This window comes from Nesterenkonia muleiensis (assembly GCF_003600155.1).
Lineage (GTDB): Bacteria > Actinomycetota > Actinomycetes > Actinomycetales > Micrococcaceae > Nesterenkonia > Nesterenkonia muleiensis.
Map to the genome: position 1 here is coordinate 56,088 of NZ_QWLD01000056.1, position 56,485 is coordinate 112,572.

General features: G+C 64.0%; 53 protein-coding genes and 1 pseudogene (2 of these 54 only partly in view). 21 read left to right on the plus strand and 33 right to left on the minus strand.

Features of this window, described 5'->3' with window-relative positions:
• On the plus strand, positions 1–61 hold the 3' portion of the coding sequence (locus DVO78_RS16460) for a VOC family protein (RefSeq protein WP_120006550.1). It extends 899 nt beyond the left edge of the window; only the last 61 of its 960 coding nucleotides appear in the window; its start codon lies off the left edge, out of view; it ends in the stop codon at positions 59–61.
• Positions 62–68: 7 nt separating this feature from the next.
• Here DVO78_RS16460 and DVO78_RS16465 read toward each other — a convergent pair whose 3' ends face one another.
• Positions 69–995, minus strand: coding sequence for a LysR family transcriptional regulator (locus DVO78_RS16465; RefSeq protein WP_120006552.1), 927 nt, complete (start codon positions 993–995; stop codon positions 69–71).
• A 137-nt stretch (positions 996–1,132) separates the two neighbouring features.
• On the opposite strand from DVO78_RS16465, the gene DVO78_RS16470 reads away from it, so the two are divergent.
• A complete protein-coding gene (locus DVO78_RS16470) occupies positions 1,133–2,683 on the plus strand; it encodes an FAD-binding oxidoreductase (RefSeq protein ID WP_120006554.1) in 1,551 nt (516 codons plus the stop codon).
• A gap of 47 nt (positions 2,684–2,730) precedes the next feature.
• Here the strand turns inward: DVO78_RS16470 and DVO78_RS16475 are convergent, their stop codons facing one another.
• The 3 genes from DVO78_RS16475 to DVO78_RS16485 all read right to left on the minus strand — a co-directional run bounded on the left by DVO78_RS16475 (position 2,731) and on the right by DVO78_RS16485 (position 5,994).
• On the minus strand, positions 2,731–3,606 hold the full coding sequence (locus DVO78_RS16475; RefSeq protein ID WP_157984102.1) for an ABC transporter substrate-binding protein: 876 nt from the start codon (positions 3,604–3,606) through the stop codon (positions 2,731–2,733).
• A gap of 155 nt (positions 3,607–3,761) precedes the next feature.
• Complete coding sequence (locus tag DVO78_RS16480) at positions 3,762–5,288, minus strand: aldehyde dehydrogenase family protein (protein ID WP_157984103.1); 1,527 nt, start codon at positions 5,286–5,288, stop codon at positions 3,762–3,764.
• A gap of 100 nt (positions 5,289–5,388) precedes the next feature.
• Positions 5,389–5,994: a TetR/AcrR family transcriptional regulator gene (locus tag DVO78_RS16485; protein WP_120006560.1), complete on the minus strand. Its 606-nt coding sequence runs from the start codon at positions 5,992–5,994 to the stop codon at positions 5,389–5,391.
• Between the two features lie 94 nt (positions 5,995–6,088).
• Between DVO78_RS16485 and DVO78_RS16490 the strand changes: the two genes are divergently transcribed.
• Positions 6,089–7,684, plus strand: a complete 1,596-nt coding sequence (locus tag DVO78_RS16490; protein WP_120006562.1) for a GMC family oxidoreductase — start codon at positions 6,089–6,091, stop codon at positions 7,682–7,684.
• Here the strand turns inward: DVO78_RS16490 and DVO78_RS16495 are convergent.
• From DVO78_RS16495 to DVO78_RS16510, 4 genes are read right to left on the minus strand one after another with little or no spacing between them, the layout of a single operon-like run.
• Positions 7,618–9,003, minus strand: coding sequence for a carboxylesterase family protein (locus DVO78_RS16495; RefSeq protein ID WP_120006564.1), 1,386 nt, complete (start codon positions 9,001–9,003; stop codon positions 7,618–7,620). The two genes, DVO78_RS16490 and DVO78_RS16495, sit on opposite strands and share 67 nt — an antisense overlap.
• Positions 9,000–10,994, minus strand: a complete 1,995-nt coding sequence (locus tag DVO78_RS16500; RefSeq protein ID WP_120006566.1) for a flavin-containing monooxygenase — start codon at positions 10,992–10,994, stop codon at positions 9,000–9,002. The genes DVO78_RS16495 and DVO78_RS16500 overlap by 4 nt, the downstream gene beginning before the upstream one ends.
• Positions 10,991–12,682, minus strand: a complete 1,692-nt coding sequence (locus DVO78_RS16505; protein ID WP_120006568.1) for an FAD-dependent monooxygenase — start codon at positions 12,680–12,682, stop codon at positions 10,991–10,993. Before DVO78_RS16505 ends, DVO78_RS16500 begins: the two co-directional genes overlap by 4 nt.
• 39 nt (positions 12,683–12,721) lie before the next feature.
• Entirely contained in the window at positions 12,722–13,564 is an 843-nt protein-coding gene (locus DVO78_RS16510) for a fumarylacetoacetate hydrolase family protein (RefSeq protein ID WP_120006570.1), read from the minus strand.
• A 163-nt stretch (positions 13,565–13,727) separates the two neighbouring features.
• On the opposite strand from DVO78_RS16510, the gene DVO78_RS16515 reads away from it, so the two are divergent.
• Together DVO78_RS16515 and DVO78_RS16520 are read left to right on the plus strand one after the other, a co-directional pair.
• A complete protein-coding gene (locus DVO78_RS16515; RefSeq protein WP_120006572.1) occupies positions 13,728–14,414 on the plus strand; it encodes a GntR family transcriptional regulator in 687 nt (228 codons plus the stop codon).
• Between the two features lie 91 nt (positions 14,415–14,505).
• A complete protein-coding gene (locus tag DVO78_RS16520; protein WP_120006574.1) occupies positions 14,506–15,396 on the plus strand; it encodes a VOC family protein in 891 nt (296 codons plus the stop codon).
• A gap of 91 nt (positions 15,397–15,487) precedes the next feature.
• Here DVO78_RS16520 and DVO78_RS16525 read toward each other — a convergent pair whose 3' ends face one another.
• From DVO78_RS16525 to DVO78_RS16545, 5 genes are all read right to left on the minus strand, one after another.
• A complete protein-coding gene (locus DVO78_RS16525; RefSeq protein ID WP_120006577.1) occupies positions 15,488–16,303 on the minus strand; it encodes an ABC transporter ATP-binding protein in 816 nt (271 codons plus the stop codon).
• Positions 16,304–16,377: 74 nt separating this feature from the next.
• Complete coding sequence (locus tag DVO78_RS16530; protein ID WP_120006579.1) at positions 16,378–17,139, minus strand: ABC transporter permease; 762 nt, start codon at positions 17,137–17,139, stop codon at positions 16,378–16,380.
• Between the two features lie 42 nt (positions 17,140–17,181).
• Positions 17,182–18,009 carry an ABC transporter permease gene (locus DVO78_RS16535; protein WP_120006581.1) on the minus strand — a complete coding sequence of 276 codons (828 nt, stop codon included), beginning with the start codon at positions 18,007–18,009 and terminating at the stop codon, positions 17,182–17,184.
• Between the two features lie 15 nt (positions 18,010–18,024).
• Positions 18,025–19,005 carry an ABC transporter substrate-binding protein gene (locus DVO78_RS16540; protein ID WP_120006583.1) on the minus strand — a complete coding sequence of 327 codons (981 nt, stop codon included), beginning with the start codon at positions 19,003–19,005 and terminating at the stop codon, positions 18,025–18,027.
• Positions 19,006–19,183: 178 nt separating this feature from the next.
• Positions 19,184–20,473 carry an NtaA/DmoA family FMN-dependent monooxygenase gene (locus DVO78_RS16545; protein ID WP_157984104.1) on the minus strand — a complete coding sequence of 430 codons (1,290 nt, stop codon included), beginning with the start codon at positions 20,471–20,473 and terminating at the stop codon, positions 19,184–19,186.
• 187 nt (positions 20,474–20,660) lie between these two features.
• Between DVO78_RS16545 and DVO78_RS16550 the strand changes: the two genes are divergently transcribed.
• Entirely contained in the window at positions 20,661–21,959 is a 1,299-nt protein-coding gene (locus DVO78_RS16550) for a flavin reductase family protein (protein ID WP_120006587.1), read from the plus strand.
• Here the strand turns inward: DVO78_RS16550 and DVO78_RS16555 are convergent.
• Complete coding sequence (locus DVO78_RS16555) at positions 21,956–25,171, minus strand: beta-phosphoglucomutase family hydrolase (RefSeq protein ID WP_120006589.1); 3,216 nt, start codon at positions 25,169–25,171, stop codon at positions 21,956–21,958. The two genes, DVO78_RS16550 and DVO78_RS16555, sit on opposite strands and share 4 nt — an antisense overlap.
• A gap of 168 nt (positions 25,172–25,339) precedes the next feature.
• Between DVO78_RS16555 and DVO78_RS16560 the strand changes: the two genes are divergently transcribed.
• From DVO78_RS16560 to DVO78_RS17815, 5 genes are all read left to right on the plus strand, one after another.
• Positions 25,340–26,353: an acyl-CoA thioesterase gene (locus DVO78_RS16560; RefSeq protein WP_120006591.1), complete on the plus strand. Its 1,014-nt coding sequence runs from the start codon at positions 25,340–25,342 to the stop codon at positions 26,351–26,353.
• Between the two features lie 37 nt (positions 26,354–26,390).
• Positions 26,391–27,422, plus strand: a complete 1,032-nt coding sequence (locus DVO78_RS16565; RefSeq protein WP_120006593.1) for a CPBP family glutamic-type intramembrane protease — start codon at positions 26,391–26,393, stop codon at positions 27,420–27,422.
• A gap of 71 nt (positions 27,423–27,493) precedes the next feature.
• Positions 27,494–28,882, plus strand: coding sequence for an MATE family efflux transporter (locus tag DVO78_RS16570; protein ID WP_120006820.1), 1,389 nt, complete (start codon positions 27,494–27,496; stop codon positions 28,880–28,882).
• A gap of 15 nt (positions 28,883–28,897) precedes the next feature.
• Positions 28,898–29,455, plus strand: coding sequence for a hypothetical protein (locus tag DVO78_RS16575; protein WP_157984105.1), 558 nt, complete (start codon positions 28,898–28,900; stop codon positions 29,453–29,455).
• Positions 29,456–29,547: 92 nt separating this feature from the next.
• The gene (locus DVO78_RS17815) at positions 29,548–29,970 is read left to right on the plus strand and encodes a hypothetical protein (protein WP_202912232.1); all 423 of its coding nucleotides are present in this window, start codon (positions 29,548–29,550) and stop codon (positions 29,968–29,970) included.
• A gap of 99 nt (positions 29,971–30,069) precedes the next feature.
• Here DVO78_RS17815 and DVO78_RS16585 read toward each other — a convergent pair whose 3' ends face one another.
• Together DVO78_RS16585 and DVO78_RS16590 are read right to left on the minus strand one after the other, a co-directional pair.
• A complete protein-coding gene (locus tag DVO78_RS16585; protein ID WP_120006597.1) occupies positions 30,070–30,822 on the minus strand; it encodes a CGNR zinc finger domain-containing protein in 753 nt (250 codons plus the stop codon).
• A gap of 166 nt (positions 30,823–30,988) precedes the next feature.
• The gene (locus DVO78_RS16590; protein WP_120006599.1) at positions 30,989–31,474 is read right to left on the minus strand and encodes an SRPBCC family protein; all 486 of its coding nucleotides are present in this window, start codon (positions 31,472–31,474) and stop codon (positions 30,989–30,991) included.
• 79 nt (positions 31,475–31,553) lie between these two features.
• Between DVO78_RS16590 and DVO78_RS16595 the strand changes: the two genes are divergently transcribed.
• Complete coding sequence (locus DVO78_RS16595) at positions 31,554–32,813, plus strand: hypothetical protein (protein ID WP_120006601.1); 1,260 nt, start codon at positions 31,554–31,556, stop codon at positions 32,811–32,813.
• A 295-nt stretch (positions 32,814–33,108) separates the two neighbouring features.
• Here DVO78_RS16595 and DVO78_RS16600 read toward each other — a convergent pair whose 3' ends face one another.
• Positions 33,109–33,999, minus strand: coding sequence for an ArgP/LysG family DNA-binding transcriptional regulator (locus tag DVO78_RS16600; protein ID WP_120006603.1), 891 nt, complete (start codon positions 33,997–33,999; stop codon positions 33,109–33,111).
• A 129-nt stretch (positions 34,000–34,128) separates the two neighbouring features.
• Between DVO78_RS16600 and DVO78_RS16605 the strand changes: the two genes are divergently transcribed.
• Positions 34,129–34,848, plus strand: coding sequence for a LysE/ArgO family amino acid transporter (locus DVO78_RS16605; RefSeq protein ID WP_238385373.1), 720 nt, complete (start codon positions 34,129–34,131; stop codon positions 34,846–34,848).
• A gap of 71 nt (positions 34,849–34,919) precedes the next feature.
• Here the strand turns inward: DVO78_RS16605 and DVO78_RS16610 are convergent, their stop codons facing one another.
• Positions 34,920–36,650, minus strand: coding sequence for a phytoene desaturase family protein (locus tag DVO78_RS16610; RefSeq protein WP_120006605.1), 1,731 nt, complete (start codon positions 36,648–36,650; stop codon positions 34,920–34,922).
• Positions 36,651–36,845: 195 nt separating this feature from the next.
• Here DVO78_RS16610 and DVO78_RS16615 point away from each other — a divergent pair, with 195 nt between their 5' ends.
• On the plus strand, positions 36,846–37,940 hold the full coding sequence (locus DVO78_RS16615; protein WP_120006824.1) for an LLM class flavin-dependent oxidoreductase: 1,095 nt from the start codon (positions 36,846–36,848) through the stop codon (positions 37,938–37,940).
• Between the two features lie 2 nt (positions 37,941–37,942).
• On the opposite strand, the gene DVO78_RS16620 is transcribed toward DVO78_RS16615, so the two are convergent.
• The gene (locus DVO78_RS16620; RefSeq protein WP_238385374.1) at positions 37,943–38,518 is read right to left on the minus strand and encodes a small multi-drug export protein; all 576 of its coding nucleotides are present in this window, start codon (positions 38,516–38,518) and stop codon (positions 37,943–37,945) included.
• Between the two features lie 60 nt (positions 38,519–38,578).
• Entirely contained in the window at positions 38,579–39,526 is a 948-nt protein-coding gene (locus tag DVO78_RS16625) for a polysaccharide deacetylase family protein (RefSeq protein ID WP_120006607.1), read from the minus strand.
• A gap of 29 nt (positions 39,527–39,555) precedes the next feature.
• On the opposite strand from DVO78_RS16625, the gene DVO78_RS16630 reads away from it, so the two are divergent.
• A complete protein-coding gene (locus DVO78_RS16630; protein WP_120006608.1) occupies positions 39,556–39,765 on the plus strand; it encodes a twitching motility protein PilT in 210 nt (69 codons plus the stop codon).
• Positions 39,766–39,804: 39 nt separating this feature from the next.
• Here DVO78_RS16630 and DVO78_RS16635 read toward each other — a convergent pair whose 3' ends face one another.
• On the minus strand, positions 39,805–40,818 hold the full coding sequence (locus tag DVO78_RS16635; RefSeq protein WP_120006610.1) for a saccharopine dehydrogenase NADP-binding domain-containing protein: 1,014 nt from the start codon (positions 40,816–40,818) through the stop codon (positions 39,805–39,807).
• Between the two features lie 71 nt (positions 40,819–40,889).
• Here DVO78_RS16635 and DVO78_RS16640 point away from each other — a divergent pair, with 71 nt between their 5' ends.
• Complete coding sequence (locus tag DVO78_RS16640) at positions 40,890–41,879, plus strand: GlxA family transcriptional regulator (RefSeq protein WP_120006612.1); 990 nt, start codon at positions 40,890–40,892, stop codon at positions 41,877–41,879.
• Positions 41,880–42,002: 123 nt separating this feature from the next.
• Complete coding sequence (locus tag DVO78_RS16645) at positions 42,003–42,854, plus strand: UbiA family prenyltransferase (protein WP_120006613.1); 852 nt, start codon at positions 42,003–42,005, stop codon at positions 42,852–42,854.
• A 5-nt stretch (positions 42,855–42,859) separates the two neighbouring features.
• On the opposite strand, the gene DVO78_RS16650 is transcribed toward DVO78_RS16645, so the two are convergent.
• From DVO78_RS16650 to DVO78_RS16665, 4 genes are read right to left on the minus strand one after another with little or no spacing between them, the layout of a single operon-like run.
• A complete protein-coding gene (locus DVO78_RS16650; RefSeq protein ID WP_120006830.1) occupies positions 42,860–43,972 on the minus strand; it encodes an FAD-dependent oxidoreductase in 1,113 nt (370 codons plus the stop codon).
• A complete protein-coding gene (locus DVO78_RS16655; protein ID WP_238385375.1) occupies positions 43,965–44,660 on the minus strand; it encodes a methyltransferase domain-containing protein in 696 nt (231 codons plus the stop codon). Before DVO78_RS16655 ends, DVO78_RS16650 begins: the two co-directional genes overlap by 8 nt.
• 8 nt (positions 44,661–44,668) lie before the next feature.
• A complete protein-coding gene (locus tag DVO78_RS16660) occupies positions 44,669–45,751 on the minus strand; it encodes a type III polyketide synthase (protein WP_120006615.1) in 1,083 nt (360 codons plus the stop codon).
• Between the two features lie 48 nt (positions 45,752–45,799).
• Positions 45,800–46,705, minus strand: coding sequence for a LysR family transcriptional regulator (locus DVO78_RS16665; RefSeq protein WP_120006617.1), 906 nt, complete (start codon positions 46,703–46,705; stop codon positions 45,800–45,802).
• A gap of 109 nt (positions 46,706–46,814) precedes the next feature.
• Here DVO78_RS16665 and DVO78_RS16670 point away from each other — a divergent pair, with 109 nt between their 5' ends.
• The gene (locus DVO78_RS16670) at positions 46,815–48,236 is read left to right on the plus strand and encodes an MFS transporter (protein WP_120006832.1); all 1,422 of its coding nucleotides are present in this window, start codon (positions 46,815–46,817) and stop codon (positions 48,234–48,236) included.
• A gap of 129 nt (positions 48,237–48,365) precedes the next feature.
• Here the strand turns inward: DVO78_RS16670 and DVO78_RS16675 are convergent, their stop codons facing one another.
• The 4 genes and pseudogenes from DVO78_RS16675 to DVO78_RS16690 all read right to left on the minus strand — a co-directional run bounded on the left by DVO78_RS16675 (position 48,366) and on the right by DVO78_RS16690 (position 51,726).
• Positions 48,366–48,746 carry a type II toxin-antitoxin system VapC family toxin gene (locus DVO78_RS16675; RefSeq protein ID WP_238385376.1) on the minus strand — a complete coding sequence of 127 codons (381 nt, stop codon included), beginning with the start codon at positions 48,744–48,746 and terminating at the stop codon, positions 48,366–48,368.
• A 5-nt stretch (positions 48,747–48,751) separates the two neighbouring features.
• Positions 48,752–49,126, minus strand: a complete 375-nt coding sequence (locus DVO78_RS18505; RefSeq protein ID WP_420799103.1) for a FitA-like ribbon-helix-helix domain-containing protein — start codon at positions 49,124–49,126, stop codon at positions 48,752–48,754.
• Between the two features lie 259 nt (positions 49,127–49,385).
• Positions 49,386–51,078: pseudogene (locus DVO78_RS16685) on the minus strand (ABC1 kinase family protein).
• 81 nt (positions 51,079–51,159) lie between these two features.
• Entirely contained in the window at positions 51,160–51,726 is a 567-nt protein-coding gene (locus DVO78_RS16690) for a PadR family transcriptional regulator (RefSeq protein ID WP_120006623.1), read from the minus strand.
• Between the two features lie 147 nt (positions 51,727–51,873).
• On the opposite strand from DVO78_RS16690, the gene DVO78_RS16695 reads away from it, so the two are divergent.
• Entirely contained in the window at positions 51,874–52,776 is a 903-nt protein-coding gene (locus DVO78_RS16695; protein ID WP_120006625.1) for a CPBP family glutamic-type intramembrane protease, read from the plus strand.
• 113 nt (positions 52,777–52,889) lie between these two features.
• Here DVO78_RS16695 and DVO78_RS16700 read toward each other — a convergent pair whose 3' ends face one another.
• Positions 52,890–53,300, minus strand: coding sequence for a RidA family protein (locus tag DVO78_RS16700; protein ID WP_120006627.1), 411 nt, complete (start codon positions 53,298–53,300; stop codon positions 52,890–52,892).
• Between the two features lie 78 nt (positions 53,301–53,378).
• On the opposite strand from DVO78_RS16700, the gene DVO78_RS16705 reads away from it, so the two are divergent.
• Positions 53,379–53,780, plus strand: coding sequence for a winged helix-turn-helix transcriptional regulator (locus DVO78_RS16705; protein WP_120006629.1), 402 nt, complete (start codon positions 53,379–53,381; stop codon positions 53,778–53,780).
• A gap of 71 nt (positions 53,781–53,851) precedes the next feature.
• Here DVO78_RS16705 and DVO78_RS16710 read toward each other — a convergent pair whose 3' ends face one another.
• Complete coding sequence (locus DVO78_RS16710; protein WP_238385377.1) at positions 53,852–54,376, minus strand: CGNR zinc finger domain-containing protein; 525 nt, start codon at positions 54,374–54,376, stop codon at positions 53,852–53,854.
• Between the two features lie 59 nt (positions 54,377–54,435).
• On the opposite strand from DVO78_RS16710, the gene DVO78_RS16715 reads away from it, so the two are divergent.
• Positions 54,436–55,296 (plus strand): alpha/beta fold hydrolase, encoded by an 861-nt coding sequence (locus DVO78_RS16715; protein WP_120006631.1) that lies wholly within the window; start codon positions 54,436–54,438, stop codon positions 55,294–55,296.
• A 104-nt stretch (positions 55,297–55,400) separates the two neighbouring features.
• On the opposite strand, the gene DVO78_RS16720 is transcribed toward DVO78_RS16715, so the two are convergent.
• Both DVO78_RS16720 and DVO78_RS16725 read right to left on the minus strand, forming a co-directional pair.
• The gene (locus DVO78_RS16720; protein WP_120006633.1) at positions 55,401–56,186 is read right to left on the minus strand and encodes a creatininase family protein; all 786 of its coding nucleotides are present in this window, start codon (positions 56,184–56,186) and stop codon (positions 55,401–55,403) included.
• Positions 56,161–56,485 carry the 3' portion of a FadR/GntR family transcriptional regulator gene (locus tag DVO78_RS16725; RefSeq protein WP_238385378.1) on the minus strand. Its footprint extends 362 nt past the window's final position, so only the last 325 of its 687 coding nucleotides appear in the window; its start codon lies beyond the right edge, outside the window; it ends in the stop codon at positions 56,161–56,163. Before DVO78_RS16725 ends, DVO78_RS16720 begins: the two co-directional genes overlap by 26 nt.

The window sequence follows — 56,485 nt, forward strand, 5'->3', positions numbered from 1 at the left end:
GAAGGCGGTCAACCTCTGGGGAGGTCAGACGCCTGTCTGGCGCCGCGTAGGACCCAGCTGAGAAGCCGTTAGCCGCCGTCGAGGTTTCGGAAGCTGTGCATGGCCACCTCCGTCCAGGCCCGGGAACGTGCGTTAGGACGGATCTGCCGCGACCATGCCAGAGCCACATACGGGTCGGACTCAGCGGTGATGTCCAATGGTTGGGATACCACGCCCAGGCCCGCGTAGGAGAGGTCCAGGCGGGGGCGCTGGAACAGCACTGAGAATCCCATTCCTGCGCCCACCAAGGACCTCACCGTGGCATAGCTGCGTGATCGGTGGCGCACCTCCGGGGTGAGTCCTTGGTCGCGGAAGAGGTCCAGCACCCGGGTCGATATCGGCGGGGCGTTGAACAGGATCACCGGTTCCTCCGACAGCTCGTCCAGGTGAACGTCCTGTCGGCCGGCGTATCGGTGGTCTTCAGCCAACAGCAGGTGCGGACGGACCTCAAGCAGCGAGACAGTGCGGACCTCCGGAGTCAGCCCGATGTCATAGAGGAAGGCAACATCGATGGTTCCCACCAGCAGCTGCTCCTGCAGGTCGTCGTGATAGCCCTCCACGAAGTTGACTTCGACCTCTGGATACCGTTGTGCGAAAGCGCGCAGCATATGCGGGATCACCGCGGGGGCCAGGGGCATGTAGCAGCCTACTGTCAGCGGTCCACGCACACTGCTGCGGTCGCCAGCGAGATGGACGATCTCATCTGTCAGATCCAGGATCTGACGGGCCTGGACATAGGCCGCCTGGCCGGCTGAGGTCAGGGTCAGCCCATGGGCCTTGCGCTTGACGCACAGTTGAGTGCCGGTGAGCCGGTCCAGCTCTGCCAGGGACATCGAGATCGCCGAGGGCGCCATATGCAGCCGCCGGGCGGCTTCACTGATGGTGCCAGCCTCTGCGGCAGTCACGAAGTGCCAGAGCTGTCGCAGAGTAATGCTGGGATTGCCGCGGATATTCATATCTCGCCCCTTACTTCAATATTTCTGACGATATTACCCAAATTTCGACGGTTTACGTGAGCTGTGTGACAGGTCACGATGGAGCAGGGGCGTCACGACACAGTGCCTCCCACGGACCTTGAGAGATCAGGAGAGAGATGAGCGCTGGTACCCCCGACTTCCTCAGCCGAGCTGCGGAGATTCTCGGTCAGGAAAACGTCGTTGCGGCCGACTCCGCACACGCCTACCGCGACCCCTACCCGTTGCATCCGGAAGCGGCGAGCTCAGCCGGTGTGCGGCCTGGCAGCGTTGAGGAGGTTCAGCAGATCGTGCGGCTGGCCAATGGGACCGCCACGTCGCTGTGGACGGTTTCGCGCGGCAAGAACCTCGGCTACGGCGGAGCGGCGCCCCGCACTGCCGATCAGGTGGTACTGGATCTCAGTCGGATGAACTCAATCCAGGAGGTTGACGGCGAGCTTGGCTACGCGGTCATCGAACCAGGGGTCACCTTTTTCGACCTTTTCGAGTGCATTCAGGAGAGACGGCTGTCCCTGTTCGTGTCGGTTCCAGCCCTTGGCTGGGGGTCAGTCCTGGGGAATGCGCTGGACCGCGGATACGGAATGTCCCCCTATGGTGATCACGTGCAGCAGCTGTGCGGTCTCGAGGTGGTGTTGCCCAACGGAGAGCTGCTGCGCACCGGGATGTGGGCCATGGAGGATAGCCCACTCGGTCATGTGTTCAAAGGCGGTTTCGGTCCGAACATCGATCAGCTGTTCACCCAGTCCGGACTCGGTGTGGTGGTTCGCGCCGGGATCTGGCTGATGCCCTGGCCGGAGGCCTTCGCCTCCGGTGAGATCACGGTGGAGAACCAGGATGACCTGCCGCAGCTGATCGACAGCATCGCCGAGCTGCGCCGTCGTGAGGTATTCCAGAACAACTGCTTGGTGGGCAATGTGGTCCGTGCAGGGACTATGAACGGTCCACGCTCCCGCTGGTACACCGGAGAGGGTTCCATCCCTGACCATGTCGTCGAAGAGATGCGTGAAGCCATGGGCATCGGGAACTGGAACGCCAGGTTCGCGCTCTACGGAGACCCTGGAATGATCAGGGAACGGATCCGGATCATTGAGGAGAGATTCAACAGATCTGGCTTCACAGTACGCGTGCGTCTCTACGAAGGGTCTGACGGCGGGCCGGTGACCTATGCCGATATTGACGAGAAAGACCAGACCACGATGGCCGGAGTGCCCTCGTTGAAGGCGCTGAGCACGGTCAGCTGGTACGCCGAGGACGGCGGCCACATCGATATTGCCCCGCTGATGCCGGCACGCGGGGAAGAAGTCTACGATTTCTACCAGGAGGTCAAGGATCTCTACGCCGAATACGGCTTTGATCTCTATATCGGCTACCACGTCTACGCGCGGCACCTGGTGCACGTGACCATGATCTTCTTTGAGAACGGAAACCCTGAGCAGCTTGCCCGAGCGCGTGAGCTCTACGACAAGGTGCGGCAGGCCGCCCGTCGGCGAGGCTACTCCCCCTATCGGGGGCATATCAACAATATGGACGACATCGCCGCAGAGTTCTCCTTCAATGACCATGCGGTGCTGCGTTTCCAGGAGACCCTCAAGGACATCCTGGACCCCGCTGGGGTCATCAGCCCGGGCAAGCAGGGTGTGTGGCCGAAGCGACTGCGCACGAGCCGGTAGAGCCCCGCTACCGGGGCGCACCCGGACCTGCCCGGCACGCCCTCGGGTCACTGGGTCGTGGCTCTCTCCCAGACGATTTCGTCGGCAGTCTTGACATTCTGGGCATCCTCGACAATACCGAATTCGACCAGCGCGTCGGTCACCGACTGGGAGACCTCCAGGTCGATCGCAGTGTTGAACTCACCCTGCGGAGCTTCCGAGTTCGTCTGCGCCTCGCCGGTGACCTCTTCGCGGATGGCACTGACAGCCTCCGCATTGGACTCGTCCTCGTAGAACTCGATGGCCGAGTCCATGGCGTGTGTGAAGCGTTCGGCGATGTCGGCATTTTCTTGCAGCCAGGTCTCGGTGGCAGCCCATAGGGTGATAGGGAGGCCCGCCCGATATTCGCGAGTGGGATTGGCGATGACCTGGAAGTTCTCGTGCTCGGCGACCTGACGGTAGAAGCTGTCCGAGGGGAACGCTGCATCGACCTGGCCGCTCTCCAGGGCCGCCTGCATGCTGGCGAAGGGAATCCGTACCGCCTCAAACTGATCCTCGGAGAGCCCGGCGTCGCGGAAAGCCTGCATCGTCACCACGTGCGGACCGCCGCCGATGTCATTGAACGCGACGGTGCGTCCGGTGAGGTCCTCGACGTCGGTGATGCCGCTGTCGGTACGCACCACTAGGCCGCTTGTGTCCACCGAGTTGCTGACCACACTGTTGCTGGCCACAGCAAGTGCCGGGATCTGTTCTGCGGTGGAGCTGACCAGAACGTCCCAGGAGGTGATGGTCAGGTCTGCCGAACCGCCCATGATCTGGGCAAGGTTGTCCTGTGGGGTCCCGCCGGCAGTGATGGTCACTTCGAGCCCCGCGTCGTCGAAGTAGCCGTGCTGCTCGGCGATGTAGAGCGGTTCATAGTTCACCGGTGCGTGAATGGCGGTCACTGAGTCCTTGTCACCGTGTAGCTCGTTGTCTGTTTGTTCAACCGGCGCGCCGTTTTGTGCGCAGGAGGTTAGCAGTGCTGCTGCGGCCGAGGATGCCGCAAGACTAAATCCGAATCGTCTCATGGTGGGTGCTCCCTTACTCTCAGTGCATCGCCTCAGCTGGCGATGCTGATGGCCACCGATTTCAGCTCGGTGTAGCTCTCTACTCCCTCGCGACCGTTTTCCTTGCCGTATCCGGATTCCCGGAATCCACCGAAAGGCATGGCCGGATCCATGCCGATATGGCTGTTCACCCGGACATTGCCTGCACGGGCACCTCTGGCGATCCGGTGGGCGCGTTCAAGGCTCTTGGTCCACACATAGGCTGAGAGTCCGTAGCGGGTGTCATGCATGGACTTCAGCACTTCAGAGATATTCGCTTCTGCAGAGAATGTCTGCACTGTGAGCACCGGACCGAAGATCTCCTCTTGGACCACGGGTAGTTCGCGGTCGCTCACGCGCAGCACAGTCGGGCGAACGAAGTAGCCCGGTCGGTCCAGTTCCGTGCCGCCGACCAGTACCTCGGCCGTGTCTCCGGCTGCCTCACGCACATACCTCAGCACTCGATCCTGCTGCGACTGGGAGATGACCGGACCCATGCGCACCTGTGGCTCAAAGCCGTCCCCGACCGGAAGGTTCTCCGCTATTTTCACGATCTGATCTATGACTTCCTCGGCGACGTTCTCCTGCACATAGAGCCGTGAGCCGGCCGCGCATACTTGTCCGGAATTGCTGAAGATGCTCAGTGCTGCTCCTTGTGCTGCGGCGCTGAGGTCGGCGTCATCGTAGATCACGGCTGGGGATTTTCCGCCCAACTCCAGCGCCAGTCGAGTGAGATGTTCGGAGGTTACCCGTTGCAGATGCTTGCCCACCACAGTAGATCCAGTGAAAGAGACCTTGTCCACGCCCGGATGGCTCACCAGGGCCTCGCCTGTGGTTTCACCTAGCCCGGTGAGGATATTGATCACACCAGCTGGAAAACCGATTTGCTGGGCCAACTCTCCCAGCCGGACGGCGCTCAGCGGGGTCAGCTCGGCTGGTTTGAGAACTGCAGTGCACCCCGCGGCTAGCGCGGGGCCGAGCTTGGCCGCGGCCATCACCAGCGGGTTGTTCCAGGGAATGATGAGCGCGGTCACACCCAGGGGCTGGCGCTGTGTATAGGTGTGCCACTGCCCAGGGAGGGAAACCTGGCGGGTCTCTCCGTTGAGCTTGGTGGCCCAGCCGGCGTTGAAACGCAGAATCTCGGCAGCTTGGGGCACCTCGAAGCTTCGCGTAACGGTCAGTGGCTTTCCTGTATTTAAAGTCTCCAGCCGGGCCAGTTCCTCGGTATGGTCTTCCACCGCATCGGCGAGTTTCCAGAGCATCCTTGCTCGCTGGGCTGGTGACAGACCCTGCCAGGTCTGGGAATCGAAGGCCTCGCGTGCACTGCGTGCGGCGGCGTCGACGTTATCCCTATCGGCGGAGGCGAACTCTGTGACTACCGTGCCCTGCGAAGGATTGTGTACCGGCAGAGTCGGGCCGGACCCGTGTACCCAGTGACCACCAATGAGATGGCGCACTTCGGGAATCGATACCTGTATGGCAGCTGTACCGGCCTGCAGCTGGTTGGCAGCAGGGTTGCGGTTCGAATCGGACTGGGACACCTGTGTCCTCCTTGAGCAGAAAAATTCCTGAACAGCTGTTATCTACCTTACAGATGTTCAGAAACTATGCAAGCCCCTGTTTGTCGCTTCCTTCCGACTCCTAGTGTTGTTGGAGATTCTGGGAGCCCCGGGTCAGCAGCAGCCAAAACTCCCGGGCAATCTCCTGAGGGGGTTGCTGATCGGCGCGGTCCATCCATCCCATGGCGACTGATAAGGCTGCCCCGGTGACGAAGTCGATGTAGGTCTCAGGCCGGGCGACCCAGTCCTCCCCGCGGCCCGGTACCCGGCGAATCGTTTCCACCACGGCCTCCGCTAGGGAGTCGCGCAGCCGCCGGAAGAACCGTATGCTGCCGTTCTCGGAGAGTGTGGCGCGGTAGAGGGGCGCATGTTCGGCGATCACGGTGAAGACCCGGACCAGATCTGGAGGTGGCTGGTCCTGTGGGTGCGCTCTGGGTGCTTCTATGGAAGCCGCGGCTTGCCGGACCTGGGAGATGGAGGCTTGCATCGCCGCCACGAGCAGATCATCGAGTGTGGAGAATCTCTCATAGAAGGTCACCCGGCTGACGCCGGCCTGGCCCGCCACCGCTGAGACCGTGACTTCGCTGAGCGGCATCTCCTGGACTAGCTCCAATAAGGCGTCGATCAGCGCTTGTCGTGATCGCCTGACTCTGGGGTCTATCTTGCGCTGGCGGTTGTGGTTGCTCATAGGCGCAGAATACAGCCGCCGGGACTAGTCAGTGTGAAGCCGTGCGCTACACTTCTTAACAAGTGTAAAGTAAAGCCAAGTTCGCAGGAGTGTTATGAGCAGCCAATGGGACATCATCATCGTCGGAGCAGGATCTGCGGGAGCCGTGTTGGCCCACCGGCTCAGCGCGGATCCCGACCGTCAGGTGCTCTTGCTGGAATCTGGACCGGATTACCCCGGTGAACAGATCTCACCCTTCTTGCGCAGTCGGACATTGCGCACCGGACTGAGTATGAAGCCTTCCCACGAGATGGAACCCGATTACTACTTCACCGACATCTCCGCTCGGCGCAGGCCCGACAGATCGCCGATGCTCTATGCCCGTGGACGCGGTGCCGGCGGTTCTTCCTCAGTCAACGGTCTGGTTGCCGTGCGGCCGGAGCAGGATGACTGGCTGCGCTGGGAAGAGCTCGGTGCCAGGGGATGGGGACCAGAGCCGATGCAGCGGGCGTTGATCCGCTTGGAGACTGATCTTGACTATCCAGACAGTCTCCATCACGGCTCCGGTGGCCCCATTCCAATCCATCGGGAAGCGCCGGACGGGTGGGGTGACGTTGACCAGGCTCTCAACATCGCCGCGGAACGGATGGGACACCCATGGTACGACGACTACAACGCCCCTGGAAGCACCGGGCGCAGCCGTTACCCAGCTAATCACACGCGTGAGTTGCGGCGGATCTCCACCAATCATGGCTATCTGGATCCCGTCCGTAGTAGGCCCAATCTCACTATCCGCGGAGACAGCCATGTCCACGCGGTAGAGTTCGACGGCCAGCGGGCGCGCCGAGTACGCCTGAGCGACGGCAGCACCGTATCGGTGGCACTGGACGGGGAGATCATCCTGAGTGCTGGTGCCGCGCTGAGCCCTGCGATCCTGCTACGTAGCGGGATCGGGCCCGCTCATGAGCTGGCTCGGCTGCAGATTCCGGTGGTTTCCGACCTTCCGGTGGGTCAGGGGGCCCAAGATCATGCGATCGCGTTCGTTCAGTTCACTCCTCATCCCGAACGTCATCTGCCCCAAGGTATGCGGCCCACTCACCTCTCCGTACGCTACTCCTCCGGGCTGGTCGGCACCGGACCCAACGACATGGTGATTCTGTCCACCAACCACAATTACTGGTTCGGCAATGACACCGCCGGGCTGGCTGTGCAGTTGAACCAGGCTACCTCACGGGGAACACTATGGCTTCCTGACGCCGGCTCGGGCACCCAGCCGGTTATCGAGCAGCGGTTGCTGACGACATCAGAAGATGTTGTCCGAATGATTGATGGTGTGGCAAGGGCCGTGGATCTGATGCGTCAGCCCGAGTTCTCCGCACTGCGCACCGGCGAGATCCAAGCCCCGGCCTCTCGATTGGACCTGCTCGGCCAGGTCAAGGACGTCATGCACCTATGCTCCACTGCGCGGATGGGCAGCGAGGGTGATCCGTCCGCCGTCGTCGACTCTCACTGCCGGATTCTCGGAGCCGAAGGGCTGCGTGTGGTGGATGCCTCGATCTTCCCGGAGATTGTCAGTGCCAATATCAACCTAGCCGTCATCGCCGTCGCCGAGCGCGCCGCTGAACTCATGGTTGGTATCCCTACTCAGACGATGGACAGCCCAGACTCTGGTGGAGTCTTGGCGAAGACTCCACCGGTATCGATCTCATAGCGCAGCGGGGCAGCGGCGTCGAAGGGCTTGACGGGGGGAGAGGCCGCGGAGACGCTAGGCTCACCGGAGACCGCGAAGCCTACGAACATCTGCTCCATCTGCGCAGCCAGCTGCTGAAACTCAGTTGCGGGCAGATGCCGCAGCATGGGGGCGTCGTGCCAGGTCTCCGCAGTGCCGAAGAGGAAGGGGAGCGGATAGCAGTGCGGGCTGAACGCTCCGGGCAACGGTGACTGCGCAGACAGGCCGAGCACATAGACCGGCATCTGCGAGCTGGCTGCTGCGGCGAGTTCCAGCTGAGCGGTGTGGAACTGGTGCAGTGTCATCGCCTCGATCACCTGCTGCTTAGGCGTGGCCCCTGGCCGCTTGTCCAGGATCAGCCGGCCGGCCCGCGCCGCCTCGGTGAATCGGTTCGTCAGGAACCCCGCCACACTCTCGGAGCTGAAGGCCTCCTCCGGCGCTGAGTAGAGGAAGGCCGCTGCCTCTTCGGAGGTGGTCAGCAGCAGCAGACTCTCAGCCCGCAGCCCGGCGGCTGTCTCGGAGAAGCGGTGCAGATTGGGCGGTACACAACCCCCGGAGGCCGGCATCAGCGGCATCCCACGGCCGGCCCAGCGGCGCACCATACGCCCCTGGACCTCCAGCAGCTCCTCTGCTGAGGCGGTGGCTAAGCGTGACTCGCCGCCGAGCTCTGCACAGAACCAGCTGCGCCGCTCGGCATAGGCCTCAGGGCTGAGCGGGTTCTCCCGCGGCAGACTCACCAGCGCCAGGCGTCGGTAAAGCCCTGAGGTCTCGGGAAGGATTGCCGCCGCATAGGCGTACCAGGCGCCGGCAGAGTCCCCTGCCAGGGTAATGTTCTCCGGGTCGCCGCCGAAGGATCCAATATGCTGACGCACCCAGCGCAGCGCGCACAGCACATCCCGCAGCCCACGTTGTGACTCCTGTGGCTGACCGGTAGGCCCCAGGTGTCCCCAGACCCCTACCCGGTAGGTCACTGTGACCAGCACTGCTTCCGATCTCTGGAGCCAGGCCGGTGCGCTGAACCAGCGGGTGTTGCCGCCGCCGGAGAGAAATCCTCCGCCGGGCAGGAAAACGATCACCGGTGCGTCTGCGGCACCATCAGGCGTTTGCACCCGAACTTGGAAGGCGTCCTCAGTTTGGGAAAGCTCTGAGTTGGCGGAGCCGAGCAGCGCGTTGAGCGCCCCAGGACGCTGCGGGAAGGCCGCGGGCTGGTCCGGGACCAGCTGTTCCAGAGGGCCTTCGGCCTCGGCAAAACGGTCGGCGGGATCCGCCAGCCGGGCATACCGGAAGCATCGATCACTCACGTGAGAAACTCATAGTCGTCCTCGATGATGCCCTCGGTGATTCGCCAGTACTCCGTGGTACGGAATGGCCAGACTTGGGAGACCCGGCCAAAACGGTTCTGATACCAGGTGTTCACATACGGCTGGCCCCAGGTCATCTGACGGTTCTCCGCATCCACCCATTCGCAGAACCGATCCAGCGCCTGCTGAGTGAGGTCCAGTGCTTTGGCATCGCGCTTCAGCAGCTGATGGATGGCCTCTACTGCGTATTCGGCGGCGCGCTCGATCATAAAGTGTAGGCCTCCCGCCACCACGCCGCCGGTGTTCGGGCCCAGCAGCATGAACAGATTGGGAAAGTTGGGCACAGTGATCCCGGCGAAGGCCTTGGCATCTCCGCCCCAATAATCGTGGATCTCTAGCCCACCGCGGCCGACCACCTTAATGGGGTCCAGGTAGTCGGAGGGCCGGAAGCCTGTGGCGTAGATGACCACATCGACGTCGAGAGTCTCCCCGCCACCGGTGACCAATCCGTGCGGGACGAAACTGCTCAGGCCCTCGGTGACCACCCGGGTGCGCGGACTGCGAAGCGCCTTGGCCCATACACCGTTATCGCGCAGCAAGCGCTTGGCTGAGGGTGGATAGGTCGGCACGGCCACCTTCAGCAGATCCTCCCGTCCTTCGTACTGCTCCTGATAGCGGGCGATGATCTCCTGGCGGAACTCCTCATTGGCTGCGGAGACACTGTGTGGGGCGCCCTCCCAACCCTCTTCGGCTCGAGCAATGTGGATGCGGCCGTCGATTCCTCCGGTGGTGACCCACAGCCGAAACCAGTGCCCGTAGTGCGGCACTTTGCGGTGCAGCCAGTCGGCGGCTGGACTCATCGGCTCGTGATAGGTCGGTGCCGGCAGCATCCACGGAGCGCTGCGCTGGAAGACGTAGAGCTTGTCCACTTTCTCCGCGATCGCCGGAACGATCTGGTAGGCGCTGGCCCCGGTGCCGATAACCGCCACCTTCTTGCCCTCCAGGGGAACGGAGTGATCCCACTCCTGGGAGTGCATCTGGGCGCCCTGAAAGCTCTCCTGCCCCTCCCAGCTGGGGATATGGGGATTGTCCAACTGACCCACACCCATGATCACCGCATTGAACCGGCGGGTCTGTTCTCCCTCGGCGGTGGCGGTGGTGGCAGTCCAGGTACCAGTCTCCTCGTCGAAGACGGCGCGCACCAGCCGGGTGTTCAGCTCAATGGACTCATCGGTGAAGCCGGCGTGCTCAGCCACGGTCTCCAGATAGTCCAGGACCTCCTCACCCTTGGCGAACTGATGCGGCCAGTCGGTGCGCTGGGCGAAGGAGAAGCTGTAGCCGTAGGTCGGGGTGTCTAACCGCACCCCTGGATAATGGTTCTTCCACCAGGTGCCACCGAGGCGGTGTGACGCCTCGATCCAGGTAAACGGCAGCCCGGCCTCCTTCAGCCGCCAGGCTGCGGCCAGCCCGGAGATTCCGGCTCCGACCACCAGTGTCTCGAAGGGTTTCTCCCCGGCGTAGTCCTCATAACTCCAGCGTGGAGAGCCGTTCTTGTCCGGTGCCAAATCCAGTTCATGTTTGAGCTGCCCCGCCCAGGAAGGGTCGCGCGTGCGCCCGTCAGTGAACCAGTCGAGAATCTCATCCACCAGATCTTGGGGGAGGACATCGACACGGTCGATCCGCTCATCACGAAGGCGTTTCAGCGCCTGCAGGGCCACCTCTGCGGCCTTCTCCTGCTGAGTGTCATCCATTCCGCCGTGGGGTTTGAGGTAGGCGCCCATCGGCGGCAGCGGGGGCCGGAGTTCGTCGCTGAGAATCGATGAGTCCTGCAGCGCCGCAGCCAGCGAGGCCAGCAGGACCGGCAGCTCAGAAGAGGTGATGATCTCGTGCAGCTCAGTGTCGGTCTCGGTGATCGGTTCGTACTGGTCGATCCAATAGAGGTCCCCATTCACTGACTCGGTGGTGGGATGGGTTTGCTGGGTCACACTCATGGGTGCCCTCCTGGCGTGGTCGGTTCCGCCGAACCGCTGCGGCGGTTGTCTGTGCGTCGGGCGTGCGGGTCGATGAACTCGGTGAGCTGTTCTGCGACGGTGAGTTCGTGCTGGGAGTCGAAAACGGCGGCCACATACCTGTCGGGCCGTATGAGGATGTGCAGGCCGCCGTCGGCTCCGGCGGGTACTAGCAGCGGCTCTTGCTCGGTGAGGACCAACTGAGAGCCGGGGCATGCGGCAGCGGTGCTGCCGGCTGGGAGCAGCTGAAGGCGCACCGCACCCAGGGCATCCCAGTACTCCTCGGCGGTGCCGTTGGCCGGATGGTCGGTGCTCGCTGGAGAGCCCAATGTGACCAGCGCCCACCGAGGACCCACGAAACTGTCCAATCCGCCGGTGCGTCCGGCGGCATCGCTGACCTGCGGCTGACCCACCGGTTGGCCGACTACGGCTGCCTTGAGGTCATAAGAGGGGAGTCCCGGCTTCCCCACCCCAGGAGTCAGGGCCAGCCCGGTGGAAACATCAGGGGGAGCGATGAAACGCATATTGGCCAGGTAGTCGTGGACTGGAGGCAGCAAGCTGATACCGCGGATAGCCGCGTCTCGTAGTCGGGTGGTGACTCTGCCGGTGGACATGACAACTCTGCCGATTCGCTGGGAGACCGCAATCATCTTCTCTGCATGGCCCCGGCGCTCGGCCTGGTAGCTGTCCAGCAGTTGCTCCGAGGCGGCCCCGCGCAGCGCCTCCAAAAGCTTCCAGCTCAAATTGGTGGCATCGCGGATCCCTGCGTTGAGGCCCTGACCGGCGAATGGCGGCATGAGGTGGGCAGCATCGCCGATCAGAAAGATGCGGCCGCGTCGGTAGGACTCGGCTATCCGCTGGTGAGCCACATAGACCGAGGCGCGCCGAACGTCCTGCGGGTCCAGGCGCTGGCGGAAGGGCCGCACGAGCTCGGCGATGGCCCCTGGGGTGGTCATGGCATCGGGATCCTCACCGTCGAAGAGCATGAATTCGATGCGCAGCCGGCCCTTGACCCCGGGAACCAGCACATAGGGACGAATCCCGTCGCAGTGGAACTCTGCGAAAGGGCCGCGACCGTGCTTTTCGCCCAGCAGATCGATCACGATCCAGCGCTGCGGCTGGGTGGTGCCCACCAGCTCGATCCCTGCTGCTCGGCGGATGAAGCTGCGGCCGCCGTCTGCGCCGATCAGCCACTGGGCCGCAATGCGGACGTCGCCATCTGCTCCGCTCACCTGGGCGCTCACCCCGTGGTCGTCCTGTTCCACAGCGGTCACCTCAGTGCTGGTGAGGAACCGCAGAGTGGAATGCTCCACTGCCCGGCGGAAGAGCAGGTTCTCTAGGATGGGTTGGTCGAACTGGCTTTTGGCAGGATGTCCGCTGCGGGAGGGAACCGGCTTGGCTTCGGCCAGCAGCCGTTCGTTGCGCCCAAAGTACCTGCTGCCGGTGTCCAGCAGTGATTCGGCCTTCAGCGCATCGGCCACCCCTAAAGTGTCGAAGGTGCGCAGCGACTCGTCCTGCAGGCTGATCGCCCGAGGCTCGTCACCGGGTTCGTTGCGCCGCTCCACCAGTACGACGTCGGCCCCGGCGTCTGCCATCAGCAGAGCGGCTGTCATGCCCACGGGGCCAGCGCCGACCACCAGCACCTCACAGTTGAGCTGTGACTCAATCATCGCCAACTCTCCTCTCAGGACTGTTTTGAGTCCCGCCGCTCAGTCACTTATGCGATTGGTGAGTGTGCCGAGTCCGGTGATCTCTACCTCCACCAGATCGCCCGGGGCGAGAAAGGTGGGGGGATCCATGAACAGGCCCACACCGCCGGGAGTGCCGGTGACGATCACATCGCCGGGTTCTAGCGGGGTGAAGGTGGAGACGTACTCAATGAGAGCGGGGATGTCGAACAGCAGGTCAGAGATGTCGGCGTGTTGGCGAACTTCGCCGTTGACCCGGGTCTCCAGGGTCAACGAGGTGACATCCTCAATATCCTCGGCCGGTGTGTAATAGGGGCCGAAAGGACCGGAGGACGGGAAGTTCTTGCCGGGGATCCACTGGCCGGTGTGGCGCTGCCAGTCGCGGGCCGAAAGGTCGTTGAAGGGTGCGTATCCAGCCACATGGTCGAAAGCGCTCTGCGCGGAGACCTTCCAGGCCCGGGTGCCGATCACCAGGGCGAGTTCGCCCTCATAGTCGTACTTTTCCGACTCTGCGGGGAGCGGTGCCTCGGCGCCGTGCGGCCACAGGGTGTCGGAGAAGCGGGAGAAGACAGTTGGGTAGGCGACATCGGGCCGGCCGGTCTCTTCCTTATGGGCCCGGTAGTTCACACCGATGCAGATGATCTTTCCCGGGTTCTCCAGCACCGTCAGGAACTCGGTGCCGTCCACTGGCTGGCTGGGAGCTTGCGAGACAGGGCCGATCCCGCTGAGCAGACCACCGACGATGGCGTCTTTCAGCGAGGCTGCGATGTTCAGGCCCGAAGGTCCGAGGTCGTAGAGCGTACCGCGGTCCTCTGCTCCCCATGTGGACTGACCAGCGCTGTTCCTGTAACTCGCGTAACGCATTGAAGCTCCTCCCCGATGTGAGACAAGGTGACTGGTGTCACTTCTGAAAGTTCAACATATCTCAGGATTCTGCACAGGTCAACAAGAAATGCATTATTTATGATTTTTCACTTCAGCGCCAGTGTGAGCAACTATCGATTGTTCCGTCTGTATACTCTGAGCCATGGCGAGACGCGGAAAGTCGCAGACTCTCAGCACAGATGTGCGGGATAAGTTGCGGCAGGACATATTGGACGGATGTTGGTCGCCCGGCGAGAAGCTGCAATTGGTGGGGCTTTCCGACCGATATGGCACCAGCAGCACCGTGATCCGTGAAGCCTTGACGAGGCTCTCGGGAGAGCGGCTGGTAGAGCTGAAGCCTAACCGCGGGTTCTTCGTCCCGGGACTCTCGTTGGAACAGCTTAAGGATTTCAACGAACTGCGCTGCCTTTCCGAGGAGTTTGGAATCAGGCTGGCGATTGAGCGCGGCGACCTCCAGTGGGAGTCAGAAGTGATCGCTGCCCATCACACGTTAGAGCGCACTCCGCAGTATGCGGAGGAGGGTAGTCATAACCTTAATGCGGCCTGGCGCACGGCCCATAAGAACTTCCACGAAAAACTGCTCTCAGCCTGCCAGCTTCCAGTGCTTATGGGTTTGACGTCGAATCTGGCTGACGAGACGTCCCTCTACCGGCGTTGGGCGGCACCAGGGGTGAAGACTCGGGAGCGGGATATTGCTGCAGAGCATCGGGAGATTCTCGAGGCGGTGCTCAATCGCGATGCCGAGGCAGCGGGACCGCTCCTGCGAAAGCACTACACCACGTCGATGGAGATGATCCTCACAGTCGGACTGATTGCACCTGATGAGTGAAGCATCGTTCGGCAAAATAGTGCATTATTGGTAACATTTGTACTATCGGGCCCGAGCCCGTGTTTCTCTATCACCGGCGATAGGAGTTTCCATGGCATTCGGCGTCATCAGCGAGATCGGCTATATCTGCATCCATTCCAGCAATATTGAACAGTCGCTGGGTCACGCCCGCGATATCCTCGGTCTTGTCGAGACGGATCGCACAGGCAATGCGGTCTTCCTCTCCTCCCGGGCCAAGCGCCACCACGAGCTGGTCTACATCGACGCGCAGCGCGACGCTGTGGGCCAAGTCGGGCTCATCGCAGCCGGCCCCACCGGGCTCAGGGAGGCTCGTCGACGGGTCCAGGACGCCGGTTATCCGATCCTCACCGATCTCCCCTTGCACCCAGGGGTTGAAGATGGTTTCTCCTTTGCTGGTCCGGAGGGATTCATCTTCGAAATCTACATAGGTCCGCAGAAGTCTGATGTAGTTCCCGCGGGACACGCTCCGGACCGATTCGGCCACGTGAACCTGCATCCGAAGAACGTTGAGGCGATGCGGCACTTTTTCGTCGACGTCCTGGACTTTCGAGTCAGCGACATCATTGGTGACGATTTCGCCTATTTCCTGCGGTGCAATACCGAGCACCACGGTATTGCCCTGATTCGCGGCGCCGGGTGGCTGCACCATCATGCGTGGCAAGTGCAATCAATCGCTGAGCTTGGCAAAGTGGCCGACCGTCTCTGCGATCACGGAATGCGGCTGCTGATGGGACCGGTTCGGCATGGGGCCGGGCATAACATGGCTGCATACTATGTGGAGCCCAGTGGTGCGGTAGTCGAGCTCTACACCGACCTTGAGCACATTTACGACGACGAGCGCCCGCCAGTGATCTGGCCCGCTGAGGACCAGAAGTGGGCGACGCGTTGGGCTCTGTACGACTTCACTGAATTCCGCTCCCATGGGCTGTTCCCGGCCGGAGAAGCTGTCTCTGCCGAGTAGGCAGTCCTCAGACCACTCTTCTATGGGCAATTCGCCCCGGGCACCTTCAGAACGGGCCCGGGGCGAAACTCTCAGCTGATTGACAGAGGCGTTAGGCCTTACGCAGGCGGGTGAGGATGCGTCCGCGGGCGTCCTGGAACCGTGGATCCGCCTTGGTGTCCACCTGGTCTCGGACCGTCCCGAAACCTGTTTCGATGACGTCTACTACTGTCGCCGGCTTCTCGGCGATCACGATGACCCGGTCTGCCAGGTAGATCGCCTCGTCAACGTCGTGGGTGACAAGAACAATAGTCACCCCCAAGGCCTCGCGGAGGTTGACCACGAGATCCTCCAGGTCGAAGCGGGTTTGGGCATCCACTGAGGCGAAGGGTTCGTCCATCAGCAGTACTTTGGCGTGGTAGGCCAGCGCGCGCGCAATAGCCACTCGCTGCTGCATACCACCGGACATCTCCCACGGGTATTTGTCTCCTTGGCCTGACAGGCCCACTTCCTCCAAGGACTCCTCTGCGCGACGGTTGCGCTCCCTCCTGCCCACACCTTGGCCCTGAAGAGGAAATGCGACGTTTTCGCGGGTGGTCATCCAGGGCATGAGCGACCGTGAGTAGTCTTGGAAGACTGCAGCAATGTCTGGATGCGGACCAGTGATTGTCTGGCCGGCGACGCTGACAGTGCCCCTTTTGGGAGGAAGCAGTCCGGACAGTCCACGAAGCAGTGTCGTCTTCCCGACGCCAGAGGGCCCCACGATGGAGACGAATTCACTGTGACCCACCTTAAGGTTGAGGTCCTCCAAGATGCGCTTCTCGTGTTCGCCGTCGCCATAACCCATCGACACATGGGAGACGTCCAATAGCACCTCCCCGCCAAGGACGTCCAGGGAACCGGTGTGAATTGACTGGGGAGCCGTCATGGGGATCCCTCCTCCTTGTGTAGTGCTGCGGTTGTCTGATGTCTGGCTTTGACGAAAGTGATTGTCGAGGCTCATCACAGGGCACCGGAGCGGAAGTACCACGAGAGTACCCTTCGTTCGAACAGGCTGAACATGATCACGATGATGTATCCGATCACTCCCACCATGAGTGCTCCGCCCCAGGTTTCGGGTATTTGGAACGTGGCTGAAGAGTTGAGAATGTAGAAACCCAAGCCTTGGTTGGAAGCGAACAGCTCACTGACCACCATCACGACGATGCCGATGGGGAGGGCTACTCGCAGTCCTGCGACGACCTGGGGCATTGCTCCTGGCAGAACCACGCGGCGGAAATAGAGCAGCTTCGGCACCCCGAACACTCTGGAGACGCTGCGAATCGTCGGCTCTACGCCGCGTACACCGTCAATGGTATTCAGCAGGATCGGCCACACGCAGGCGAAGGCCACCGTGTAGATCTTCGGTGCGGCACCGATTCCCATGGCTCCGATGATCAGAGGGACCAACGCAGACTGTGGCACAGAGCGGAAGAAGTGAATATAGGGATCGAGGATCAGGCGCAATCTGCGCGTTTCTCCGATCAGTAGGCCCAGTAGAATCCCTACGGCAGCGGCAATGAGCAAGCCGACCGCCAGGTTGGTGAGGCTCACACGTGCCGCGTCGATGAGCAGCCCGCTGCTGATATCTCGCCAGAGCACTTCTACGATGCGGCTCAGGGACGGCACATAGATGTTGGTGCTGTTGGCAGAGGCGAACCACCAGATGGTCACCAATAGAACGGGCAGCCAAAGAGTCCACCCGGCTCGGATCAAGGTCTTCATCAACGTGTCCCTTCATCTGTGCTCATCGCTGGAATGTCTCCGTCAGCCACTGGCTTGCCTGTTCCACGCCAGCAGGGAACTCTCGGCGCGGGCTAGCAATGCTGTGACTGTCCAGCCGAAGAGGCCTGCGAAGAAGAGATAGGCGAAAGCCAGGTCCCAGCGTTGGGCCTCTTGGGCCAGAGTGATCATGCGACCGATGCCGGGCACCTGCGTGAGCACCTCGATGCCCACTGCCGCCAAGATGGAGATTGAAGCTGCGATCCTCACCCCAGTGGTGACGAACGGCAGGGCCGAGGGCAGAAGGACACGTCTGAACCAGAGCAGGCGAGGTATGCGATAGATGCGGACTGTGTCGGCGATCCCGGGATCAAGACGACGGGCTCCCAATATGGATTGGACGAGGACTGGCCACAGGGCGGACAGGACCACCATAGTGATTTGCATGGATGTGGTGGCGCCCAGAAGGAGCAGGATCACCGGCATCAGGGCAATGGTGGGAAAGGCGCGACCGAACTCGACAGTCACCGATGTGGATCGGTCCAACCAGCGGAGAGGGCCGATCAACAGCCCCAGGAAGACCCCCAGGACACAGGAAATGATCCATCCGGCTGTTGCCGCGGACAGTGTCTGGCCGAGAGCAGTCCAGAAGCTGGTGGAGGTCACTGCAGTCCACAGCCCGAGAGTGACCTCGGGCACTGTGGGGGTGATCGATGGCAGCAGGCCAGTCAGTACGGCAGCCTGCCAGAGAGCCAGAATGATGCCAAGGGCTCCCAGCCGCTGAGCCAGAAGAGACCAATCCCGCTGCAGCAAAGCACTGCGCCGGGGGGCTTTCGTCTCTGCTGACGGTGCCCGGGTGTGGGTCGTGGTCATAAGCGTTCGCCGGGCCTAGTGCCGCGGCGCCCCTTCCCACAGAATATCGTCAACGCTCTTAGGGTCATCCACGATGCCGAACTCGTCAAGCGCCTCAGTGGTTCTCTGGGCGACTTCTGTGTCGACAGAAATGTTGAAGGGAATGAATTCCCAGTCGACCTCATCAATCTCCTGTTCGCTGACTTCGGAGCGAATCTCAAGGATTGCCTCACGATTATCCGCATCTTCGTAGAATTCGATGGCCCGCGTCATCGCCTCGTTGAACTGCTCGGCAGTGTCCGGGTTCTCCTCCAGCCATTCTTCGGTCCCGGCCCACAGTGTGATCGGCAGGCCGCCACGGAACTCACGGGAGGGGTGGGAGATCGATCGATAGTCGTCGTTGGCAGAGATCTGGTGGAAGTAGCTGTCCGAGGGAAACACTGCCTCGACTTGGTCGTTCTCTAGGGCCGCTTCCATAGAGGCGAACGGAAGCGACACTTGAGTGACGGAGTCAGCATCGACGCCGTCGGCTTCCAGCGCTTGCAGGACAGGCACATTGCCGCCGGAGCCTACCGAGTTGAACGCGATGGTGCGTCCCTCCAGGTCGCCCATGGACTCGATGTCGCTGTCCTCGCGCACGAACACGCCTGAGGTGTCGAACTCTTCACTGATGACGGCGTTGGAGGAGATCACTTTGATCGGTACCCCCTCCTGTGTAGCGCTGACTGCTGCGTCCCAGGAGATGATGCTCAGGTCTACCGAGCCTCCGGCGAGCTGCCCCAGGTTGTCTTGCGCAGTTCCTCCTGGACGGATGTCCACCTCGAGCCCGACCTCTTCAAAGTAGCCTTCTCGCTCTGCGACATAAACCGCCTCATAGTTGATGGGGGCGTGCAGTACCGTGAGTTCCTGGACTTCCCCGTCACCATTGTCGGTGGAGTCGTTGCCGCATGCGGCGAGAGCGAGCAGCGCCCCGGAGGCCGCTGTTGCGCGGAGTCCGGTGTGGATGCTGTGTCTCATGAGGTCTCTCTTTCGTGTGAGTGATTGGTTGTGCCCAGAGCCGATGCCGTGACCCCGGTCACACTTAATTATGCATAAATGAACGATAACGCGTAATTGTAGGATTAAACAAGACCTGGATCTGGTGTCTTATCGGGTATCACTGACGGTCGGGTGTAGCCTTTTGCGGAAGCATGGCTTAAGCCGAAGGTCGTGGCAGGCCAAAGTGGTCACGCAGGGTGGCACCTTCATACTCCGCGCGCGCGTAACCACGGTTCTGCAGCTCCGGGACCAGTTTCTCGCACATCTGCTGCATGCCGCCTGGATTGTAGGGGGAGTTCAGATTGAACCCGTCGCAAGCGTAGGACTCGAACCAGTCGACCATGACATCAGCGATGGATTGGGGGGTTCCGATGATCCACTGGTGGCCGGCCGAGCGGGCCAGGTCCACAATGAGATCGCGCAGGGTCATCTTCTGCTCCACCGACTTGCGGCGGAAGACGTGGTACCGACTGCCCATGTTGGGGTCCAGGCTGAACCATTCCTCGGGAATCTGCTCGTCTTCGCTCAGCTCGGACAGGTCCATCTTCAGGCCTGCCTCCACCTGTTTGCGGCCGAATTCGATATTCACGTAGGAAGCCAGCTCCGCGGCGAGCTCTTCGGCCTCGGACGCCGTCTCGCCGATGATGGGCAGGATGCCCGGCAGAACGTGGGTGTGATCCGGATTGCGGCCCTTCGCGGACAGCATCTTCTTGAAGTCAGCATAGAACTCCACGGCGCGCTCTTTGACCGGTTGTGCGGTGTAGATGGCGTCGGCCACTGAACTGCCCAGCTCCAGCCCGGGGCCGGAGGAGCCGGCTTGGACAATGATGGGGTGACCCTGAGGGGCCCGGGGTCCGGGCGCGGGGCCCTCGACCTGGAAATGTTCACCGCTGTGATTGATCCGGCGGACTTTGCCCAGATCTGCGTAGTGGCCCCCGGTGCGGTCAGCGATGACGGCGTCGTCTGCCCAGGAGTCCCAGAGGCGGGTGACCACCTCAGCGAACTCGGTGGCCCGGCGGTAGCGGTCCTCCGGTGCCGGAATGCCCTCCTTGCTGTAGTTGGCAAAGCCGTCGAAGGAGGTCACCAGGTTCCAGCCGGCACGCCCATTGGACATATGGTCTACCCCGGCGATCTGCCGGGCTACGGTGTAAGGGCTCTCGAAAGAGGTAGACATCGTGCCGATCAGGCCAATGTGAGTAGTCCGGGCTGCCAAGGCTGACAGAGTGGAGATCGGTTCGTAGTACCCGTTGGTCTTGATATCGCCGCGCAGTGTCGGGTTCGCATGGGCCACATCGCCGAAGAAGACGGCGTCGATCTTGGCTCGCTCGGCCATCTGGGTCAGCTCTGTGACGTAGTCCAGCCCTGGGACTTCCTCGATCCGGCTGCCCGCTCTGCGCCAGGCGTCCTTGTGGTGGCCGGCGGGGATGACGAAGGTGGTGAGTGCCATGCGCTGTGATCGTGTGCGGGGCATGTGCTGAGCCTTTCTGCCTGGAGGGGGTCCTCTGACATTGTGAGCCAGAACACTTCATTCATGCCAGTAGAAACTTCTGTCCTTATCTTTCAAGGGAGCTGATGATAGACAGGTCACTGTAAAAAATATATTCTTACTGTGATAGTGCACACATTGGCCTTCTGTGGACCGTCTGCAGAGCGACATCGGCCAGCCAGGTGAGGAGACGATGATGACCATCAGCACTGAACCCGCACACACCATTGACCCCCGAACATTCCGTGACGTGATGGGGCACTACCCCACTGGTGTGGTTCTTGTGACAGGGATGCTCGATCAGCAGCCGATCGGGATGGTCGTGGGGACTTTCAGCTCGGTTTCCCTCGAACCGCCGCTGGTGTCCTTTATGCCCATGACGACCTCAGAGACCTACGCGAAGCTGCGCCAGGCGGAGAACCTCTGCATCAATGTGCTCGCCCACGACCAGTCAAGCGTCTGCCGCACTCTGGCTTCCAAGGACCCGGAGAAGTTCCACAAGGTCGACTGGGAGCTCTCGGACTACGGCGCACCGCAGATCAAGGGCGCCGTGGCTCATATTCACTGCCGTCTCGATCAAGAGGTTGAGGCCGGTGACCACTACATCTCACTGTGTGCGGTTGATGACCTACAAGTAGTGCGATCGGTGACCCCGCTGCTGTTCTTCCAGGGCGGGTACGGCGGATTCTCTACCACTGGGATGGCCGCATACCTGGACGAGGAGCTCATCTCTGCAGTCCGTGTGGCCGAGGCTGCTCGGCCTCAGCTGGACCGGTTGGCCGATACCCACCGCTGCTCAGCCGCGGCCCTGATCCAGATCGACGAGACCGCTCAGACAATCGGTGCCAGCTCTTACGGTGGCTCGACCGAAATGGACGAACGCATCGGGGTGCGTATCCCGCTGATTCCGCCGCTGGGCGAGGCAGCGGTGGCCTGGAGCCCGCAGCAGTCGCAGCGCTGGCTCGATCAGATCTTCCCCCAGGATGAAGAGGTCATTTTCGGATATCGCCAGACCCTGGAGAAGGTGCGTGATCAGGGTTATGCGGTGGCTCGCATCGGTGACAGTGACCAGGAGGGGTACGTCCAGCTCAGTGAGGCGCTGAGGGAGTATGGTCTGGGCGAACTCACTCCTGTGCGTGAACGCGAGGTTCGTCGTGTCTTCGCCGAAAGCCACCGTTACTTCGGCGGGAGCATAGGGACTGAGGAGACGGGACTGAACATCGCCTCCGTCGTCGTCCCGGTCTTCGACCCCGCTGAGCAGAGTCTTCGGAACTCGGGGCTGGTGCTGCGCCTGGGCAATCTGCCGCAGGGTGTGGACGCGGAAACCGTGGCGCACTGGGTGAATGACCTGCAGCAGGCAGCCGACGAGGTCCGTGACACGCTTGGCTCAGTCGCCCAGCGGGACTTCACCCGTTACCGTGCGACGGAACTGCGCGGCGGTGCTTAAGCCGGAGTTCTCTGTTTCTCGTTGGCGCGGGCGGAGTGCTCCAGTTTGGCTGTCCACACTTCGCCGGGCTCCATGAGCTTGTGCTTGCCCTCGACATTGACATCGATCGGCTCGGCTGAGCCCTCGGAGAGGTTGAGGGTCACGTGGTTGTGGTTGATCCGGACGATGATCGGCTGGTTGCGGTAGCGCATCCGGAAGGTGACCTCGGGGATCTCATCGGGCAGCAGTGGGTGCAGCCAGAGCGCATCTGAGCGGGTCTCAATGCCCCCGTAGCAGCGGATGACCATATCCACAGTGCCCGCCATAGCGCCCAGGTGGATGCCTTCACGAGTGGTGCCGCCCTGGGTGTCAGAGAGATCCGCCTCCAAGGCCTCCTTGAACAGGTTCCAGGACCCGGCGCGGTCGAAGCGAGCAGCCACCCAGCCGTGCACCACCCGTGACAGTGTGGAGCCGTGGGAAGACCGGGCCAGGTAGTACTCCACGGTCCGGCCGAAATCCTCCATGGTCAGTTCGTAGCCCATATGCTTCAGGGTGCCGACCAGCTCCTCGGAGCTGAACAGATAGCACAGCATCAGCACATCGGCCTGCTTGGAGAGCTTGTACCGGTTGGTGGCATCGCCCTCGGCCTGGAGGATCAGATCCAGCCGGCCGATATTGCCGTACTTGGCCTTATAGGCCTCCCAGTCGAACTCCAGCAGATCCTCATAGCCCTCGAACTGGCTGATGATGCCATCCTCATGGAACGGCACCCGCAGCCGCCTGGAGATATGCTCCCAGCGGTCCAGCTCATCGCCGAAGATGTCCAGCCACTCGCTGAGCGGATCGTCGCGGGAGTCCAGTTCGCGGACCAACTGCGCCGAATGCCGCAGCATCCAGGAGGCCAGCACGTTCGTATAGGCGTTGTTCTTCAGCCCGGAGCCCGGGGAGTCCGGATAGCCGTCGTGGTACTCGTCCGGGCCCATCACTCCGTCAATGTCATACCGGTCCGCCGCGGCGTCGTACTCTGCCATGGACACGAAGAAGCGGCTGATCTCCACCAGGATCTCGCCGCCGTAGTCGGAGAGGAAGGTGTAGTCCTGGGTGGCCTCGAAGTACTGCAGCACCGAATAGGCGATCGACAGCGAGACATGCCGCTGCCGGTGCGAGTTGTCGTCCATCCACATCTGAGACCGCGGGTTCCACAGCTCGGCCGGAGTCTCCTCGCGCCCGTCAGAGCCGGCCTGCCAGGGGAACATCGCGCCCTCATACCCTTCAGCGCGGGCCATGGCGCGGGCCTCGGAAAGCCGGCGGAACCGGTACATCAGGATCCCGCGGGTCAGCTCCGGGCGCCGCAGCGTCAGCATCGGGTACATGAACATCTCATCCCAGAACAGATGCCCCCGGTAGCCCTCACCGGAGAGCCCGCGGGCCGGCAGGGAGGCGTCCAGGTCCCGCCGGGCGCCGAAGGCCGTCTGCAGCACATGGAAGGTGTGCAGGTTCAGCGCCAGCTGCTGCCGGGAGTGCCCAGCGCCGATGGACACCGCGAACCGGTGCCACAGGGTGCCCCACATCTCCTCGTGGTAGGTCAGCAGGCGTCGGAAGTTCGAGGCGCGCTGGACCCGCTTCACCGCATTGTGCCAGACCGTGGACAGCGCATGGTCATGGGAGTTGGAGACCGCGGCGATCTTCTCGATCCGCATCGGCTTCCCCTCCTCCAGATGCAGGGAGATATCGTGCCCGGCCACCAGATCCGACTCCATCACCGGCCGGCGCATCGGGTTCTCCGCGATCTGCACCGAAGTCCGGGTGGCCACCGCGATCTGCACCTTCGACTGGTTGGTCTGGGTCTCCAGAAGCACCGTCTCCCCGTCGATCTCCCGTGAGTCCACCGGCTCCAGGTGATTGCCGGCCAGCTCACGGTCAGCCGCGACGTTGCGGTTGGCGACCCTGCCCTCGATCATGGAACGCACATTGACGTTTCCGGACCAATTCTCCGCCTCGACCTTGACCTCCATCGCGGCCAGGTTCACCCCCGCCAAGGATTGGAACTGCCTGGTGGTGACCTTGGTGCGGCGGCCGTGAAGATCCTGGAACCGCGCCACCCGGGTCACCATGCCGCGCCGCATATCCAGTTCCTGCCGGTAATCCAGCAGCTCCGGAGACCCCGGCAGCAGCGGGGTGCCGGCCTCAGGGGTGATCTGCACGAAGGTCCAGTCAGGGATGTTGACCATATGCTCGGTCTCGACCGTCTTGCCCATCAGGTCGGTATGCAGACGGTTGAACACCCCGGCCATATAGCTGCCCGGATAGTGCGTGGCGTCAGCACTGGCCCCCGGATAGGAGCCCCGGGTGCCCCAGTAGCCGTTGGCCATATGGCACAGCACCTCCCGGGTCGGCTCCTCCGCGGGGTCGAAGAAGTCATAGGAGAGCACCCAGTTGGGGTCGTAGGGACGCGTGGTGCGGGTCTCCAGTTTGGCCACTGCGAGGTCCTCGACCACGATGTCCGCCCCGCCCTCCTTGAGCCGGCGCGGGTCATCGCCTCGGTTGAGCCCGACCACCATACCGAAGTTCCCGGCACGCCCGGCCTGGACCCCGGAGACCGCATCCTCCACCACGATCGCATCCTCAGGCTCCACCCTCAGCTGGGTCGAGGCGTGGAGAAACATATCCGGGTTCGGCTTACCGGGCAGACCAAGCAGCTGGGCATCGGTGCCGTCGACGATGATGTCGAAGATCTCCATCAGCCCGCCCAAACGCAGCACCTCCCGGCCGTTGCGTGAGGAGGTCACCAGGGCAGTGGGAATGCCATCGGCCCGCAGCTGCTCCACCAGCTTCACCGTGGTGTCGAAGACATCGACCCCGTCACGGTTGAGCACAGCCTCGAAGAATGTCTGCTTGCGGGAGGCCAAACCATGGACGGTCAGCGCCTGGGGCCCATCGTCCGGAGAGCCCTCCGGCACCTCCAGGTCCCTGGCGCTCAGCATTGAACGCACACCCTCCTCGCGAGGGCGGCCGTCCACATAGTTCAGATAGTCCTCTTCGGTGAACTCCGGCTGAGGAGCCCCGGCAATCTCGGCCAGGGCGGCGTCGAACAGCTCCTTCCACGCCTTGGAGTGCACCCCGGCGGTATCGGTGACCACGCCATCCATGTCGAAGAGCACCGCGCGGAAATGCCGCAGGGCATGGCGCTTAGCCTCAGCACTGTGGCGGAAAGGATTCTCGAACGGGTGCATTGCCACCTCACGGTCATTGCTGGGTCGAGGATTTTCACATGGTCGAAGATCGTCACATCACTGTGCGCGCAACCATCCTAGGTCGCGTACCCATCATCACCCTAAAGAATTCTTGATTTCGGCAGTGTGTCATGCAGCACTGTGCCGAGCCGGTGCTACCGTCACACTATGCCTCGTAGGTCCAGCATCGAACTCACCTTCCGGGAAGTCACCGGCTCATCGCGGGACTCCACGGTGCCGGCCGGCGTCGTCGTCGACTGGATTGACAAGACCGCCTACGCCTGTGCCGCCAGCTGGTCGCGTGCCCAGTGTGTGACCGCCTATGTGGGAAACATGCACTTCACCGTTCCGGTGCCGCGCGAGACACCGGTGACAGTTCAGGCCCGGGTGGTGCACACCGGCCGCACCAGCGTGCACGTGCAGACCCGGGTGCTGATCCAGACCGAGTCCGACGGCCTGCAGACCTGCACCGAGTGCTTCATGATCTATGTGGCAGTCGGCTCAGACGGCGAGCCGCTGCCGGTGCCGACCTTCGCACCGGTCACTGAGCTGCAGAGCCGCCGCGACGTCGACGCCGCTCGCCGCATGGACTACCGCAAGCAGGTCGAGGAGACCATCCAGTCGCTGCCGGAGTCCTTCGGCTCGTCGGAGGCGCTCACCCTCCGGTTCCTGGTCAGCACCGAGGAACGCTACCCCGACGGCAAGGTCCGCGGTGGGGCGGTGATGAAGTGGATCGACCAGGCCGCCGAGCTCTGCGCCGAGCGGTACTGCGGCTACGACGTGGTCACCGTCCTCTCCGGCGGTGTGCGGTTCTACCGCCCCATCACCATCGGCGACCTGGTGGAGGTCGACGCCCGGCTGGTGCTCACCGGCTCCAAGTCCATGCACGTGCTGGTCAGAGTCCGCGCCGGAGACCGCTGGGACCGCAGTCCGGAGGTGGTCGCCTATGGCCTGCCGGTGATGGTCGCCCCCGACGGCACCGGTTCGGCACGCCGGATCGTCCGCTGGGAGCCGATCAGCGAGGAGGACCACGAGGTCGCCGAGAAAGCCCGGCGCATCCGGGACCTGCGCAACGCCACTCTGCTGACCCCCTCGCCATACTCCGGCCCCAATGAGGGTGTGGTGGACCTCGAGGCCGTTGACCAGCAGGCCCAGCCCGCAGCGGGTCATCCTTCAGAGTGATGCTTCCCCGCTGCCCGATTCACTACGCTGAGCAGTAATGAGTCAACAGCCACCCCCAGTCCCCAACCCCTATGGTCCGCAGCCGGCCGGACCCGCCCCCGGCTGGCAGCGGCCCGGTGATCCCCACCAGCCGGCGGCGTCCGGGTCCCCTGACGGCCCACCCCCGGGGTGGCATCCCGGGCAGCAGCCTCCGCATCTGCAGCAGCAGGTTCCGCCGCACGGGCCGCCCCCGGGCTGGCGGCCCGCCCCGAGAAAGCGCCAGAGGGACTCCGAACCAGGAAAGTTCACCTGGTGGGACCTCGGAGCCACACTGTTCTACGTGCTCGGCTTCCTCAGCGGACTGGTGGGGCTGGTGGTTCTGTTCCCACCCATCAACGAGCTGGTCACCGGCGACGAGACCCAGATGCAGCAGGGCATGTTCCTGGTCAACGCCCTCAGCTACGGTGTGCTGGCGGTGATCGCGATCGCCCTCTCCGGCGCTGCCCTGTGGCGGTCGATCAGAGCCTTCAGCTATCTCTGGTGGCTGAAGCTGCTGCTGGTCCCGGTGGCCTGGATCGCCAGCATCGTGCTGAACATGGTCCTGGTGCTCTTCTTACTCGGCGCCGAGCCGGAGACCTCTGAGAATCAGGAAGCCATCGAGGCGATGCTGCAGGCGGTTCCCTTCATCGCGGCTCTGGTGGTCATCGCAGCCCTGGGGCCCTATGTGGAGGAGTACTTCTTCCGGCACCTGCTGATCGGCAAGCTCTCCCGTTACATCAACGTGTGGGTCTGCGGCGCGATCTCCGTGCTGGCCTTCCCGCTGCTGCACTTCATCCCCGCCCTGATTGGCATGGCCGATGACCTGTCCCTGGTCTCTGTGGTGCCCTATCTGACCATGGGCATCGTGATCACCCTGGGCTATATCCTCAGCGGGCGGAACCTGTTCTACGCGTGGCTGCTGCACTTCTTCAACAACGCGATGTCCCTGCTGCTGGCCTATTTCGTCATGCCTTGGGCCGAAGACTTCGCCGGACCGCTGGAGGGCTTCGCGGTGCTCAAGACACTGATCGGACTGACGCTGATCGGGTGAGCAGAACAGAGTACGACGCCGCCAGCTCAGCTCCGAACAGCGACCCGCGTCCGGTGGGCCGGCGCGGACGATTGAGCCGAGCGAAGACCCGAGCGTACTCGGAGTCTTCCGAGGCGAGTGAGGGAGGCCGACCTTTAGCCCGGCAGATCCTTGCCCTGGCGGTGCCTGCATTGGGTGCGCTGCTGGCCGAGCCGCTGTTCCTGATGGCCGACACCGCCATCATCGGCTGGCTGGGCACCGCCGAGCTGGCCGGTGCGGCCCTGGGCGTGACCGTGATGCACACCGTGGTGGGATTGATGGTCTTCCTGGCCTACTCCACCACACCGGCGGTGGCCCGGTTCGTCGGTGCCGGAAAGACCGCCAAGGCGCTGGCCGCCGGCCGCGACGGCATCTGGCTGGCCCTCGGTCTGGGTGCGGTGCTCGCGCTGGCCGGGGCGGCCGCCGGGAACGGGCTGCTGCGCGCCATGGGCAGCGCCGGTGAGATCCACCCCCATGCCCTGAGCTACCTGCTGTGGTCGCTGCCGGGGCTACCGGCCATGCTGCTGGTCTTCGCCGGAGTCGGTGCGCTGCGCGGATTCCAGGACACCAGGACCCCGCTGGTGGTCGCCGGGATCGGCTTCGGCGCCAACGTGCTGCTGAACCTGATCCTGGTCCACCCCCTGGGGTTCGGCGTGGCCGGGGCCGCGGCCGGAACCTCCATCGCCCAGTGGGGCATGGCGATCGCCTACCTGGTGATCCTGGTGCCCAGGATGCGTGCCGCAGGTGTGCCGCTGGGCCCGGAGCCGGCGGCACTGCGCTCTGCGGCACAGGTCGGTGGTTGGATGTTCCTGCGCACCGCGACCATGCGGGTGGCGATCGTGGCTACGGTCATCGTGGCCACCGGTCTGGGGCCGGAGACCCTGGCCGCTCATCAGGTGGCCTTCACCTTCTTCTCCACCTTGGCCTTCGTGCTCGACGCCCTGGCCATTGCCGCCCAGGCGCTGATCGGCCGCGAACTGGGCGCCAGCCGCGCGGCAGCCGCCCGCCGGATGACCCGCACCATGATCTGGTGGGGCCTCGGCTTCGGCGCAGCCGTGGGGGCACTGACCGCAGTGATCTCCCCCTGGGCGCCATTGCTGTTCACCCGGGACGAACAGGTCGCCCAGATGATCACCGCGGCGCTGCTGGTGCTGGCAGTGGCCCAACCACTGGCCGGATACGTCTTTGTCCTCGACGGCGTGCTCATGGGAGCAGGCGATGTCCGCTACCTGGCCCTTGCCGGGGTGGTGAACATGGCGGTCTATCTTCCTGGCCTGTGGTGGGTGGCCCGGTACGTGGAGGTCGGCGATCCCGGGCCGGCCGGAGAGCCCACACTCTGGCTGTGGCTCGCCTTCACGGTGCTGTTCATGGGCGCACGCGGTGTGACGCTCGGCCTGCGCGCAGCCGGAAACCGGTGGATGGTCCTGGGGGAGTCCCGGTGACGTAAAATGGCGGCTGTGCCACTGACCCGAATCGAGCCTGAGACCGCCGCTGCGCTGATCCGCCCGGCATGGACCCGCGCGGTGATCACCGCTGTGTTCGCGGCCTTCACCATCTTCTGGACCGACGACACCATGACGGTGGCCCGGATCGCCCTGGCCGCCTTCTTCATCCTGGGCGCCACCGCCGTCTGGGACTACGCCAAAACCGAGCAGGTTCCTCCCGCGCTGACCGGCGCGATGGCCCTGGGCGCTGCCGCCTGGGTGTTCTCCGGGATCGCGGCCATCTTCGCTGCTTCCACCACTGTCCTGGCCGTCATCGCCGGTGCGGGGTTCCTGGTGATGGGTACCTGCGAACTCTCCGGTGCGCTGAAGGTGCGTGCCGAATTCGTGCCCTCCAGAGACCATGTGCTTCTGGGCGTGGTCGGAATCCTCACCGGGGTGGGGCTGTTCCTGGGCGCAGGGCTGGACCCGCACGGAATCCTGGGTATCTCCGGGACCGGAGTGATCATCATGGCGGTGCTGCTGCTGATCTCCGCTGCCGGCTTCACCCACGAATCCCGCTCCGCCGGCTGAACTCGCGCAGCAAGTTCTACGGCGCGTAGAATGGCCTGGTCCCTGCCCAGAGGACTAGTCACCCCGTCACCGTGCAAAGGAAACCCGCCCACGTGCCCGAGAAACCCAAGGAGCGCCGCTCCCTGCTGGAGACCGTCAAGGCTCCGCTGATCTTCTCTTTCGCACTGGCTTTTGTGGCTGGATTCGTCACCCTCATCTTCTCCTCGGGCGGATCCGACAACCCACGGGTGGAGCACGATTCGGCCGGTGTGGACAACCCGATCAACCTCGCGCTGCTGGCCTTCGGCATCGCTTTCATCGCCAGCCTGCTGATCGTCTCCATGCTCCAGCTGGCCTCCCGGGAGAACCCCGAGGAGCTCTCCCAGGGCGCGGGAGTCAACCGGAACTCTGAGGAGCTCTACCGGCAACAGGTGGCCCGGCGCCGGGAGAAGAGGCGCAGCCAGGAAGCTGAGGAGGCCCGTCGCGCCGGTGAGGCACCAGAAGATCCGCCTTACGGTCAGCGCTCGGAGGGCTGAGCCGAACCCACTTCCCTCCGCTGCTTCGCCGCAGGCTCTCTACATCGCCGTGAGGTATTGCCTGCGGTCACGCAGAAGGCTGACGGCGAAACGCCAGGGCTAGGACTTCTTCTCCCGCTTCTGCATCAGCTCTTCGCGCATCCGGTCGCGGAACTCCTTGGCGGCCACTGCAGTGGCCGACTTCGGCCGGTTGATGGCCTCGGCCTTCTCCGCCGAGGAGGGCTTGGTCAGCCGGCGCGGCTTCTGGGCCGGGGCTGCTGCGCCGTCGTTGTTCTTCTGGGCCGCCTGCCTGGCACGGTAGGCCCGAACATGGGCCCGGTTGGCGCAGTTGCCGAAGTCGCAGAACAGCTTGGAACGGTTCCTGGTCAGGTCCACAATCGCGGCCTCGCAGTCATCGCCGCGGCAGATGCGCAGCCGGCCGGTCTCCTCACTGGTGACCAGATGGGCCAAAGCTGCGGCCACAGTGGCGGTGATGACATCGCTGATCTGGCGCGACACCGGGATCGGGCGCTCGCGGAACTGGGCCTCCCCCTCATCCTCGGTGATCACCAGCTCGGTTCCCACCCCCTCCAGCAGCTTGTTGATGATCTCCAGTCCGGAAGGCGCGGTGACCGGGGCGGAGGACCATACGGTGTGCAGCTGACCACGCAGGCTGCGCACTTTCTCCAGCTGTTTCTTGTTCGCTGTGGTGGTCGGCCACTCAAGCTCGGGCTCACGCTCGGTGAGATAAGCCTTCAGGCCCTCCACCGAGGAAAGGGTGTCCGGTGTGTCTTGTGCGCTCTTGAGGCCCTCCGCTGTGTTGATCAGGTCAGCGGCGGCGGTCAGGGTGCGGTTGATCTCTGCGTTGAACATGCAGTCTCTCCTGCCAGATATGGGACGCCCATCAGCTGGAACGGCAGCGTGGGCGCATGGGTGCAACTTCGAGGGCACTGTACATTGCCGTCATGGAAGACGACAGTGTCGGTGGCTCAATGGCATAGTCTAGCGTCAAGTCCGCTGACCTGGAGATATAGCCTTATCAAGACCCTGTATCCTCGAAATGTGACTTCACCCGGCGTAGTGATTCCTTGATGCTGACGGCGTTCTGCTGGGGAGTCTTGAGTCGCTTGAGCGCTGCACGGACTGGGGGAAGCTGCCCGGAGGCGTCGTAGCTCTCGGTGACCCGGGAGCCGCCGCCGTCCTGCTCGAACTCCCACCGCCACCGGTGACCGGTGGGCTGGCGCCATTCGATCACTCCCGGGCCGCCGGGGGCAGGGCGACGGGCCTGAGTGACCTTCAGCGGAAGGCGGTACGGCAGCCCGAACTTACGCATATGAACGCTGAACCTGGCACCTTTGGTCAGCTCATGCGGTCCGATCGCCGAGGACTGCACAGTCTGGGAGCCGTCGACCTCATGATGCCGGTGCGGGTCGGCGATCAATGCGTAGACGGCCTCCGCTGGTGCGTCAACGGTGATCGAGTAGCAGACACGGTGCGGGCCGGAGTCCTGGCGCTCTGGTTCCATGGCCCGACACTATCCCGGGGTGCACAACGGCCCCAAGGTTGGACTTACCAGGGCTGGCTTGATCTGGTAAGTCTGGAGTGTGACCGCAAAGCGCAGAACCGGCCGAGCTCGCAGACTCGCCGCCAGCGTGGCTCAGGAGGAGGCTGCGCACCCGACCACGACGACGCCGCAGCAGGCAGAGACCCAAGCCCGCCTCCAGGTGCTGATCGAGTCCAGAGCCATCTGGTCCGCCCTGGGCGGGGGCCTGTTGGGGCTGCTGGTCGGTCTGGTGGTCTTCTACGAGCAGCGGCCCTCACTGGCCGGTGACGACTCCATCCAGTTCTACGGGGCCATCGCAGGTGGGATCGCCGCCGGCATCGCCTTCTTGCTGGGGTACTCGCTCAATGCGCGGATGGCGAATATCTGGATCGGCCAGCGGCCCAGACTGCAGCAGTTGATCGACACCGTTGCCCTGCTGGTGGTGCACTCTTCTATCGCGGTGATGGGATCATTGGGTATTTTCCGGGTGTTCCAGGAGGCGTTCATCGGCCTGACCGTGGACCATCTGGCGGGAGCCCTGCTGGTGGCCATCATCGGTGGTGTGGCCGCGTACTTCAGCTTCAACTCCGGGGCGCGCATCAACGCGTTCACACTGTCCACACTGCTGGCGATCTTCATGGCCTCCGGCGTGCTGGTCTCGATGATCTTCGCGGAGAACCCGTTCTGGTGGCATGTGATGTTCTCCGAGCTAGGCACAGGGCAGGCTGGGCTGACCAGCTTCTGGACCTTCAACACCACCCTGGTGGTCTCCGGGATCATCATCACCACCCTGACAGCGTTCATCGCCCGGGATCTGGAGATCTGGGCCGGGCATGAGCGTGCCAAGGTCGCTCAGCGCCTGGAGGCGCGGGCTGATCAACGACGCCGCCCCACCGGCAGGGTGCCGCTGGCCACCCGGGTTTCCAACTCCTTCTCCGGGCACTTCCGGACTCCGCGAGTCATGATGGTCCGGGTCTTGATGGTCACCATGGGGCTGTCCCTGGCGGGTGTGGGGCTGATTCCCATCAGTCTGCACCTGCAGGCCCATACGATCGTCACCGCGGTGTTCGGGGTCTCCTTCCTGTTCATCCTGCTGGCAGTGCCGTATCTGCTGCCTGGCTTTTCGCGGTCCTTCTACGTGCTCAGCTTCCTCGCCGCGGCAGGGCTGGTCTTCTCCTTCCTGCTGTGGAGGCCGATCGGCTACTGGAACCTCACCTCCCTGGAGCTGGTGGGTGCGGCCATCCTGTTCGCCTGGCTGATCGTGTTCATCCGCAATATCGCGGCCCTGGTGGAGCGCGTCCGCCAGATCGAGACAGCCTAGTCCCGGCGGCGGGGAAACCCCGCTCGCCTCTGCGCACCCGTGGTGCGCAATCCTCAATCTCCTCAGGTGCCACGAGCAAGCTCGGGCCCCCCTCGGCTCAATCGGATCTCGGCCGCGTTGCCGTGGCCTTCGCGCCTGAAGTGAGTGTCGGACTGCCATACGCAACTATTCCCGAACACCGCAGGCTATGAACTTGTGCGGGGGTTATGTCGCGCGCACTCGGCCAAAACTTGCGCAGTTTCCAGCAGGGCGCGGTGTTGTCCATCGAATGTGATGCTCAGGAGGTTCTCAGCGCTCAGAGCAAGTGTGTGGCGGCACGTTTGACCGATTCGGTGAGCCGGTCCAGCGCCGGCGTCGTCGTGGTCCAGTGCTGCCAGTGCAGTGGCACGTCCTCGGCGCCGATCTCCTCGATGACTCCCAGGTCCGGATGCCTCTGCTCCAGCACGCCGGCCGGGAGCATGGACTCCGGGATCATCCCCCAGCCCAGCCCGAAGCCCACGGCGGCGTTATAGGCCTGGACTGAGGGCAGCAGGTGGGTGACCGCCGGTGTGACGGCGAGCCTGGCCAGAGCGTTGCGCTGGGTGGAATCCCGGGTGCTGAAGTCGATCTGCGGCACCTGAGCCCAGTCGACCGAGCCGGTGTCATCCCGGTGCCGGTCCAGCAGTTCGGTGCTGGCCACTGGCCAGTAGCGGATGGTGCCCAGCGGCTCCGCGCGGCACCCTGACACCGGTGCGGGGTTCTCCGTGACAGCGGCTGCCACGGTGCCGTTGCGCAGCAGCTCGTCGGTGTGCTGCTGGTCCTCGGTGTGAACGTGAATCTCCACATGGTCCCAGGTGGCGGCCTCCTGCAGAACACGGATGAACCAGCTGGCCAGCGAGTCGGCGTTGACTGCCACGGCCAGGGTGATGGTGGGGCGGTAGTTCGGCGAGGACCCGCGGAATCCCAGGCTTCTCCGGGCTTCGTCCTCCAGGAGAATGGTCTGCCGGGCGATCCGCAGCAGCTGCTCGCCGGAAGACGTTGTCCGCACCGGGATGGTCCGGGTGAGCAGAACCTGGCCGACCTCCTTCTCCAGGGCCTTGATCCGCTGGGAGAACGCTGAGCCGGAAATGCGCAAAAGATCCGCGGCAGCGTCGAAGGTCCCTTCGTCCACGGCCAGCACAAAGGCCCGGAGCTGATCAGTGTTCATAACCCTTGGCTCGCTTCCCGTCTCCTGGCTCCGCACCGAACGGCGTCCGCTCACTATCTGAAGCATACCTTCATTCAGTGAAGAATTTTGCGCTGGTGCGGATTCATCCCCGGCGCAACAATGGAGTCCATGCTGACTGTTCTGCTCACCGGACTGCTGACCACTATGGCGCTGATCGTGGCCATCGGCCCGCAGAGTGCCTGGCTGCTGCGCCAGGGGCTGCGCCGGGACCGCGTGCTGCTGGCGGCGCTCTGCTGCCTGATCGGCGATATCCTGCTGATCGCAGCCGGAACCGCCGGTGTCGGCGTGGTCATCGACTACGCACCCTGGCTGCTTGATGTCATCCGGTGGGCCGGTGTGGCGTACCTGACCTGGTTCGCCTACCGATCTTTCCGCTCGGCGTTCAAGGCCACCGCCGGGCCAAAGGTATCCGGGCAGAAATCCACAGAGACACTACACGTGGCCATGACCTCCGAGCTTCCGGTGGTGACTCCTGGCGGCCAGCAGGACGGACCTCCCACCCAGACCCGGCAGAAGGTCAAGGTCACTACTGTCTCCAAGGTGACCACAGTGGCCGCGGCCGGGCTGATGCTGAGCATCGTCAACCCTCACGCCTGGGTGGACTCACTGGTGGTGCTGGGGACCATGGCCAATGCCTTCGGCGCGGACAGGTGGTGGTTCGCGCTCGGGGCAGTGTTGGCCTCGGTGATCTGGCTGAGCCTCCTGGCCTGCGGGTCAGCTCTGCTGGCCAAGGTGCTCAACCGGCCCCGCACCTGGCAGATCATCGATGTGCTGGTGGGGGTGACGATGCTGGTGGTGGCCGGTGTGCTGGCCCTGACCGGGTTCTGAGCCAGTGTCGCCTCGGTCAGCTGACGCTGACCCTCACACCTGAAGTCTGCCCGGTTGCCGCGCTCCGAATCTCACTGACCACTCAGCATTTCTGTGTCGCGGAGGATCGACGCTGCGGCGTTGTAACCGGCCATACCGTGGGCGCCGCCGCCGGGCGGGGTGGATGCCGAGCACATATACACGCCTTCCACTCCTGTGGCGTAGGGACTGCGCACCAGACTGGCCGGTCCGGCGAAGGTCTGGCCCAGGGTCGCCAGGCCGGCACTGACGCTTCCGCCGACCATATTCGGATTCCACTGCTCCAGCTCGGCCGGACTCCAGACCTTCCGGTCCAGCACAGCGTCCCTGAACCCCGGGGCGTACCGGCTGATCTCAGTCTCGATCAGTTGCGCGGCCCGTGCTGAGCCCGCGGCGTCGAGCCCATTGGGCACATGGGCATAGGCCCAGCACACGGTGCGGTGATCGGGTGTGCGCGAATCATCGGCAGCGCTGGGCTGGGTCAGCAGCACGAAGGGCCGGCCGGGCAGGATCCCTTTGTTCGCCGCCGATTCGCTGGCGGTGATCTGTGTTGCGCTCCCGCCTAGATGCACAGTCCCGGCCTGCGCGAGCTCGGCCTGCGACCAGGGAATCGGCCCGTCCACCAGATAGTCGATCTTCACCAGCCCGGGCCCATACCGCCAAGTGTTCATCCGCCGTCTTGCGCTGTCGGGGAGCCGCAGCCCCTCCAGCTGAAGCACCTGCTTCGGGGTGAGATCCAGTACGACGACGTCGGTCACCTCCTCACCGGCACGCCGCCTGCGGCCGAGGTCGCCTTCGCGCACCCCCTCGATCCGGTAGCCGCGTGGCCTGAGGTCCTTCCGGATGCCGGGACGCAGCCCAGGCAGGGGCGCTTCCCTGATCTCCTCCACGCGGAAGTCCGTGACGATCTGCCCCCCCAGGGCGTCCAGCTCAGCGGTGAGCGCATCGACCAGCCTCTGCGATCCGCCACGGATCACCGGCCAGCCCTCGGTATGCCCCGCTGCGCCGAAGACCACTCCGAAGGCAGAGGTCAGCGGGTGAGTCAGAGGTCCGGTGGAATGGGCTGCCATCCCGGCGAACAGCGCCCGGGCGCGCTGGGTGCTGAAGCTGCGCATCATATTCCGTGCCGGCATCAGCCCCAGCGCGCCGATCTGAGCTAATGCCGCTGTCTGCTGCACTCCTGACCGCAGAGTCCGGGTCAGTCTCCGCAGAGCGTCTGGAGAGGTGGTGGCCGCTGTGGTCCTTTCGGGCGTCGTCTGCAGTCCGGACAGCGGGCGGCTCGGCGGGCTCAGGAAGGCCCGCCTGACTGCCTCCCAGTTGTTGACCACCGGGCCGATGATCCAGCGCCACAGATCGCCGTCGGGACCCAGCTCGTCGGCGGTCTGTTCCAGGCTGCGGTGCAGCAGCACTGCGTCTGCGGCGTCGTTCCCTGTCTTCACCGGGTGGGCAGCGGGAATCGGCGGATATGCGTAGTCGATGCCGCCGGAAGTGGCTTCAGGCGTGAAGGCCGGTGCCTCTGTAGCCGGCCCAGAGGCGCGCGGGGTCCCCCCGCCGCCGGAACCAGCAGCGCCGAGCATCGACTCATAGGCCGGGGAGGCGAAGGGAAACACGCTGGCCCCCAGGTCGCTGATCAGGCCCGGGCCGAAGAGCTCCGCTGACCGTGCCGCCCCACCCGGGGTCCGGCCGGCCTCGTAGACGGTCACCTTCCATCCGGCCCGCGCCAGCCGGCAGGCGGAGGTCAGCCCGTTGGGGCCGGAGCCGATGACAGCGGCATGCTGAGTCATATATCCAGCTTACGCGCCCGGTTGTGCCCTGCCGTACGGGTCTCAGGTGCACCTGCTCGGTAACCAGTGGAGTGGTGGGGATATCACCATCCCTTGGGCAGCGGGTATGCCCAGCACCCGCCTGGCCGCGCCGAGCCACCAGGGTGTTTCAAATTTGAAGGAATACGAGGTGTGGTCTGTACAGTTGTGGAGATCATGAGCATCAGCACAGAGCGCCACAGCGACACCTTCGAATTCGGCATCCACACCTTCGGCGACGTCACCTCCACGCCCGACGGATCCCGCCGGCTGACTCAGCCGGAGGTGCTGCGGAATCTGCTGGCCGAGGCCACGCTGGCGGACCGGGTAGGAATCGACGTCGTCGGGATCGGCGAGCACCACCGCCCGGACTACGCGGTCTCAGCACCGGATGTGGTGCTTTCGGCCATCGGCGCGGCCACCGAGCGGATCAAGCTGATCTCGGCAGTGACGGTGCTGTCCTCCGATGACCCGGTGCGGGTCTACCAGCGCTTCGCCACCATCGACGGGCTCACCGGGGGCCGGGCCGAGGTCTCGCTGGGCCGGGGAAGCTTCATCGAGTCCTATCCCCTGTTCGGCTACGACCTCTCCGACTACGAGAAGCTCTTCGAGGAGAAGGTCGACCTCTTCGTCACGCTGCGCTCGGAGGGGCCGGTGACCTGGACAGGGGAAACCCGTGCGGGGCTGCAGGATCAGGAGATCTTTCCCAAGACCGAGCATCCCCACGGACTTCCCACCTGGATTGCGGTGGGCGGCACACCCAATTCGGTGGTGCGTGCTGCCCGTCACGGTGTGGGGCTGGAACTGGCGATCATCGGCGGGGCGCCCCACCGCTTCGCCCCGCTGGTGGACCTCTATCACCGGGCGCTGGAGCAGTTCGGCCACGGCAAGGACTTCCGGGTGGCCTCCCACTCCCACGGGTTCGTCGCAGAGACCGACCAGCAGGCCCAGGAGATCTTCTACCCCTCCTGGGCGGAGTCGATGCACAGGATCGGCCAGGAGCGGGGCTGGGGCGGCGGCTATCCATCCCGTGAGCAGTATGAGCAGGAGATCACCCACGGTGCGCTGTTCGTCGGCTCACCGGAGACGGTGGCCGAGAAGATCGTGCGCACCCAGAAGCAGCTGGGCATCTCCCGGTTCGGCCTGAAGTACGGCAACGGCTCGCTGGCCCATGAGCACATGATGAAGGCCATCGAACTCTACGGCACCCAGGTCAAGCCGCTGGTGCTGGAGCAGCTGGGCCGGGGCGCTCACTCGGTGGATAGTCCCTGACTTCAGGCGGCGAGCAGGTTGAGGAAGCCGACGCCGAGCAGGGTAAAGCCCGCTCCCCAGATGACGACCGAGACGAACATCCAGAGCATCACCAGGTGCCGGTTGGCGCCGAAGGAGACCAACAGCGGAGCGGTGATCTGGCTGGGCAGCGCAAGCGGACCCAGAAGTGAGACGCCGGGTACCCCGAACCTGTCCAGCAGCCGCTGGGTCTTGGCCCGCCGCTTCTGCTGGGACTCTGAAAGCTCCTTGGGCCTCTGCCGCTTCAGCGCCCCGCTGCGGATCCAATGGGCGCCATAGACCACCAGCGCCAGGGAGAGCATATTGCCGACCACTGCGGCGGCGAGCGCGGCGAAGAACGGCATGCCGACCACCACGCCGATGAACCCGCCGAAGAACGACTCCACGAACGGGATCGCGGAGATGGCGATGATGCCCAGCCACTGCAGAGTCTCGGGCAGGGAGTCGGTCCAGCTGCGTAGCTGGCCCCAGAAGGAATCCTCCGGGAAGACCAGCTCGGTGGGGTCGGCCTCAGCGGTGATGGACAGGATCTCGGTGAATGCGGGCAGCGTGTCAATCATGTGCCTCATTCTTCCGGACGACACCTGATGCGTCGTCAGCCCTGCGAGCGATCTTTCACCTCAGGGGCGCAGACCAGAGCTGTAGACCTGCCCCGGCTCTCCGGAGTGGCCCAGGATCTCCGAGACGGTCACCACATGGTAACCCTTGGCCAGCAGGTCCCGGAGAATCAGCGGAGTGGCCTCGGCGGTGGAGGCTTCCAGATCGTGCAGCAGCACAATCGCGCCGGGTTCCACCGTGTCGATCACCTGCTGATGAGTGTGGGCGGCAGAGCGGTGCTGCCAGTCGCGGGAATCGGTGCTCCACATAATCATCGGCCCCTCTGCGGCCTGACTGACCTGTGAAGTCAGCGACCCGTAGGGCGGGCGCGCCATCGACGGCTGCCAGCCGGTGGCCGATTCGATGGCCACGGCGGTGCGGGAAAGCTCAGAGCGCAGCTCACCTTCGCTCAGCTCCGTGAAATCAGTGTGCGACCAGCCGTGGTTGCCCAGCTCATGCCCCGCAGCGGCGACCTCTGCGGCGATCTCCGGGTGAGCGGTGGCCATCTGCCCGGTCATGAAGAAGCTGGCCCGGGCGCCCACCTCGGAGAGTGCCGCCAATACTTTGCGGGTATTCGGTACTGGCCCGTCATCGAAGGTCAGTGCGACGCATCGGACCTCAGCGCAGTTCACTGGTCCCGCAGGATTCGTGACGAAGATCGGCTCAGTGTCTGGTGTGGAGATGCGCTCCGGGGGCACTTCAACCTCCTGTTCGGTTCCGTCGGCGGCTTCGTGATCGGCATCCTCGCTGTGGCGGCGCAGCTGCTCGCTCTGCTCGGCCCAAGGGTACGATGCCACCGCCTGACGCATGTATCCGGTGCGCTCATTGACCGCCTGGGACCAGATAGCAGCGCTCGATGAGGGGGCGGGCTTCGCTGCGATCGGAGCGGTATGGCCAGGCGCGGCGAGCAGCGCCAGCAGGGTCACAGCCGCAGCAGCGACTGTGCGGGTGATCAGGGGAAGGATCCGCACACCACAGAAGCCTATGGCCGGGGCCCCAGATGTCGGAGACGCACACACCGGCGGCAGCCAGGTTCGTTGCAGCCGACTGGCTCCGAGCAAGGATGTGGGAGTTGCGGCACAACCTCAGCGGCCACGATGCCACATACGTGGCATTGACCGAGATGACCCACGCCTCTGCGCTGCTGACCACCGACGCGCGGCTCGCCAGCGCACCCGGCTCCGAATGCCGAATCCAGTTGCTGGACTGAATTCGAGATTCACCGATGTGACGCTCAACCTCGGATCGGCTACTCGTACTTCAGCGTGAGGTGAGTTGCGCTGAGAGCTTCCAGGAAGTCGCGGGCGTCGAAGGCCTCTCCCAGAGTGGTGGCTCCCCTCACATCGTTGGCGCGGCGATTCAGCAGCCGATCGGCAGCTTCGGCGACCAGGGGAGCGCTGACAGCGTAGATGTCCTGCCCGGCAGCGGAGATGCGCCGTTGTGCTGTGCCGCGCCGTGCGAGTACTTCGACCACGAACTGCTGGGCGGATCGACCAGTCGTGTCGACTGCCGTGGGGGCTGCGGTGTGTGCGTTGCGGACGTCGTCGAGCGCGGAGGTGGTGAGATAGGTGCGAACCGTTGAGACATTAAGGTGCCTGGCGATGGCAACGATCTCGGAGAAGGGACTAGCGATCATGCGTTGACGTCCAAGCGATCCCTGGAAGACCCACTCCCGCACCGGTGCCGGAGCGGGGGCGGAGGTCAAAACGCCGTGATCGACCACGAGCCGGGTAGCTGTGTTGCGTCGGCCGGTCTCTCGTGTCCCGGGTGTGGGCCACCAGCGGTCGATTCCGATGGCGATATCGATCGTGTCCGTGGCCTCCCATCCACTGGTCGCAGTCGTGGCCAGTAGATCGGCGAGGCCACCGTAGAATGCTGTCGCAGGAATCAGCGTGCCCTCGATATCGTCATGCGTTTTGTCGTATGCGCGATAGATCTGTTGGACAGCGGCTTGTTCGGCGCTGATGTCGAGATAGTGCGCACCAGCTCTGATGCTGGCTGCTGCCATAGGCAGCCCGGTATCCAGGAAAGGGCCGGCGCAGTTGACTACGACGCCCACCCCGCCCATTGCCGAGTCCAGCGCGTCTAGGTCATTGACAGCTGCAGCCCGGATATCCAGGGTGGGGTGTTGCAGTCCCATCTTTGCCAGGGCGGCCGGGTTCCGCCCGGCGAGGACCGGGGTCAGGCCACGACTGAGTATTTCCGTTACCACGAATTGTCCGGTGTGCCCGTAGGCTCCGTAGACGAGAACATCTGGATTCACCCTGCCATCTCATCAGCCCAGACGTTCCCGAAACTAGTGTCTGATACGACGTTATCCGTACAGTTTCAGACATGCATCGAATTGGACTAGTCCTGCACGAAGGTTCGATGCTGTACGAGACCGCGATCGCAGCAGAGATCTTCGGCGTTGACAGGTCCGATCTGTCACTGCGCGGCCACTGGTACGACCTCGTCGCATACACCGTAGACGGCTCACCCTCTGCTTGGTTGCCCGAGATCGCCACTCGGCCATATGCCGCGTTGGCCGAGACTGACACTGTGGTCGTGTCCTCGACCAGTGATCTCGGCGGGAAGCCGAATCCGGAGCTGCTGGCTGCCCTGCTCCGGGCACACGAAGCCGGTGCGCGTATCGCAGCCCTGTGCACCGGGGCTTTTATCCTTGCGGCAGCGGGGCTGCTGGACCAACGCACTGCCACCACGCATTGGATGCATGCCGACTCATTGAGAGATCGTTACCCACGGATCAATGTCCGTCCTGACGTCCTCTATGCCGAAGATGGTCAGGTGCTCACCTCGGCAGGAAAAAGCGCAGCGCTTGATCTGTGCCTGCACCTGGTGCATCGCGATTTCGGGGCAACCGCCGCGAATGGTCTCGCCCGTCGGCTGGTGGTCCCTGCACACCGCCCGGGCGGTCAAGCACAGTTCATCGCCGCGCCGCGTGCTCCAGTGAGTCAAGATCGACTAGGAGCTGCCCTGGAGTGGGCGCGAACCCATCTGCACCAGCAGATCACCGTCCAGCAGCTGGCTGACCGGGCGGCCCTCAGCTCGCGGCAGCTTGGCCGACGGATGAACGCCGAGATGGCGATCACGCCGCGTGCCTGGCTGCAGCAGCAACGCGCAACCCTGGCCAGGGAGCTGCTGGAGAGCACTGACAGCTCCATCGAACAGGTGGCAGCTTTGTGCGGCATGAGCACAGCCGCCACCCTTCGGCGCCATTTCAGACATGTTCTCGGGGTGAGTCCCACTACCTATCGCGCAACGTTTCGCAGCGGGTCAGGCGCGTTGGACATGGAGTCCGCTCTCGATAAGGTGGCCGGATAGCGCGGTGAGTCGAAAGCCCAGTTCAGGCTCGCTCGTTGGGTAAGCCAGAACAGCATCAGAGAGGGACGACGACGCCGGCTGCGGTGCGCGCAAGCAGGCGCGACTCGATGAGAGACTGAGCGCATGACCGGGGCGAGGGCAGTGCGGGGACTGTGGGCGTCGTCGCACCCTGGCCCGACCCTGGTGGTCACCGTTCTCGCCGCGGCACTCGGGGTGGCCGCCGGGCTGGATGCTTGGCGGCTGACGCTGCTGACCGGGGCCGTTTTCGCCGGACAGCTTTCGGTGGGCATCTCCAACGATGCGATCGATGCCCGGCGCGACCGGTCTGTGGGCCGCAGCGATAAGCCCCTCGCCCGGGGCGAGGTCAGCGTCCGGACCGCGTGGGTCGCCGCAGTGGGGTGCCTGCTTCTCGCGCTGGCGCTGTCAGCGCCGCTGGGTGCAGGTCTGCTGGGGATGCATGCGCTGGCACTGGCCTCCGCGTGGTCCTACAACGCCGGGCTGAAAGCCAGTGCGTTCTCGGTTGCTCCATTCGTCCTCAGCTTCGGGCTCTTCCCCTCCTTTGCCACCCTGGCAGCTGCAGAGCCGCAGTTCGCCCTCCCCTGGGCCTGGGCGGCCGGTGGCGCTCTGGGTGCCGCCGTTCATCTGACCAATGTGCTGCCCGATCTCGACGACGACGCCCGCACCGGCATCACCGGACTCCCCCACCGGATCGGTGCCCGGCCCGCGGCCGCCGTTGCCGCAGCGGCGGTCCTGGCCGGCGCAGTGGCGGTCACCGCGGGTCCCGTCGGTGGCGATGTCCACCAGGTTCCGGTGATCTCCTGGGTTTTCTTCGTACTGGTCGTCGTGCTGGTGCTGGTGATTCTGACGTTGGTGGGGGCAGGCCGCTCCGGCCGTGAGCTGTTCCGGCTGGTCATGCTGGTCACTGTGGTGCTGGCTGTTCAGCTGGTGGCCTCTGGAGGCTCGCTTGTCCCCTGAGATCCTCAGGCGTCGAGGTCGAACCCCATGGCGTAGGCCCGGGCGAACACGGTGCCGGTTCCCGGGCCCAGCATCAGGCGCAGCCCGGTGCGCCGGGCCGCGTTCAACGGTGCAGGTGCTGGGCGGCCCAGGCGGGTGTTCAGCCCGCCAAGCGCGGACGCCCGGCGCGCCGAACGCAGCCGCGAGCTCTCCCAGTACTGGAGCTTGGCCTCCGGCGCGGTGCCGCAGCTGAGCCAGTCTGCCAGCAGCGGTGCCAGTGTTGCCGCGTCCAGCAGCCCCAGGTTCATGCCCTGCCCGCCGATCGGACTGACCTCATGGGCGGCATCTCCGATGACGAACAGTCCCGCACGGCGCATACGGGGCGCCAGGAACCGGCGGACCCCGAAACCGGTGGCGCGGACCGGGACAGTCTCGCCCCGGGTGACCAGTGCGTGTTCCATGCGGGCCTGCTGCTGTTCCGGGTCGGCACTGGCCCCCGGCGGATCCCAGGCCACGAAGCGCCTGCGCTGCTCAGGCAGCGGGAAGGATTCGAGGACCCCGGAGGAATCGAGGTGCACCACCGCGGTGTCGGAGTCCTCGCGCTCGCCGACCACCGCGTCGGTCATCAGGTAGCGGTCCGGATAGGTATGCGCCTCCGAGTCCCGGTAGACCAGCCTCCGTGAGCGGGCCCCGCCGGCCAGGACCACCAGGGGGGCGCGCCTGACCCCGGCACTGGTGTGGAGGAGAACCTGGTCCTCTGAGGGCTGGACTGCGGTGACCTCAACCCCGCGTCGCGGCGGCGGCGCCGCCTGGGCGAACACCTGCTCGGTGGCCGCCTGCGGCAGGGTGGTCACGAAGGGGAAGCGAGCCGGGAGACGGTCGAAGCGCACCGTGCCCAGGGTCTGCCCCTGGGAGCGGGCCTCACCGCGGCGAACCGCCAGCCCGCGCTCCAGAAGCTGTGCGGTCAGCCCTGAGGATTCTAGGGCGGCGAGCACCGGGGCGTGGATGCCGATGGCCCGGCTGCCCGGCGAGGCCTGCTCGCGCTGTTCGAGGATCTCGACGCCGATGCCGTGGCGGCACAGCTCTGCGGCCATCAGCAGACCCACCGGGCCTGCCCCGATGACGATCACCTCAGGCACGGCCGGGGCCTTCGGCAACCAACCGGAACGGCACCGGCGCGGTGATCGTCCACTCCGGCCCCAGTGCGGCGGAGAGCTCCCGGGCCTGATAGCTGCGGCGGATGGAGCGCAGCCCGTCAGTGCGCAGGAAGGTGCCCGGTGCCAACGGGAGGATTCCGAGCGAGAAGAGTCCGTAGGCCATCCGGCTGCGGGCGATGTCTCCGTGCAGAACTGCCGATGAGCAGAGCTGCTGCGAGTCTTCGGTGAACTCCATCAGCTCTGTGGTGCTCAGGTGGTGCAGAACGTGATTGGAGATCACGACGTCGAACCTCTCCCCGCGCTCCAGCAGCGTCTGAGCATCAGCGCAGAGGAACCGTATTCCATGCCCTTGCTGGGTCTGCGCCACCTGGTGGGCCCTGGGGTCGGGATCGGCCCCGGTCCACTGTACGGTCAGGTCGTCGCGGGCGGCCAGGCGGGCCAGATGCGCGACGACGTCGCCAGCGCCGGAGCCCAGGTCCAGGACGTGCGCCGGCCGGTCCAGGCTGAGCAGGATATCCCGGAGCCTGGAGCGGTAGACCGTGGCCCAGCCCGCCACTAACCGGTTGACGATCCCGAACCGGCGCAGCGTCGCGTCCAGCCGCTGCGGATCGCAGTCGGGATCGTCCATCAGCTCGCGTAATCGTTCATCGCGTTCTGAGAGATTCACCATCGCCGCGTTCAGCCTTCCTTGCGCAGCAGAGCCGATTCCACGGTCAGGCCGGGGCCGAACGCCAGAGCCGCCAGGCGGCCGGTGACGGCCTTGTCCTCCAGGAGGTGCCGGAGAATGAACAGGATGGTCGCACTGGACATATTGCCGTAGTCGTTGAGCACTGAGCGGGAGGCGGCGAGTGCGGCGGCTGGAAGACCGAGCCCCTTCTCCACTCGGTCCAGCACACTGCGTCCGCCCGGGTGCACCGCCCAGATGTCCGGGGACGGCAGTTCGCCGAGGAACCGCTCGACGGTGTGTCGGATTTCCCGCCCGATGATGCGTGGCACCTCTGCTGAGAGCGTCATGTGGAATCCGTGGTCGCCGATGGTCCAGGCCATGTCGGACTCACCTTCGTCGGTCAGTGCGGTGGCGAACCGGTCCAGGAAAAGTCCGCCGGGGGTTCCCGCGGCCTCATCTGCGGTGACCAGTGCGGCGGCTGCCCCGTCGGCGAAGACTGAGGCGGCGACGATCTGCTCTGGATCCGAACTGGTCCGAACGTGCAGGGAGCACAGCTCTACGCAGACGACCAGCACCACTGCTGCCGGCTGCGCCGCGGTGATCTGCCAGGCCAGCCGCAGGGCCGGCAGTGCGGCGGCACAGCCGATGAACCCCAGGTGGCTGCGCTCTACGGTCCGGGGGAGCCCGAGGTCTCTGACCAGCCGGTAGTCGATCCCGGGGGCGAAGAACCCTGTGCAGGAGACGGTGATCAGATGCGTGATCTGGTAAGCGGCGATCTGCCCGCTGGTCAGCGCATCCCGGGCGGCCTCGGCCGCCAATGCAGGGGCCTGCTGCCGGTAGAGGTCATTGCGGACTCCGGTGGTGGGGGACTGCAGTGACCGGTCATCGGCGACGAACACACCATCTGAGGAGTTGCCTAAGCCGGTGAGGACGGTGTGCCGCTTCTGGATGCCCGCGGCGCTGAAGGCTGCGCTGATGTGACGCTGGGTGAGTCTGCCGGCGCCTGGTTGCGCGGTGAAGAACGACCCCAGCTCTTCCTGCTGCACGGCGGTCGTGGGTACTGCTGTGCCGATTGCTGCGATGCGCGCGGACATGCCTCAACCTAACCCTGACCGGGGAGTTTCACAACATAGAGGCTGTTCTCATGGATCTGCAGAGCTGTGGTGCTTGAGGGCAGTGACTGCGGCGGTGATGCGTGGATTGTGGTCTGAGCCGCGGCGTTGGGCAAGCAGGATTCTGCGCCGAGGGATCTGGGTGCCGGTCAGCGGGATCTGGACCACTTGCGGGTGGGGAATGCTCATCGCGATCCGGGGGACTGCGGCGATGCCTGCACCGGCGGCGACCAGAGCGGTGGTGGCGGTCAGCTCCTGGGCGTAATGAGCTATCCGTGGTGCGTAGCCGACGGCGCGGGTAGCGGCCAGCAACTCCATGTAGGCGTCCTGGTGGGGATGGCCGGTGATCCAGTCTTCCTGCGCGGCCTCTTCGAGCTGGACCCGGCCGTAGGCGGAGAACCGGTGCTCCTTGGGAACAAGCAGGTCGATCGGGTCGTCAAGGAGGCTGGTCACCTCGACATGACTGTCGGCGAGGTGGCTGGTGGACTCATCAGCCACGAAGAGTCCCAGATCGATGTCTCCCGACTCCAACGCCGCCAGCAGCTGGCTGGAGTAGATCTCCTTGACAATGGGCCGCAGCTGGCGATGCCGTGTCCGCATGCTGCCTAAAGCGGGGGTGATGATCGAGGAGATCGCCGTGGGGAATCCGCCGATGGTGATGGGCCCGCAGAGATCTCGGGCTGCCGCGGCAGTGTCGCTCAGTGCGGTTTCCCATTGCGCGTTGAGAGTCCGGGCGTGGGCCACCAGGCGCTGACCGGCTGGGGTGAGTCTGACGCGTCTGCCGTGACGTTCGAGGATATCGACGTCGAGTTCATTTGCCAGTTCCTTGAGCTGTTTCGAAACGCCGGAAGGTGTTCGATGCAGTGCCTCGGCAGCGGCTGTGACCGTGCCGTATTCGCAGACCGCGATGAGCAGTTGCAGACGGGAATCAATCATGTACTTATGGTGCATGATTTTGCGGAATAAATGAACCTGGACGCCAGTATTCGGTCCGCGTAGAACAGGAGGTGTGAACAACACCTTCAACCAGCCGACGGAGGAACCGATGACTCAGAGGCACATCCTCAACCGGAATATGTGGGGCATCCTGACGCTGCTCGGCACCGTGATGCTGGTCGGTGGAACCGACATGACCAAAGTTGTCGTGGCCCTTCCGGTACTGGCCGAGGAGCTGTCCCTGGACGCAGCTGAGTCCTTGTGGGTCGCCGATGTCTATCCACTGGCGGCCGGGGTGGTGCTGGTCTGCAGCGCAGCAGCAGCAGACCGGTTCGGTCGTAAGCGCATCTACCTGCTGGGTCTGGTCATCGCCGTCCTCAGCGCTGCGGCGGCAGGGCTGGCTCCGACCGGTGAACTGGTCATCGCCGCGCGTGCCGGCCAGGGCGTCGGTGCAGCACTGCTGATTGCAGGAACAGTAGCTATGATCCGGGTGACCTTTCCCGGGACACGACTGCGTGCCCTCGCTTACGGGGTCTGGGTCATCGGGTTCAGCGCCGGTTCGGCTCTGGGACCGCTCATCGGCGGCGTGCTCGTCGAACTGGCCCACTGGCGGTGGGTCTTCGGGGTCAATGTCCCGGTGCTGCTGCTCTGCTTCATCGCAGCAGCGGTCCTGCTGCAGGAGTCGAGGAATCCGGATCCTCCTCGTCTGGATGGACTCAGCGCAGCGCTCTCTGGCATTGCCGTCGGTGCGGCGATCGCGGGGCTGAAAGCAATGGTCCACCCCGGCCTGCCCCAGTGGATCAGCCCAGCAGCGCTCGCGGTCGGAGCCATTGCTGTGGTGCTGTTCGTTCTCCGGCAGAGACGACTGCCGCGGCCGTTCCTCGACGTGGGTCTGCTGACCAACACGCTGATCGCCAGCTCAGCGGCAGTGATTGCAGTCACCACTGGGGCGTTCACCGGCACCCTATACCTGCTCACCCAGCGGTACCAGGTCATCGATGGGCTCACCGTCGTCCAAGCCGGTACGGCGCTGCTCCCTCTGGCAGCCTCCAGCGCCATCGGTGGACTCATCGGCCCGCTGCTCCACCGGCGACTCACCCAGCAGCACCTCCTCACCGGCAGTCTGGCCCTGGCATCCTTCGGGTTTCTGCTTCTGGCCACTGCCGAACAGGCGGGAGAGCTCATCGGCATGATAGCCCTAGGTGTGGGTTCCGGGGTCATCATGGCTATCGGCGCCAACGCCATCATGAGCAGCGCCCCAGAACACCGCACTGCTGATGCCGGCGCCATTCAGGAAAGCGCCTTTGCTCTCGGCGCCGGTATCGGCATCGCCGGTCTGGGAGCCCTTGCCCTTCACTCCGGCGCCGAAGCGGCGACTGTGTCAACGGCAGCCACTGTCATCTCCGGGCCTGGAACGGACGCTGCCCTGATCATCGGGGCGTTGCTCTATGTGTTCTTCGCCTTGGCTGCAGGTTTGATCATCCTCAGCACCAGCGCGACACAGCGCGCCCAGCCCCACCGCAGCACATAACGACGGCGGCCACCTGTGACTTCGCCGCCGTGGGGCCTCTCCGAGCTGGAACGCCTCTGTTGGAGGCGCCTTCAACAGCTCCCGCGGCAAAGCTTGGGCTGAGTAGTCCGCTCACTCGATGGACAACGGCTACCGGACCTCTATCTGTGCGTTGTGTCCGCTTGATCGGGCCAGTCGACCATCGCGCGTGACCAGAGGGCAACCTATCGCCTCGGCTAGGGCGACGTAGGCCGCGTCGTAGGCTGAGAGGTTGTTTCGCAGCTGGAAAGCCCGCCGTCGCAGCGCATCTGCTGATGGCCAGCGTTGCAGGGGCAGATCGTTGAAGTCTGTGAGGAGATCCTCTGCCCGGCTTGCGCTGAGATAACCGCCCAGGGTGAGCCCTCGCAATGCGGAGACGACTTCGAAATCGATCAGGTGTGGGGCGTGCAGCTCCTCCCTTGCCAGATGGGCACGCAGCTCGTCGGTGCCGTTCACCGCAGTGAGCGCGTCGACCGCCGCGGCACTGGCCACAACAATCACGTTGAGGGGGGCTGGCGTAGATGCTCGTCACGCTGTGACCGTGCCTCGTCAAGTACGTCGAGAGCAGACACTGTCGCTCGTTCGCTGCGACGAGCTGCGCGGTCGAGCACCTCAGCAACTGTTGGCCGGGCGATTTCGCGATTGAGCAGATTCAACAGGTAGGTGTTCAAGGACTCACCGCGAGCGGCGGCCCTCGCCTTGAGTGTCCGACGTGCCTCGTCCGGTACGTTTCTGACCTGCAACAGCGAATTCATGGACCTATAATACATTAAAATCAATGCATAGTGTATGCAAAAGGGCCTCAGGGCTATACACGCGAATGATGCGGCAGTGACAGGCGGGCAGGTCCGCTCTCGCTTGAGCGTCCCCATTCTCCGGGTACAGGTGTTACGCCGAGCTGATGATTGTGAGAATGCTATCTCGCAGGACGGTGTCGTCGGGATCAGCCAGCGGCACAGAAGCCCGCCCCTTCTGGACGGGGACAGTAGGTCCAGAGTTTAAGAAGACGCTCGGTGTGGGGTCCGGGCGGCTAAGCGTGATGCGCCATTCCCATTGCCCCACCAGACGGGCACGCACCGCATCGATGTGTCTGCTGGGCAGAGCATCATTGACCTGGGCCTGCAGTGACCTCTAGGCACACCGTCTCAGACGTCCTGCCAGTATGGCGTGCAGTAGTGGCGGCAGCGAGAGCACCATCAGTACCGCGCCAAAGATCATCTGCTGCGGTCGAAGCAGTACCCCCAGCAATCAACAGACCCGCGAAAAGGGTAACCGAGACAAGCCGTCGGCCCATGCGTTCGAGGTGGACCACGCGTCGCTCCAGCCCTGGGGTCTGAACCGCCATCCGTCCGTCTTCGATCCGCGCCGCTAGCTCATCGAGCCGTCCAGGAAGGCGCATCGCCACATTTGCCGCTGACGCAAGCTGTTGCGAGAGCTCCTGGATCACTGGGCCACGCTCTTGGCTGATGAGCCGTTCGGCATAGGGCTCCACTGCGTCCCAGATGTTGAACGTGGGATCCAATGCGCTGCACAATCCTGAGGTCAGCGACAGCGCCCGGACCATCAGCAGGAAGTCCTCTGGCAGCTGGAACGGCAACGACCGTACCAGCTCACCGAGCTCCTTCGCGAACTCGCGGAACTCCCTGGGGCCGACCTCTTTGAGTTCGGCGAACCTCATCCCGCCGAAGCGCGCGAACAGTTCGGTCATAGCACGTTCCAGCTCGGCGGTGTCAGCAGATGGCAGCAGCACCCCGACGTCGCTGATGCCCTTCACTAGGTTCTTGCCATTACGAGTCGCCGCGGCGATGAACACGCGCCGCAACCCTTGACTGAGGCCGGCCGGCACCTCTCCCATCATCCCGAAGTCAATGAGAGTCAAGGTCCATGAACGGTCGTTCGCGGTCCCAGCGATGTTGCCATCACCGGCGTGAGCAGGAGTGACGAAGATATTGCCCGGATGCGGGTCAGCGTGGAAAAAGCCTCCGACGAAGAACTGGTCGAACATGACCTCGGCAAAGTGCGTGGCGACCGCCCCGGGGTCGATGCCGGCTGCCCGCAACGCGTCGACGTCGTTGATCTTGATGGCTGTGACATCTTCGAGGGTCAAGACCCGTGGCGTCGTCCGCTCCCACACCACGCCAGGCACAGACACGCCAATGTTCTCTGTGAGGTCTGCAGAGAATCGTCCGGCGCCCACGGCCTCGTGCACATAATCGATCTCCTGGAGGCTTGTCACGGCGAATTCCTCCACCAGCGCCGGCGCGTCCACGCGCTCCCGAACAAGCCGAACACGGGTCAGCCATCTGCCCACACGGCGCAGCGCCGCCAAATCTACTTCCACGATCTGGTCGATCCCCGGCCGCTGGATCTTTACGATGGCGCGGCTGAAACCCATCATGTCGGCGTCGATGTCTGCGAGTCTGGCCCGGTGGGCCTGCCCGAGGGAGGCTGCCGCCACCGGGCTCTGGTCCACGAACGCGAACGCATCCTCAAGCGGCACACCGAGTTCGCTCTCGGCGAGTGCCCGAATATCGGCGAAAGGCACCGGTTGAACCTCGTCCTGCAAGCTCTCGAGCTCTTTGGTGATCTCCGGCGGCAGCACATCCAGGCGCGAGGACAGGAACTGGCCGACTTTGATCATGAGACCACCCAGCTCGATGGCCAGCGTGTGAAAGCGCTGCCCCATGCGCCGCATGCGGCGCGCACGACCGCGCGCGGCAAGCCGGGCCAACCCCATACGGGGCAGGAAGAGTTCGAACCACCATGTCTGGATGAGATGGAAAGCTGCAAAACGTAAGATTTTGCGGTAACGGTCGCGCAGCATGGGGCTGGCGTGGGTCAGCGAGTCTCCTGGAGTGGGGCAATCTCAGGTTGCGCTGCAGGTCCAGGCGATCCCGGCACCCGATCAGTCCTGAGCCAGGATGGAGTAGAGCTTACGCCGTGCCTGATCAATGACGCCGACGGCTTCTTGGATCTGTTCGGGGCTGCCCGACTGTCCGACCTGTGCGATGGCCTGGGCGAGTTCAACGCCTGCTTTCGCCAACGCTCGTGTGCGGGCATGGTTCTTGTCTGCAGGGCCCCACCGATAGGAACTCTCCGCAGAGGCGTCCGCCTCTTCCCGCCCTTCATCGGTCAACGAGTAGGTTTTGCGTCCGTTCTCCGCTTCGGCGCGGATGAGACCCTCATCGGCGAGCAGCTGCAGTGTGGGGTACACCGAGCCCGGGCTGGGTTTCCACGCACCGCCGCTGCGCTGTTCAATCTCGTTGATGATCTGATAACCGTGCCGGGGCTTCTCCGCCAATAAGAACAGTATCGCGGCTCTCACGTCACCGCGCCCGGCACGGGTTCCCGTCTTGTGCTCGAACGCGCCACGTAGTTGATCGACGGCGTCCCAGAGTCCGCTCCCGGGCCATCTTTGGCCAGGACCGTCCCTGCTTTCACCGAATGGGTTTGCTGTATGTGAACCGCTCATGGCTACCTCCGTGAGACCGGCCCACCGTGAGCTCGGCGATACTTAACGATATATCGTTAACCGAAAAAGAAGTGCAAGAGGAATGAGCGTCTCACGGTGACTTTTGGCACTGGTCGGTCCTGACCTCCGACGACTAGTCTCATCGGAATGGAGAACCGCACTGAATTGGGCCGAGATGCATCCCCTGTCTGGGCTCTCTCACGTGCCCTGACCGCCGCTGCGATCATGGGCGTGAGCCTGATGCTGGCCGCTTCGCTTGGCCAGCTGGCAGGATCCGGGGCCGGGGCAGAGCAGCCGATGGGTGAGCGACTGCTGGTTGCCGCGCCGGTGGCGATCACGGTGACCGCAGCGATCGTGCTGCTGCGCCGTCGTTGGGACCGCGGGCCGCTGACCGGCATCGGACTGACCGGGCTGCGCTCCGACTTGCCCGGGTTTCTGCTCGGGCTGGGCGTGGTCCTTGGCGTCGGAGCAGGTGTCCTCGCCGTGCTCAGTCTTACCGGGTTTGCACGGTGGGACGGGGTCGACGCCGGTGGGCTGCTGACGTTTCTGCTCACCAACGCCGTGGTCGCACTGCTCTGGGAGGCGATCCCCGAGGAGGTCTCGATCCGGGGTTATGCGCTCACCGCCCTGCGGGCGGCATTCGGGCGCACGCTGGCCACAGTGCTGACCCTGGTCATTTTCATGATGGTGCCTCTGATCGCCATGGCTACCGGGGCGCTGTTCGACCTGGTGGTGCATGCCGGTGAGGTCCAGCTCTGGCTCTCTCCGCCGGGCGGCGATTCTCCGCTGGTGTACTACTCAACGCTGGCCGTATTCGGTCTGCTGCTGATCTACGCGCGCGACGCCACCACTGCGGCGACTGTCTGGACCTGTATCGGTGCGCATCTGGCGTGGCTGACGGTCAACCGAATCGTGCTCGGCTCCACCGAGGCGGCGCAGGTGGACTTGGGGCAGGGCGGAACGTTCATCTTTCTCGGCGCCTACACCACCCTCGCGATCGTGGGCTTCAGCCTGCTGGCACAGCGCGCCAAGCCCAACAGCAGCGGATAAGCGACAGTGACATGTGGGTGAGATTCTGATGCGTTCGACGGTATCCGGCCACCATGGTGGGTTGTCGTCGCATTTGTCAAAGGCGCATCGGCAGTGTGAGCCGCCGTGTCGCCTCAGTCCAGAATGGCTTCTGCTTCGACTTCGACCAGCACGTCGGGTTCGAAGAGGTAGTCCACGCCGATGACTGAGACTGGCGGCAGGGGCCGGGGGATTCCCAGCTCTTCGGTGACACTGTCGATGCCTGCCATGAACTCGGCGTACTTCTCCGGGGCCCAGTCGGTGACGTAGAACCGCAGGCGCACCACATCGGAGAAGCTTGCCCCGGCCCCTGCCAGGCCTCGTCCGGTATTGCGCAGCGAGTGGGCGAGCTGGCCGGCGAGATCACCGGGGGAGAGGCGGTTGCCCTGCTCGTCGCGGGCGATCTGTCCCGCCACGTGTACATGCCGGGTGCCGGTGGAGACGGAGACGTGGTGGTAGGGAACCGGCTGGAACATACCTTCGGGGGTGGAAAGCTGGACGGTCATTGATATTTCTTTCTCTGGGTGAGCAGGTATCTCATGTCTACCTAGTCAACGAAGAGCACTTCAATGAGACTAGGTGTCATGGACGAAACCACCCTGCCCGAGGTCAGCTACTCTCAGATCGCACCAGAGCACCGGGAACTGCTGGACCAGGTGCTCGACAAATGGTCCTTACTGGTGCTGGACAAGCTGTGTGAAAGCCCGCGGCGGTTCAACGAGCTGCGGCGAGTCATCCCGGCCGTGTCGCAGAAGTCCCTGACCGCCACACTGCGCCGTCTGGAACGCAACGGCATGGTCGACCGACTGGTCATCAGTACCCGTCCGGTGGCCGTCGAATACCGCATCAGCCAACTGGGCTCCACACTGCAAGAGCTCATCGACGCACTCTTCGGCTGGGCCACGGTTCATATGCCACAGGTCAACCGGGCCAGAGAGGCGTTCGACGACGTACACGACGCTTCTAGCGCTGTGGGGCGATCGTGAGGTCGCTGACCCCCACAACCCTCCCGCCGCTCCTTACTGCTTGTTCAGTCCTCAGCGGAGGGCTAGGCCTGTCAGGTTCGCCGAGCGTGGGCGCGTGCCTTCATCCTGTTCCCGCAGGTGGCCATGGAACACCACTTCGCCGTTCCCGGCCGGCTGTGATCGATGAGGAAGAGGTTGCATTCAGTGTTGGCGCAGGCCCGTAGGCGTCCGGGGAACTGCTCTGCGACTCGCGACCACGCCAGCACCGTCCGTGCAGAGAGTCTTTCGTCGGCCGGGGCGTCCAGCTGCCATTGGAGTCCGTTGCCTGTGACCTCAGGCACCAAAGCAGCCTTGTCGATTGCCGCGGTGAGCTGCTCAACCGCGTCGCTCTCCTCGCGGATCATACCCTGTAGGGCATCGCGGGTTCGCCTCAGGTGCAGGAGTTCGGCCTCCGTGCCTTCGCCTCCGAAGCGCTGGAGAATCTCGTTTCCTGTTGAACCGTCGAGCTGATCGGTGGGCTTGCCTCTGATCACGGGCGCGCTGTTCAGCACCGCCATGAGCAGATCCTCGTCTTCGATCATCATCACCCCCGGTGCCGCTGTCCTCTCCTGTTTCATCGCCTGTGCAACCATGCTATCGTTCAACTAACCATCAAATCAATGTTTAGAGGTTAGTTATGCCAATCGTTTATCACCGCACTGTGCCCATCAACGGGCTTGACGTGTTCTACCGAGAAGCAGGACCCCAGGATGCACCCGTGGTCCTGCTGCTTCACGGCTATCCCACCAGCTCCCATATGTTTCGGCACCTCATCCCGGCACTTGCTGACCATTACCGTGTGATTGCTCCTGACCACATCGGCTTCGGCCGCTCGTCAGCACCCTCCGCTGATGACTTCGCCTACACTTTCGATGCTCTCGCCGAGGTCACAACCGCGTTCCTGGAGGCTGTTGGGGTCACCAGATACACCGTCTATGTGCAGGACTACGGAGCCCCGATCGCTTGGCGGCTGGCCCTGGCGAATCCGGAGTCCATCACAGGTGTGATCTCACAGAACGGCAACGCCTATGAAGAGGGGTTCGTCCCAGAGTTCTGGGAGCCGATCTGGGCCTATGGTGCCGAGCCATCACCTGCCAACGAGGAGGCCCTCCGCCCCGCGCTGGAGCGCGAAGCTATCCAGTGGCAGTACACCCACGGGGTTCCCGATGTATCCGCCGTCGCCCCTGATGCGTGGGAGCATGACATTTCCTTGATGGCTCGTCCCGGAGTTGACCGTGCCCAGCTGGCGCTGTTCGCTGACTACGCCAGCAACCGTGCGTTGTATCCCGAAGTCCACGACTGGTTGCGAACCTCTGAAGTTCCTGTGCTGGCCGTATGGGGGAAGAACGATGAGATCTTCGACGCCGCCGGCGCCACAGCGTTCCGCCGCGACAGCCCGAACGCCCGCATCGAGCTGCTCGACGGTGGTCATTTCCTCCTGGAAACTCACCTGGACGACGTCGTGCAGATCATCCGGGACTGGCGCGCCGCTCTCTAGGCGCATCTGCCTGGCCGCGCACCGGTGATATGCCAGACCTGCGCGTGGTGATGGGCAGCTGAGGCGGGCCCAAGAAGCCCCTACCTCCGCCAGCTCCGCATCCGCTAGAGCCTCAGGAGAGATTCGGCGTAGTCGGTGAGTCTGGCGACAATCTCATCCAGGATTTCTTGGCCCTGTTCGGCAGTCACGCTGGTGGGGTCGCCGAGAACCCCGTTGGAGGCATACTGTTCAAACCGGACCGAGATGGAGGGCGGTTTCCTCCTGCTGAGGCGGGCTTTAGGATTCATGTCCTTCAGTGTGCGCACTCCAGAGGACAATGAGTCGCGGTCCACTGCCGAGGGGTCGATCGCCAGCACCTGTGCGGTCTCGGACTCCCCTGAGTGACCTGAGATCTCAGCTCTGGGCAGCTGGCTGGTGGTGGTTGTGGCCAGAGCGCTCACCGGTGTCCAGGCGAAGTGCAGATCGGGGTGTGTGGCCAAAAGATCCTGTTCCACAACGCCCAGTGAGGCACCATTGCCTCCATGGCCGGACACCACGAGGATGCGGTCCCAGCCGGAGTCGGCGAGCGTTCGGACAATGGAGGAGACCACATCGATGAACAGCCTGGCAGGAAGGCTCACCGTTCCGGAAAAGCTGGCATGGTGCGGGGACACGCCGTACGGCAGGGAGGGGAGCACATGGGCCCGGCCTGCTAACCGTTGGGCCACAGCCTCTGCCACGTAGTCAGCTCGAAGCGTATCGGTGGACAGCGGCAGCCCATCGCCGTGCTGCTCCAGCGCGCCCACCGGCAGAATCAGCAGTGTCTTCTTTCTCTGCTCTGTCTCCGGACTGGTCAGCCGGCCGAACTGGATGATCTGGGTGCGGTCAGATACTGGTGTGGGGGGTTTCATCGTCCTCCTCTGCGCTGAGGGCTGTGTTCTTGAGGTTGATCAAGTGCTTCTTGGTGCGGTGTTCCGCCTCGACCGGATCGCCTCTGCGCACGGCGTCGACGATCTCACAGTGCTCCCGGTGGTCCTGAACTCGGTCATAGCGGACACGGGAGGTCTGCTGGGCGCGCCGGTAGAGGGAGAGGAGTGCCTCCAGCAGCTCACGCAGCGCTCGGTTTCCGCTGGCAGTGGCCAATTCGATGTGGAAGTGGCCGACCTTGACCTCGGTGTGGTGCTCCAAGGCGTGGTCTGTGGCCAGTGTG

Excerpts from the sequence above, each read along its gene's own strand:
- DVO78_RS16465 (WP_120006552.1), bottom strand. The coding sequence starts at position 995 with ATGAATATCCGCGGCAATCCCAGCATTACTCTGCGACAGCTCTGGCAC.
- DVO78_RS16470 (WP_120006554.1), top strand. The coding sequence starts at position 1,133 with ATGAGCGCTGGTACCCCCGACTTCCTCAGCCGAGCTGCGGAGATTCTC.
- DVO78_RS16485 (WP_120006560.1), bottom strand. The coding sequence starts at position 5,994 with ATGAGCAACCACAACCGCCAGCGCAAGATAGACCCCAGAGTCAGGCGA.
- DVO78_RS16490 (WP_120006562.1), top strand. The coding sequence starts at position 6,089 with ATGAGCAGCCAATGGGACATCATCATCGTCGGAGCAGGATCTGCGGGA.
- DVO78_RS16500 (WP_120006566.1), bottom strand. The coding sequence starts at position 10,994 with ATGAGTGTGACCCAGCAAACCCATCCCACCACCGAGTCAGTGAATGGG.
- DVO78_RS16505 (WP_120006568.1), bottom strand. The coding sequence starts at position 12,682 with ATGATTGAGTCACAGCTCAACTGTGAGGTGCTGGTGGTCGGCGCTGGC.
- DVO78_RS16510 (WP_120006570.1), bottom strand. The coding sequence starts at position 13,564 with ATGCGTTACGCGAGTTACAGGAACAGCGCTGGTCAGTCCACATGGGGA.
- DVO78_RS16515 (WP_120006572.1), top strand. The coding sequence starts at position 13,728 with ATGGCGAGACGCGGAAAGTCGCAGACTCTCAGCACAGATGTGCGGGAT.
- DVO78_RS16520 (WP_120006574.1), top strand. The coding sequence starts at position 14,506 with ATGGCATTCGGCGTCATCAGCGAGATCGGCTATATCTGCATCCATTCC.
- DVO78_RS16525 (WP_120006577.1), bottom strand. The coding sequence starts at position 16,303 with ATGACGGCTCCCCAGTCAATTCACACCGGTTCCCTGGACGTCCTTGGC.
- DVO78_RS16530 (WP_120006579.1), bottom strand. The coding sequence starts at position 17,139 with ATGAAGACCTTGATCCGAGCCGGGTGGACTCTTTGGCTGCCCGTTCTA.
- DVO78_RS16535 (WP_120006581.1), bottom strand. The coding sequence starts at position 18,009 with ATGACCACGACCCACACCCGGGCACCGTCAGCAGAGACGAAAGCCCCC.
- DVO78_RS16540 (WP_120006583.1), bottom strand. The coding sequence starts at position 19,005 with ATGAGACACAGCATCCACACCGGACTCCGCGCAACAGCGGCCTCCGGG.
- DVO78_RS16545 (WP_157984104.1), bottom strand. The coding sequence starts at position 20,473 with ATGGCACTCACCACCTTCGTCATCCCCGCCGGCCACCACAAGGACGCC.
- DVO78_RS16555 (WP_120006589.1), bottom strand. The coding sequence starts at position 25,171 with ATGCACCCGTTCGAGAATCCTTTCCGCCACAGTGCTGAGGCTAAGCGC.
- DVO78_RS16560 (WP_120006591.1), top strand. The coding sequence starts at position 25,340 with ATGCCTCGTAGGTCCAGCATCGAACTCACCTTCCGGGAAGTCACCGGC.
- DVO78_RS16565 (WP_120006593.1), top strand. The coding sequence starts at position 26,391 with ATGAGTCAACAGCCACCCCCAGTCCCCAACCCCTATGGTCCGCAGCCG.
- DVO78_RS16585 (WP_120006597.1), bottom strand. The coding sequence starts at position 30,822 with ATGTTCAACGCAGAGATCAACCGCACCCTGACCGCCGCCGCTGACCTG.
- DVO78_RS16590 (WP_120006599.1), bottom strand. The coding sequence starts at position 31,474 with ATGGAACCAGAGCGCCAGGACTCCGGCCCGCACCGTGTCTGCTACTCG.
- DVO78_RS16600 (WP_120006603.1), bottom strand. The coding sequence starts at position 33,999 with ATGAACACTGATCAGCTCCGGGCCTTTGTGCTGGCCGTGGACGAAGGG.
- DVO78_RS16605 (WP_238385373.1), top strand. The coding sequence starts at position 34,129 with ATGCTGACTGTTCTGCTCACCGGACTGCTGACCACTATGGCGCTGATC.
- DVO78_RS16610 (WP_120006605.1), bottom strand. The coding sequence starts at position 36,650 with ATGACTCAGCATGCCGCTGTCATCGGCTCCGGCCCCAACGGGCTGACC.
- DVO78_RS16615 (WP_120006824.1), top strand. The coding sequence starts at position 36,846 with ATGAGCATCAGCACAGAGCGCCACAGCGACACCTTCGAATTCGGCATC.
- DVO78_RS16620 (WP_238385374.1), bottom strand. The coding sequence starts at position 38,518 with ATGATTGACACGCTGCCCGCATTCACCGAGATCCTGTCCATCACCGCT.
- DVO78_RS16630 (WP_120006608.1), top strand. The coding sequence starts at position 39,556 with ATGTCGGAGACGCACACACCGGCGGCAGCCAGGTTCGTTGCAGCCGAC.
- DVO78_RS16640 (WP_120006612.1), top strand. The coding sequence starts at position 40,890 with ATGCATCGAATTGGACTAGTCCTGCACGAAGGTTCGATGCTGTACGAG.
- DVO78_RS16645 (WP_120006613.1), top strand. The coding sequence starts at position 42,003 with ATGACCGGGGCGAGGGCAGTGCGGGGACTGTGGGCGTCGTCGCACCCT.
- DVO78_RS16655 (WP_238385375.1), bottom strand. The coding sequence starts at position 44,660 with ATGGTGAATCTCTCAGAACGCGATGAACGATTACGCGAGCTGATGGAC.
- DVO78_RS16660 (WP_120006615.1), bottom strand. The coding sequence starts at position 45,751 with ATGTCCGCGCGCATCGCAGCAATCGGCACAGCAGTACCCACGACCGCC.
- DVO78_RS16665 (WP_120006617.1), bottom strand. The coding sequence starts at position 46,705 with ATGATTGATTCCCGTCTGCAACTGCTCATCGCGGTCTGCGAATACGGC.
- DVO78_RS16670 (WP_120006832.1), top strand. The coding sequence starts at position 46,815 with ATGACTCAGAGGCACATCCTCAACCGGAATATGTGGGGCATCCTGACG.
- DVO78_RS18505 (WP_420799103.1), bottom strand. The coding sequence starts at position 49,126 with ATGGGGACGCTCAAGCGAGAGCGGACCTGCCCGCCTGTCACTGCCGCA.
- DVO78_RS16690 (WP_120006623.1), bottom strand. The coding sequence starts at position 51,726 with ATGAGCGGTTCACATACAGCAAACCCATTCGGTGAAAGCAGGGACGGT.
- DVO78_RS16695 (WP_120006625.1), top strand. The coding sequence starts at position 51,874 with ATGGAGAACCGCACTGAATTGGGCCGAGATGCATCCCCTGTCTGGGCT.
- DVO78_RS16700 (WP_120006627.1), bottom strand. The coding sequence starts at position 53,300 with ATGACCGTCCAGCTTTCCACCCCCGAAGGTATGTTCCAGCCGGTTCCC.
- DVO78_RS16705 (WP_120006629.1), top strand. The coding sequence starts at position 53,379 with ATGGACGAAACCACCCTGCCCGAGGTCAGCTACTCTCAGATCGCACCA.
- DVO78_RS16710 (WP_238385377.1), bottom strand. The coding sequence starts at position 54,376 with ATGAAACAGGAGAGGACAGCGGCACCGGGGGTGATGATGATCGAAGAC.
- DVO78_RS16715 (WP_120006631.1), top strand. The coding sequence starts at position 54,436 with ATGCCAATCGTTTATCACCGCACTGTGCCCATCAACGGGCTTGACGTG.
- DVO78_RS16720 (WP_120006633.1), bottom strand. The coding sequence starts at position 56,186 with ATGAAACCCCCCACACCAGTATCTGACCGCACCCAGATCATCCAGTTC.